General features: G+C 66.2%; 45 protein-coding genes and 1 pseudogene (1 of these 46 running past the window's edge). 27 read left to right on the top strand and 19 right to left on the bottom strand.

Translation table 11 applies throughout. The features are described 5' to 3' along the window. From AC5P7F_RS18330 to AC5P7F_RS18285, 10 genes are all read left to right on the top strand, one after another. A protein-coding gene (locus tag AC5P7F_RS18330) for an NAD(P)/FAD-dependent oxidoreductase (RefSeq protein WP_049439856.1) crosses the window boundary here: on the top strand, nucleotides 1-516 show its 3' portion. 762 nt of this gene lie to the left of the window's left edge; the window shows 516 of its 1,278 coding nt (coding positions 763-1,278); its start codon lies beyond the left edge, outside the window; the stop codon is at nucleotides 514-516. Further along, nucleotides 513-1,280, top strand: a complete 768-nt coding sequence (locus AC5P7F_RS18325; RefSeq protein WP_014647127.1) for a DUF1365 domain-containing protein — start codon at nucleotides 513-515, stop codon at nucleotides 1,278-1,280. Before AC5P7F_RS18330 ends, AC5P7F_RS18325 begins: the two co-directional genes overlap by 4 nt. After that, a complete protein-coding gene (locus AC5P7F_RS18320) occupies nucleotides 1,277-2,536 on the top strand; it encodes an SAM-dependent methyltransferase (RefSeq protein ID WP_041863424.1) in 1,260 nt (419 codons plus the stop codon). The genes AC5P7F_RS18325 and AC5P7F_RS18320 overlap by 4 nt, the downstream gene beginning before the upstream one ends. Before the next feature lies 1 nt (nucleotide 2,537). Beyond that, the gene (locus AC5P7F_RS18315) at nucleotides 2,538-3,083 is read left to right on the top strand and encodes a DUF2878 domain-containing protein (RefSeq protein ID WP_069116852.1); all 546 of its coding nucleotides are present in this window, start codon (nucleotides 2,538-2,540) and stop codon (nucleotides 3,081-3,083) included. Then, the gene (locus AC5P7F_RS18310; RefSeq protein ID WP_164076849.1) at nucleotides 3,080-3,865 is read left to right on the top strand and encodes a DUF1295 domain-containing protein; all 786 of its coding nucleotides are present in this window, start codon (nucleotides 3,080-3,082) and stop codon (nucleotides 3,863-3,865) included. The genes AC5P7F_RS18315 and AC5P7F_RS18310 overlap by 4 nt, the downstream gene beginning before the upstream one ends. After that, nucleotides 3,862-4,935: an SAM-dependent methyltransferase gene (locus AC5P7F_RS18305; RefSeq protein WP_100450030.1), complete on the top strand. Its 1,074-nt coding sequence runs from the start codon at nucleotides 3,862-3,864 to the stop codon at nucleotides 4,933-4,935. Before AC5P7F_RS18310 ends, AC5P7F_RS18305 begins: the two co-directional genes overlap by 4 nt. 8 nt (nucleotides 4,936-4,943) lie before the next feature. Then, nucleotides 4,944-5,477 carry a lipocalin family protein gene (locus AC5P7F_RS18300; RefSeq protein WP_032961066.1) on the top strand — a complete coding sequence of 178 codons (534 nt, stop codon included), beginning with the start codon at nucleotides 4,944-4,946 and terminating at the stop codon, nucleotides 5,475-5,477. Nucleotides 5,478-5,783: 306 nt separating this feature from the next. Further along, nucleotides 5,784-9,257, top strand: a complete 3,474-nt coding sequence (locus tag AC5P7F_RS18295; RefSeq protein WP_164076848.1) for a DEAD/DEAH box helicase — start codon at nucleotides 5,784-5,786, stop codon at nucleotides 9,255-9,257. Nucleotides 9,258-9,499: 242 nt separating this feature from the next. Then, on the top strand, nucleotides 9,500-10,150 hold the full coding sequence (locus tag AC5P7F_RS18290) for a response regulator transcription factor (protein WP_230374552.1): 651 nt from the start codon (nucleotides 9,500-9,502) through the stop codon (nucleotides 10,148-10,150). After that, on the top strand, nucleotides 10,147-12,474 hold the full coding sequence (locus tag AC5P7F_RS18285) for an ATP-binding protein (RefSeq protein WP_164076847.1): 2,328 nt from the start codon (nucleotides 10,147-10,149) through the stop codon (nucleotides 12,472-12,474). The genes AC5P7F_RS18290 and AC5P7F_RS18285 overlap by 4 nt, the downstream gene beginning before the upstream one ends. On the opposite strand, the gene AC5P7F_RS18280 is transcribed toward AC5P7F_RS18285, so the two are convergent. From AC5P7F_RS18280 to AC5P7F_RS18240, 9 genes are all read right to left on the bottom strand, one after another. After that, nucleotides 12,475-13,230: a SapC family protein gene (locus tag AC5P7F_RS18280; RefSeq protein WP_164076846.1), complete on the bottom strand. Its 756-nt coding sequence runs from the start codon at nucleotides 13,228-13,230 to the stop codon at nucleotides 12,475-12,477. Nucleotides 13,231-13,340: 110 nt separating this feature from the next. Continuing rightward, nucleotides 13,341-13,613 (bottom strand): hypothetical protein, encoded by a 273-nt coding sequence (locus AC5P7F_RS18275; protein ID WP_005409616.1) that lies wholly within the window; start codon nucleotides 13,611-13,613, stop codon nucleotides 13,341-13,343. Between the two features lie 252 nt (nucleotides 13,614-13,865). Further along, on the bottom strand, nucleotides 13,866-15,902 hold the full coding sequence (gene fusA / locus AC5P7F_RS18270; RefSeq protein ID WP_164076845.1) for an elongation factor G: 2,037 nt from the start codon (nucleotides 15,900-15,902) through the stop codon (nucleotides 13,866-13,868). A 447-nt stretch (nucleotides 15,903-16,349) separates the two neighbouring features. After that, nucleotides 16,350-17,099, bottom strand: coding sequence for a hypothetical protein (locus AC5P7F_RS18265; RefSeq protein ID WP_164076844.1), 750 nt, complete (start codon nucleotides 17,097-17,099; stop codon nucleotides 16,350-16,352). Nucleotides 17,100-17,162: 63 nt separating this feature from the next. Beyond that, nucleotides 17,163-17,924 carry a heme ABC transporter ATP-binding protein gene (locus tag AC5P7F_RS18260; RefSeq protein ID WP_164076843.1) on the bottom strand — a complete coding sequence of 254 codons (762 nt, stop codon included), beginning with the start codon at nucleotides 17,922-17,924 and terminating at the stop codon, nucleotides 17,163-17,165. After that, on the bottom strand, nucleotides 17,921-18,964 hold the full coding sequence (locus AC5P7F_RS18255) for a FecCD family ABC transporter permease (RefSeq protein WP_046430486.1): 1,044 nt from the start codon (nucleotides 18,962-18,964) through the stop codon (nucleotides 17,921-17,923). Before AC5P7F_RS18255 ends, AC5P7F_RS18260 begins: the two co-directional genes overlap by 4 nt. Continuing rightward, the gene (locus AC5P7F_RS18250) at nucleotides 18,961-20,007 is read right to left on the bottom strand and encodes an ABC transporter substrate-binding protein (protein ID WP_164076842.1); all 1,047 of its coding nucleotides are present in this window, start codon (nucleotides 20,005-20,007) and stop codon (nucleotides 18,961-18,963) included. The genes AC5P7F_RS18255 and AC5P7F_RS18250 overlap by 4 nt, the downstream gene beginning before the upstream one ends. A 51-nt stretch (nucleotides 20,008-20,058) precedes the next feature. After that, on the bottom strand, nucleotides 20,059-21,435 hold the full coding sequence (locus AC5P7F_RS18245) for a YncE family protein (protein ID WP_046430484.1): 1,377 nt from the start codon (nucleotides 21,433-21,435) through the stop codon (nucleotides 20,059-20,061). Between the two features lie 122 nt (nucleotides 21,436-21,557). Next, nucleotides 21,558-22,586 (bottom strand): alpha/beta hydrolase, encoded by a 1,029-nt coding sequence (locus tag AC5P7F_RS18240; protein WP_075075978.1) that lies wholly within the window; start codon nucleotides 22,584-22,586, stop codon nucleotides 21,558-21,560. A 281-nt stretch (nucleotides 22,587-22,867) separates the two neighbouring features. Between AC5P7F_RS18240 and AC5P7F_RS18235 the strand changes: the two genes are divergently transcribed. Beyond that, nucleotides 22,868-23,242: a hypothetical protein gene (locus AC5P7F_RS18235; protein WP_014647092.1), complete on the top strand. Its 375-nt coding sequence runs from the start codon at nucleotides 22,868-22,870 to the stop codon at nucleotides 23,240-23,242. A gap of 74 nt (nucleotides 23,243-23,316) precedes the next feature. Here AC5P7F_RS18235 and AC5P7F_RS18230 read toward each other — a convergent pair whose 3' ends face one another. The 5 genes from AC5P7F_RS18230 to AC5P7F_RS18210 all read right to left on the bottom strand — a co-directional run bounded on the left by AC5P7F_RS18230 (nucleotide 23,317) and on the right by AC5P7F_RS18210 (nucleotide 30,739). Then, entirely contained in the window at nucleotides 23,317-23,688 is a 372-nt protein-coding gene (locus tag AC5P7F_RS18230) for a DUF805 domain-containing protein (protein WP_014647091.1), read from the bottom strand. A 189-nt stretch (nucleotides 23,689-23,877) separates the two neighbouring features. Further along, the gene (locus tag AC5P7F_RS18225) at nucleotides 23,878-25,155 is read right to left on the bottom strand and encodes a replication-associated recombination protein A (protein WP_229767350.1); all 1,278 of its coding nucleotides are present in this window, start codon (nucleotides 25,153-25,155) and stop codon (nucleotides 23,878-23,880) included. Nucleotides 25,156-25,645: 490 nt separating this feature from the next. After that, nucleotides 25,646-26,284, bottom strand: coding sequence for an outer membrane lipoprotein periplasmic chaperone LolA (lolA, locus tag AC5P7F_RS18220; protein ID WP_005413289.1), 639 nt, complete (start codon nucleotides 26,282-26,284; stop codon nucleotides 25,646-25,648). A gap of 111 nt (nucleotides 26,285-26,395) precedes the next feature. After that, the gene (locus AC5P7F_RS18215) at nucleotides 26,396-28,339 is read right to left on the bottom strand and encodes a DUF3857 domain-containing protein (protein WP_164076841.1); all 1,944 of its coding nucleotides are present in this window, start codon (nucleotides 28,337-28,339) and stop codon (nucleotides 26,396-26,398) included. Between the two features lie 39 nt (nucleotides 28,340-28,378). After that, a complete protein-coding gene (locus tag AC5P7F_RS18210; protein WP_014647088.1) occupies nucleotides 28,379-30,739 on the bottom strand; it encodes a DNA translocase FtsK in 2,361 nt (786 codons plus the stop codon). Nucleotides 30,740-30,972: 233 nt separating this feature from the next. On the opposite strand from AC5P7F_RS18210, the gene trxB reads away from it, so the two are divergent. Further along, entirely contained in the window at nucleotides 30,973-31,944 is a 972-nt protein-coding gene (gene trxB / locus AC5P7F_RS18205) for a thioredoxin-disulfide reductase (RefSeq protein WP_014647087.1), read from the top strand. A gap of 78 nt (nucleotides 31,945-32,022) precedes the next feature. Here trxB and AC5P7F_RS18200 read toward each other — a convergent pair whose 3' ends face one another. Continuing rightward, nucleotides 32,023-33,585: an N-acetylmuramoyl-L-alanine amidase gene (locus tag AC5P7F_RS18200; RefSeq protein ID WP_164076840.1), complete on the bottom strand. Its 1,563-nt coding sequence runs from the start codon at nucleotides 33,583-33,585 to the stop codon at nucleotides 32,023-32,025. Nucleotides 33,586-33,776: 191 nt separating this feature from the next. Here AC5P7F_RS18200 and AC5P7F_RS18195 point away from each other — a divergent pair, with 191 nt between their 5' ends. The 3 genes from AC5P7F_RS18195 (at nucleotide 33,777) to infA (ending at nucleotide 36,012) form a co-directional block, all read left to right on the top strand. After that, nucleotides 33,777-34,901, top strand: a complete 1,125-nt coding sequence (locus tag AC5P7F_RS18195) for a GNAT family N-acetyltransferase (RefSeq protein WP_164076839.1) — start codon at nucleotides 33,777-33,779, stop codon at nucleotides 34,899-34,901. 65 nt (nucleotides 34,902-34,966) lie between these two features. Beyond that, a complete protein-coding gene (gene aat, locus AC5P7F_RS18190) occupies nucleotides 34,967-35,707 on the top strand; it encodes a leucyl/phenylalanyl-tRNA--protein transferase (RefSeq protein ID WP_014647084.1) in 741 nt (246 codons plus the stop codon). 86 nt (nucleotides 35,708-35,793) lie between these two features. After that, complete coding sequence (gene infA, locus AC5P7F_RS18185) at nucleotides 35,794-36,012, top strand: translation initiation factor IF-1 (RefSeq protein WP_005409596.1); 219 nt, start codon at nucleotides 35,794-35,796, stop codon at nucleotides 36,010-36,012. Nucleotides 36,013-36,067: 55 nt separating this feature from the next. Here infA and AC5P7F_RS18180 read toward each other — a convergent pair whose 3' ends face one another. Next, nucleotides 36,068-36,229, bottom strand: a complete 162-nt coding sequence (locus AC5P7F_RS18180) for a hypothetical protein (protein WP_162292851.1) — start codon at nucleotides 36,227-36,229, stop codon at nucleotides 36,068-36,070. On the opposite strand from AC5P7F_RS18180, the gene AC5P7F_RS18175 reads away from it, so the two are divergent. Further along, nucleotides 36,222-36,596 (top strand): hypothetical protein, encoded by a 375-nt coding sequence (locus AC5P7F_RS18175; RefSeq protein WP_229767389.1) that lies wholly within the window; start codon nucleotides 36,222-36,224, stop codon nucleotides 36,594-36,596. The genes AC5P7F_RS18180 and AC5P7F_RS18175 overlap by 8 nt on opposite strands. A gap of 72 nt (nucleotides 36,597-36,668) precedes the next feature. Here AC5P7F_RS18175 and clpA read toward each other — a convergent pair whose 3' ends face one another. After that, a complete protein-coding gene (gene clpA / locus AC5P7F_RS18170) occupies nucleotides 36,669-38,954 on the bottom strand; it encodes an ATP-dependent Clp protease ATP-binding subunit ClpA (protein ID WP_014647082.1) in 2,286 nt (761 codons plus the stop codon). A gap of 138 nt (nucleotides 38,955-39,092) precedes the next feature. Between clpA and AC5P7F_RS18165 the strand changes: the two are divergent. Next, nucleotides 39,093-39,905: pseudogene (locus AC5P7F_RS18165) on the top strand (APH(6) family putative aminoglycoside O-phosphotransferase). Between the two features lie 160 nt (nucleotides 39,906-40,065). Here AC5P7F_RS18165 and clpS read toward each other — a convergent pair. Further along, a complete protein-coding gene (gene clpS / locus AC5P7F_RS18160) occupies nucleotides 40,066-40,392 on the bottom strand; it encodes an ATP-dependent Clp protease adapter ClpS (RefSeq protein ID WP_005416477.1) in 327 nt (108 codons plus the stop codon). A 112-nt stretch (nucleotides 40,393-40,504) separates the two neighbouring features. On the opposite strand from clpS, the gene AC5P7F_RS18155 reads away from it, so the two are divergent. From AC5P7F_RS18155 to AC5P7F_RS18120, 8 genes are all read left to right on the top strand, one after another. Continuing rightward, entirely contained in the window at nucleotides 40,505-40,978 is a 474-nt protein-coding gene (locus AC5P7F_RS18155; RefSeq protein WP_164076837.1) for a hypothetical protein, read from the top strand. A gap of 1 nt (nucleotide 40,979) precedes the next feature. After that, nucleotides 40,980-41,441 carry an NUDIX hydrolase gene (locus AC5P7F_RS18150; protein WP_014647078.1) on the top strand — a complete coding sequence of 154 codons (462 nt, stop codon included), beginning with the start codon at nucleotides 40,980-40,982 and terminating at the stop codon, nucleotides 41,439-41,441. After that, nucleotides 41,438-42,580, top strand: coding sequence for a tRNA 2-thiouridine(34) synthase MnmA (gene mnmA / locus AC5P7F_RS18145; RefSeq protein WP_049403980.1), 1,143 nt, complete (start codon nucleotides 41,438-41,440; stop codon nucleotides 42,578-42,580). The genes AC5P7F_RS18150 and mnmA overlap by 4 nt, the downstream gene beginning before the upstream one ends. Beyond that, nucleotides 42,577-43,191, top strand: coding sequence for a high frequency lysogenization protein HflD (hflD, locus tag AC5P7F_RS18140; RefSeq protein WP_032961893.1), 615 nt, complete (start codon nucleotides 42,577-42,579; stop codon nucleotides 43,189-43,191). The genes mnmA and hflD overlap by 4 nt, the downstream gene beginning before the upstream one ends. Before the next feature lie 218 nt (nucleotides 43,192-43,409). Continuing rightward, nucleotides 43,410-44,600 carry a methyl-accepting chemotaxis protein gene (locus tag AC5P7F_RS18135; protein ID WP_005416472.1) on the top strand — a complete coding sequence of 397 codons (1,191 nt, stop codon included), beginning with the start codon at nucleotides 43,410-43,412 and terminating at the stop codon, nucleotides 44,598-44,600. A 98-nt stretch (nucleotides 44,601-44,698) separates the two neighbouring features. Further along, complete coding sequence (locus AC5P7F_RS18130; RefSeq protein WP_164076835.1) at nucleotides 44,699-44,920, top strand: hypothetical protein; 222 nt, start codon at nucleotides 44,699-44,701, stop codon at nucleotides 44,918-44,920. Nucleotides 44,921-45,032: 112 nt separating this feature from the next. After that, nucleotides 45,033-49,928, top strand: coding sequence for a PDDEXK-like endonuclease domain-containing protein (locus AC5P7F_RS18125; RefSeq protein ID WP_164076834.1), 4,896 nt, complete (start codon nucleotides 45,033-45,035; stop codon nucleotides 49,926-49,928). 113 nt (nucleotides 49,929-50,041) lie between these two features. Beyond that, entirely contained in the window at nucleotides 50,042-50,548 is a 507-nt protein-coding gene (locus AC5P7F_RS18120) for a hypothetical protein (RefSeq protein ID WP_164076833.1), read from the top strand. Between the two features lie 124 nt (nucleotides 50,549-50,672). On the opposite strand, the gene AC5P7F_RS18115 is transcribed toward AC5P7F_RS18120, so the two are convergent. Then, complete coding sequence (locus tag AC5P7F_RS18115; protein WP_134808847.1) at nucleotides 50,673-53,432, bottom strand: bifunctional diguanylate cyclase/phosphodiesterase; 2,760 nt, start codon at nucleotides 53,430-53,432, stop codon at nucleotides 50,673-50,675. A 130-nt stretch (nucleotides 53,433-53,562) separates the two neighbouring features. Here AC5P7F_RS18115 and AC5P7F_RS18110 point away from each other — a divergent pair, with 130 nt between their 5' ends. Both AC5P7F_RS18110 and AC5P7F_RS18105 read left to right on the top strand, forming a co-directional pair. Next, the gene (locus tag AC5P7F_RS18110) at nucleotides 53,563-55,665 is read left to right on the top strand and encodes a PAS domain S-box protein (RefSeq protein WP_164076832.1); all 2,103 of its coding nucleotides are present in this window, start codon (nucleotides 53,563-53,565) and stop codon (nucleotides 55,663-55,665) included. 4 nt (nucleotides 55,666-55,669) lie between these two features. After that, a complete protein-coding gene (locus tag AC5P7F_RS18105) occupies nucleotides 55,670-57,442 on the top strand; it encodes an EAL domain-containing protein (protein WP_014647070.1) in 1,773 nt (590 codons plus the stop codon). The last annotated feature ends 229 nt before the right edge of the window (nucleotides 57,443-57,671 follow it).

The raw sequence follows: 57,671 nt of genomic DNA, 5'->3' as shown, positions 1-57,671 counted from the left end.
CTGGCCTGCCACAGCGACCAGGCCCTGGCGCTGCTGCGTGACGCCGACCCCATCGAACGCGACGTGCTCGGCGCCATCCGCTACCAGGCCAACGAAGCGGTGCTGCACACCGACGCGTCATTGCTGCCGCGCAACCGCAAGGCGTGGGCGGCATGGAATGCCCATGTGCCCCGCGACCCTGCTGCGCCCTGCACGGTCAGCTACTGCATGAACCAGCTGCAGGGCCTGCCCGGCAGCACGCCCCTGGTGGTCACGCTCAACCGCAGCGAAGCAATCGACCCGGGCAAGGTGCTGCGCACCCTGCATTATGCGCACCCGGTGCACGACCATGCCGCAGTGCGCGCGCAACAGCGCTGGGCCGAGCTGCAGGGCCGCCGCCACACCTGGTTCGCAGGCGCCTATTGGGGCTGGGGCTTCCATGAGGACGGCATCCGCAGCGCCCGCCGCGTGGTCGATGCACTGCGCACCTGTGAACCGCACCACGTCATGGCGGCTCCCGGCGAGGTGGCCGCATGAGCGCCAGTGCGCTCTACTTCGGGCAGGTGGCGCACCGCAGGCACCTGCCACACCCGCATGCGTTCCGCTATCCGATCGCACAGCTGCTGCTCGACCTGGATGAACTCGACAGCGTGTTCGCCGGGCGCTGGCTGTGGTCGATCAATCGCCGCAATCTGGCCGAGTTCCGTCGCAGCGATTACTTCGGCGATCCCGCGCGGCCCTTGGCCGATGCAGTGCGCGACCACGCTGCATCAACCCTGGGCTACCGGCCCACCGGCCCGGTCCGCCTGCTCACCCATCTGCGCTTCGCCGGTCACGTGTTCAACCCGGTCAGCTTCTACTACTGCTACCGGGCCGATGGCAGCACGCTGGACTGCATCGTCGCCGAGATCACCAACACACCCTGGAAGGAACGTCACGCCTACGTGCTGCCGGTCGCAACGGCCACGCAGGAAGGCACCTCGCTGCGCTGGCGGTTCGACAAATGCTTCCATGTCTCGCCCTTCATGCCGATGGATTGTCATTACGACTGGCGGTTCAACTGCCCTGATGAGGACCTGCGCGTGCACATGCAGGTCTGGCGCGACGGCGCGCGCCAGTTTGATGCCACCCAGGTCATGCAACGACACCCCCTGGATGGCCGCGGGCTGGCCCGCGTCCTGGCCTGCTATCCACTGATGACCACCCAGGTGGTGGCCGCCATCCACTGGCATGCGTTGCGGCTGTGGCTGAAACGCAATCCCGTACACGACCACCCTACCCTTGCCGAGAAACCGCGATGAATTCGATGATTCCTTCGGTCGCGCTGCCGCGCCCCGGCGCATTGGATGCCTTCCTGCGCCGCCGCCTGCTGGCCCAGCTCGCCCCGATGCGCGACGGCCGCCTGTGCGTGCGCGACGCGCTGGGCGAAGTCTGGTTGGGCGATGCCCGCGGTGAGCTGCATGTCACCGTCACCATCGAGGACCCGGCGTTCTATCGCAAGGTGGCGGCCCAGGGCAGCGTCGGCGCCGGCGAAAGCTACATCCATGGCGAATGGCGCTGTGACGACCTTGTCGCCCTGATACGGCTGCTGGTGCGCAACCGCGATCTGCTCGACAGCATGGAACACGGCCCGGCGCGCGTGGGAGGCTGGCTGCTGCGCGGCTGGAACCGCCTGCGCCGCAACAGCCGCGAAGGCAGCCGCCGCAACATCGCCGCGCACTACGACCTCGGCAACGACTTCTTCGCCCTGTTCCTGTCACCAGACCTGATGTATTCCTCGGCCCTGTTCGCCGAAGAGGGCGAGTCGCTGGAATCCGCCTCGCGGCGCAAGCTGGACCGCATCTGCCAACAGCTGCAGCTCAAGCCGGGCGACCGCGTGGTGGAGATCGGTACCGGCTGGGGTGGTTTTGCGCTGCACGCGGCGCAGCACTACGGCTGCCACGTCACCACAACCACGATCTCCGCCGAGCAGCATGCACTGGCCAGCGAGCGCGTCCGCGTCGCCGGGCTGCAGGACAAGGTCACGCTGTTGATGCAGGACTACCGCGACCTGCAGGGCCAGTTCGACAAGCTGGTATCGATCGAGATGATCGAAGCCATCGGCGCCGAATACCTGGACACCTACATGGCAACGCTGCAGCGCCTGCTCAAGCCCGATGGTGTCGCCCTGCTGCAGGCCATCACCATCGAAGATCACCGCTACGAGCAGGCACGGCGCAGCGTCGACTACATCAAGCGCTATGTGTTTCCGGGCAGCTTCATTCCGTCGATCAACGCGATCATGGCGGCCAAGACCCGATCCAGTGACCTGCAGCTGGTCGCCCAGCAGGATTTCGGTCACTCCTACGCACTGACCCTGCGCGCCTGGCGCCAACGCTTCCTTGCCCAGCTGCCCGCTGTGCAGGCACAGGGCTTTGATACGCGCTTCTGCCGGATGTGGGAGTTCTACCTGGCCTATTGCGAGGGCGGCTTCCTGGAGCGTTCGATCGGCGTTTCGCATCTGCTGCTGGCGCGCCCCGGGCATCGTCCCGCTGGCGCATCGGGTCAAGGCGGCTGAGGTGCGCCGGTTCTGGGCCAATCTGCTTGGCAACCAGCTGGTCTGGCTGTGCGCCGTGGCCGGCGCCGGGCGCGGCTGGCAATGGCCGGCGCTGCTGGCAGCGTCGCTCTACATCGGCAGCCAGCTGCTGACCTCGCCGCAACCTCGGCTGGATCTTCGGCTGATGCTGTTGGCGATGGCCTGCGCGTGGCTGGTCGACGCCAGTGCCGCCGCCAGCGGCACCGTACGCTACGCCGCGGCCCCGCTGGGCTGGACGCCGCCCCTTTGGATCATGGCGTTGTGGGCCGCGTTTGCGATGACGCTGACCACTTCGATGCGCTTCCTGCTGCGCCACCCTGCCCTGCCAGCCGCGTTCGGCCTGCTGCTGGCCCCGCTGGCCTATCTCTCCGCAGCGCGCGGTTTCGATGCGGTTCGATTCACTGCGCCGCTGTGGCAGGGCCTGCTGGTGCTGGGGGTGGGCTGGAGCATCGCGCTTTCGCTGCTGTGCATGGCCGCTCGTCGCGGCTCCCGCACCATCCCACCGCCCTTGGCCGGAGCGCCGTCATGATCAATCTGGTGTGGGTACTGCTGTATGCCGTGCTGGTGATGAGCTGGGGCTGGGCCTGGCAGCGGCGCCACCGCAACATCGGCGTGGTCGATGTGCTCTGGGCCAAGGGCGTGGGTACTTCGGCCCTGTTGCTGGCGTGGCTCGGCGATGGTGCGGCGGCGCCACGCATTGCACTGGGCGTGCTCGGTGGCCTGTGGGGCAGCCGACTGGCACTGCACCTGTGGCATCGGGTCCGCCACGAACAGGAAGACGGTCGCTACCGTTATCTGCGGGATTACTGGCAAGGGCATCAAGCCAAGATCTTCGGCTTCTTCATGGCCCAGGCACTGCTGGTCGTGCTGTTCGCCCTGCCCTTCGTCGCGGTGGCTGCCAATCCACAGACCAGCATGACGTTGTGGGTCGTGGCCGCCGCACTCGTCTGGCTGCTGAGCGTCGGCGGCGAGAGCCTGGCCGACCATCAGCTGGCCCGGTTCCGCGCGGATCCGGCAAACCAGGGTCGCACCTGCCGCGCCGGGCTCTGGCGTTACTCCCGCCACCCCAACTACTTCTTCGAGTGGCTGCACTGGTTCAGCTATGTCCTGCTCGCGGTCGGCTCGCCGCTGTGGTGGCTGGCGTGGTCCGGCCCGCTGCTGATGTATGTGTTCCTGCGCTACCTGAGCGGCATTCCGTTCACCGAAAAGCAGGCGCTGCGCAGCCGCGGCGACGATTACCGCGCCTACCAGCGCAGCACGCCGATGTTCTTCCTCTGGTTCCCTCGTCCTTCCAAGGAGCATTCCGCATGAGCGCGATTCCGTCACTGACCCCGGCCGACGACGCGGAAACCGGGCTGATCGCCTGGGCCGAACGCGGCCTGGTTCCCGATGCCGCGCTGCGCGCCGGCATCCGTCGCCTGTGCGCGCAACGCCTGCACGAGGAAATGCTGGGCGGTATCGAAGCACAGTCCGCACGCTTCGGCCGTCGCATCGCCGAGCTGGCCGACAGCCCGCTCGCGCTGCATACCGACGCGGCGAACCGCCAGCACTATGAGGTTCCGGCGGCCTTCTTCCAGGCCTGCCTGGGCAGGCGCCTGAAGTACAGCAGCTGCTACTACCCCACCGGGCGCGAAACGCTGGACCAGGCGGAGGACGCCATGCTGGAGCTGTACGGCCAGCGCGCCGGACTGGCCGATGGCCAGCAGATCCTCGAACTGGGCTGCGGCTGGGGTTCGCTGACCCTGTGGATGGCCGAGCGCTATCCCACCGCCGCGATCACCGCCGTGTCCAATTCGCACAGCCAGCGCCAGCACATCATGGCGCAGTGCCAGGCCCGGGGGCTGCACAACGTCGAGGTGATCACCCGCGACGTCAACCAGCTCGAGCTGCCAACCGCACGCTTCGACCGCTGCGTCTCGGTGGAAATGTTCGAGCATGTGCGCAACTACGAGCGCCTGCTGGCGCGCATCAGCCAGTGGTTGAAGCCCGACGGCGCGCTGTTCGTGCACATCTTCGCCCACCGCACGCTGATGTACCCGTTCGAGACCGAGGGCGGCGACAACTGGATGGGCCGCCATTTCTTCACTGGTGGCCTGATGCCGGCGGCCGACACGCTGCTGCATTTCCAGCGCGACCTGCGGCTTGACCAGCGCTGGTTGCTGGACGGCACCCACTACCAGCGCACGGCCGACCACTGGCTGGCCAACCAGGATGCAGCACGCGAGGCGGTGATGCCGGTGCTGGTCGCGACCTACGGCCAGGCCGCCGCGAAGATCTGGTGGCAGCGCTGGCGCATGTTCTGGATGGCATGCGCCGAGCTGTTCGGCTACGACGACGGCCAGCAGTGGCTGGTCGCCCACTATCTGTTCCGCCCCCGTTGAGGTGTGACATGCGCATGCGCTCGCTGCTTCCCCTGCTGGCATTGAGCCTGTTTGGTTCCGGCTGCAGTTCCACCGATACCCGTCCCCTGCCCCGCCCGCCCTCAGTGGACGTGCCACGCTTCATGGGCGACTGGTATGTGATCGCCCACATCCCCTCATGGCCGGAGCGCGAAGCTTTCGACGCGGTGGAGAGCTACGCATTGAAGCCCGACGGGCGCATCCAGACCACGTTCACCTATCGCAAGGGCAGCTTCGACGCCCCCCAGAAGTCGATGCACCCTGTGGGACGGGTCGAGAAGGACGGCAACGGCGCCATCTGGGGCATGCAGTTCATCTGGCCGATCCAGGCCGAGTATGTGATTGCCTGGCTGCGCGATGACTACGGCCAGACCATCGTCGCGCGCAGCAAGCGCGACTACGTGTGGTACATGGCACGCACGCCACAGGTGTCCGAGAGCGACTACCAGCAGGCCGTGCAGCGCATCGCGGCCATGGGTTACGACACCGCAAAGCTGAGGCGCGTGCCGCAGTCGGTGCGCTGAGCCAGCGGTCATCCCCACGCAGCACCTGCTGACGGCAGGGCGTGTCGACATCTGCTTGCGCCGGATGTCGCATTCATCACCGCTGCCGCATCGTTCATCCGGCACGCGCGCAGCCGCTGCCAGACCCGTGCGTACAGCGACGCCGCCCCTGCCCTGCCTGCAGTAGCTGGCGCCGGGGTCGCGAACACTCAAGACTCGACCGCGGCGGCCGCTAATGGCCAATGCAGGGCTGTGCGCGCCGGCCACAATGGCCGACGAAGGGTGCATTCCGGTCGTGGCCGATTTCACAATGGAAGGAACAGGCAGTTGAAGGAAGAACGACGCAACACGTTGCAGGCCAGTCATCGCGCGATCCTCAGCTTCTGGCACAGGGTTGAGTTCTTCATACCCTACGATCTGCAGGGCCAGGTCCTTGAGTCGAAGGACGCGGACTGGAGCGTACGGCAGCTGTCCAGGGATCAGCTCGAGCGATTGGACCCGAAGGATCTGTGGTCCCCACCCCTGCCATTCGGTCGCAGGCTGAGCGGATTCGATGTCTACCTCGGCATATTCGACAAAGCCCAGCTGGCCGATATCACCCAGCGGGTACTGGCTGAGACGCCAAGCGGAGACGAGTCGCTGGAACAGGACGAACGGGCCGAACTGGAAGGCCTGACCTGCGCGGCCAGCCTGCGGGCAAGCGCCGAGGGCGTGCTGCAGCTGGGTGAAATCTCGGTATCGACCGTTCCGTGGGCACTGGGCACGATCTCCAGGCGTGGCTTGCAGGGCCTGGACTTCGACGCCTTCCAGGCAAGCCTTGAAGCACTCAAGCGCGACGTAGCAACGTTCCGCAGCGCCGCTGCCACCCCCGCCGGACAGGGTGAGGGCCCAACGCCCTGCAGCCCCGACGACCTGTTGCGCCTGCTCGACATCCTGTGCAACTGGTCGGGTCATGACCCTTCCGCGGGCGACGCGTCCGCTCCGCTGCTGGTCATCCGGGCGAAAAGCGTTGAAGACAAGCCGAAGCCGGAACGGGCAGCAAAAGCCACACCCCCAGGGCCGGACAACGAGCCAACGGCGGAAGCGGACGACGCCGAGGACGACGAGGCCCAGCCCGAAGAGGACGCGGAGATCAGCATCCTCAACAGTTTCTTCGTCGAGGATATCGCGCGGGCCATCGGCGCACTCGACCAGGGCAAGGCCAGTGCGCCGCTACGCGCCTATCTGAGCCCATTGCCTGAAAGCCGACGCGAAGACCTTTACACCCCAGAAGGCCATGCGCTGATTGCCGACCGGCTGCGCCCGCGCCACATCAATCGGGGCCACTGGCCCGGCGATCCTGCACACACGATGAGCCTGATGCAGCAGTTCGCTGTGAACAGCATCTTCGAGCAGGTGCGCGATTCAGGCATCTTCTCGGTCAATGGCCCGCCCGGAACCGGGAAGACCACGTTGTTGCGTGAGGTCTTCGCTGAGAACATCGTGCGGCGTGCACGTGCATTGTCACAGTACGCGACGCCAGCCGCTGCGCTCGGCCCAGCCCGCGAAGTGAACTTCGAAGGTGAGAAGCCGTGCAGGGTCTCGCCACTGAAGGCCGACCTGACCGGCTTCGAGATGGTGGTCGCATCGTCGAACAATGCCGCCGTGGAGAATATTTCGCGTGACCTGCCGAAGAGCCGGTCACTGGGCAAGCCCGGAGGGTCGCGCTGGCGCAACAGCACAGGGGACGTGACCTTCGACTACCTGCGGCCACTGGCCCGCAACCTGCTCGAATGGAACGGCAGGGGCGCCTATGAACGACCGGCGGCAGACAGCGATGCCTGGGGGTTGATCAGCTGCGCGCTGGGCAGGAAGGCCAACCGCGAGGCACTTGTGCGGGCCATCAGCAGGAGCGCCCCAAAAGATGGCAAAACCCCGAAGGGCTACGACCGCGCCCGCCACCAGTCGCTCTGGGAGTGGCGGGACAACCCAGCAGCCATGAGCTTCCAGCAGGCCAGGCAGGCGTTCGGCAAGGCCGATGCGATCGTCAATGGCCTGGTCGAAAAGCTGGATCGGCTTGCCTCGCTCAGCCGTGAAATCAGCGGCAACGATGAGGAGAGCTTCTGCCGGCAAACGACTTCCCAGCTTCGCGATGCACAGCGCGCGCATGAGGAAGCTGCACAGCAGTGCCGTGCACTCGAGGGCCAGCGCAGCAGATCCGATGAACAGCTCGCCCTGCTCAAGGCGCAACGCACCCTGCTCAGGGAAGAGAAGCCTGGCTGGTGGGCCCGCATCTTTGACCGGCAGCGCGCGCACAGCCATGCGGCCGCAATGGTGCAGAACGCAGATCATCAGCACCGATGGACCCAGCGCGGGCTCGAACTCGGGACGCAATGTGATACGGCGCAACAGCACCTGGGCCAAACCGCGAGCACCCTGGCCGAGGCATCGGCCGCCGCGCAGGCACGGGCGCAGCAATGGGCTGGAATGACGCAACAGCTCGAACAACTGAAAGCCAAATTCGGCACCGCGTCCCATCCCGCCGACGCGGCCGAACTGGAAGATCAGGACTGGCAGATCAAGGGAGTCTGGAACAGCGAGCAGCTCAACGAGCAGCGCGCCAATCTCTTCGTGGCGGCACTGCAGCTTCACCAGGCCTGGCTGCACGAAGTGGTGCAGAAGGGCGGCGGCTTCGCCCAGAACGTCATTGCACTGTGCCACCTGCTGAGTGGCAAGCGGCTGCAGGAGCCACGCGATGCGCTGGCCATCTGGCAGAGCCTGTTCATGATCGTGCCGGTTGTCTCCAGCACGTTCGCCTCGGTCGCACGCCAGTTCCGACATCTGGGGCCGGACTCGATCGGCTGGCTGTTCATCGATGAAGCTGGCCAGGCCGTGCCGCAGGCGGCAGTCGGTGCACTGCTGCGCTCCAGGCGCGCGGTCGTGGTGGGTGATCCGCTGCAGATCGAGCCGGTGTTCACCGTGCCGGTCAAGCTGCTGCAGGCGCTGGGCCGAACCAGCGCACTGCCCGCAGGCGTGAACGTCTCGCCCGACAAGACCTCCGTACAGGTACTGGCCGACGAGGCCAACCCGCTCGGTGCCCGCATGGAGTCCGGCGGCTCGCCGCTCTGGATCGGCAGTCCGCTGCGCGTGCATCGTCGCTGCGTCGAACCGATGTTCTCCATTGCCAACACGATTGCCTACGAGGGGAAGATGATCTTCTCCAACCCCTGGGAACCCAGTGCGGCGCGGCCACCCGCCGACAGCCTGGACATCGGCAGCAGCGCCTGGGTACACGCCCCCGGCCGCACCAGCGACAAGCAGGTCGTGCCGTGCCAGATCGACCTGGTGCAGCAGGCGTTGGCCGCGCTCTACCACAGCACCGGAAGCCTTCCCCCGGTCTACATCATTTCGCCCTTCAAGCGCATCAAGAATGCCCTGCTCGAGCGACTGCGGAGCCAGGACGCCTGGCTTGGCCCGGATGCCCCACCCGGCACGCAGGCGCCACGCACCACCGAACTGCGCACGTGGTGCAGGGAGCGCGTCGGCACCGTGCACACCTTCCAGGGCAAGGAGGAAAGCATTGTCTGGATGGTCCTGGGCTGCGACACGGACACGGTGGGCGCGGCGCACTGGGCCTCCAGCAAGCCCAATCTGCTCAACGTCGCCGTCACCCGTGCCCAGCACCGCTGCTTCCTGATCGGAGACACCGCACTCTGGGGCGGCCTGCGCCACTTCTCAGACGCCCATGCCAAACAGTTGCCCCGCATCACCCCGGCGCAGTTCCTGGGTCGCATGTCGATCCCCCGCGTGCAGACTCGATAGCCCTGCCCTGCCCTGACGGCGTCAACCAGTCAGGTCAGGGGCGCAGGGTCACGCCGGCGTGACGCGTCACATTAATGGTTCCGGCAGCCACGACGGGACGCCTGCAGCACCCCATCCATTTACGTCACGAATGCGTAAGCCCCGGCCGATCAACTGCATCCATCGATCTTTAGGAATAGTCGTAAAAACGCAACGAATTCGATGTTCGACGCGACAGCGGCGCCAGAATGGCGGCCACGCCCATGGGCGCCGACCACCTCCCGCGCATGAATGGATTTCCTGCACCGCGTCGGCTTCGCCTGGCGCTCCTGGACGATCACGAAGTCGTCCGTCGCGGCACCGCCCTACACCTGTCAGGCGATCTCCGCTTCGACATCGTCGCCAGCCACGGTTGCAGCAACGAACTGCTCTGCAGCCTGCAACGCACACCGGTAGATGTGGCCATCATCGATCTCACGCTTGCCCGTGACGACCTGGGTAGCCTCGAGCTGGTTGCGCTGCTGCGCCGGGAATTTCCGCGCACGCAATTGCTGGCCTTCGCCACGCTCTGCCCCACCACCAACCTCAACAGCCTGATCGATGCCGGACTCCACGGATTCGTCAGCAAGGCCGAACCGCTTGCTGCATTGTCCGACGCCATCGTACGTGTTTCCCAGGGCCTGACCCGGGTTCCACCGGACGTCAGGCTGGCCGGCGATCGCGGCGAGCTCAGCCGCAACGAGCGCGAAGTACTCGGCCTGCTGTTGGAAGGCTTGACGGTCTCCGAGATCGCATTGCGGCGGCACCGCAGCATCAAGACTGTCAGCACGCAGAAGGTGGCTGTGCTGCGCAAGCTGGGATTGCGCAGCGACGTGGAAATCTACGCACTGCGCGAACGACTGGAGACACCGTGAGGCGCCAGCCGCCGTTGCGCCGCCGCTTCCTGTCCACGGGGCTGCTGGCGCTCCTTCTCCTGCCGGCTGCCTCGGCCGAAGATATCCGCTCGCCACGCTGGCTGCCGGGCAGCACTGTACGGGTCGCCACGACTCCCTCCCTGCGCCCCCTGCCCGCGGCCCTGGCCGATCCGTCATCACCGCCAACGCTCGCCCATGGCTATGCCAACCTGGTGGCGCGGCACGCCCAATTCCGTTTCCTGGAACACCCCTACCCGACAACCGCCGCATCAATCCTCGCTGCATGCCATCACGAGGCTGACCTGGTCATGGTGTTTGGCGGCGCAAGGCACCAGGCGCTGCCCTGCCCCGGCCTTGCCGCGTCCACCCCGTTCCGTGGCGGCGCCACCCTGTTGGCCGGACGCGCCGGCGAGTGGCTGCCACGGGAGATGCGCGAACTCGACGGCCGGGTCATCGCCGTCGTTGAAGGCGGACCCTACGCCAGCTGGCTGCACGCGCATCACCCGCAGGTCCGGCTGCGGCAGCTGCCAGACCGGCATGCAGCACTGGCGGCAGTCGAAACCGGCCTGGCGGACGTGGCGATTGGCCTGGAGCTCACGCTGCGCCCCCTGGTTCGACGCCATTTCAATGGCAGCCTGCGCCTGCAGCCGTTCGATAGCGGCTTCTCCACCGACCTTTACCTGCTGGTTCGCCGGGAAGACCAGCAACTGCTTGGGCGCATCGAACAGGCATTGCGGGAGATCACTCTGGAAGAGCACGCAGGCCTGCTCCACTTGTGGGCAGGCCAGACCCTGCCTGCCGCGGCCGGGAATGCACTGGACTGGATGCAGGCGTCGCCCCCGCGCGGGTGGCTGCTGCTGGCCCCACTGCTGATTGCCCTGCCGCTGCTGTGGCTCGCAATGCGCCACCTGCGGGCGCGCGGTGACCGAAGCAGCGCGCATGCCATCGGCGTGATCAGCCACGAGATGCGCAACTCGGCGCAGGCCGTGCTGACCTCGATCGAGCTGCTGGGGCAATCGACATTGCCCAAGGGCGAGCGTGACCTGCTCGCCGCTGCCAGCAGCGCCAGCCAATCCCTGCGCAGCCTGTTGAATCGCGCACTGGATTTTTCGCGCCTTGCGAGCGGCGCTTTCAAGCCGCATGCGCAACCCTGCGATGCAACCCAGCTGTGCCGGCAGGCTCTGGAGGCGATCCGGCCACAGGCCCAGCGGAAAGGCCTGCAGCTGCATCTCGATGCCCAGGGCGCATCCCCGTCGAACATCCTGGTGGACGCCGATGCGCTACGCCAGATTGCCAGCAATCTATTGGCGAACGCAGTGAAGTTCAGCGATTCCGGCCGCATCGAGCTGCGCCTGCAACTGATGCCGGCGGCGCGTCCTCGGGCGCTGCTGCTGGAGGTGATCGACAGCGGCATCGGCATCGCGCCGGCGCAGGTAGCCACCCTGTTCCAGCCTTTCCAGCAAGGCAGCAGCGGACAGCGGCGTGGCGGAAGTGGGCTGGGGCTTTCCATCGCGCGCGAGCTGGCCCGCGCAATGGGCGGCGACCTCACCGTGCACAGCGTGCTGGGCCGTGGCAGTCGCTTCATCCTGCGCCTGCCGGTGTGCCCGGCTGGCACCGGCGTGGATGCCCAGGACATGCCCGTGGGCGATACGCCACTGGCCGGACTGCACCTGCTGCTGGTCGAGGACCACGAGCTCAATCGCCACGTGATCGCCGAACAGCTGCGGCGCTGGGGCGCAGAGGTGTGCGCCGTGAAAGATGCGGCCAGTGCCCTGGCCGAACAGGCACGACAGCCCCGCTCCGTTGCTCTGATCGACATTGGGTTGCCTGGCGCCGATGGTCACGTGCTGGCGCGCGAGCTACGCGGGTCTGCCGGGCGCACCGTTCGCCTGATCGCATTGTCTGCCCGCACCGGACGGCGTCATCGCGCACGCTGCCACCGCTCGGGCTTCGACGCGGTGCTGGCCAAGCCGCTGCGCGCCGCCCAGCTGCTGCCTGCGCTCGACATTGCGCGACCAGAGGGCCTGGGCGCAGCCGCGCAGACGATTGACATGGACGCGGCCTACATCGCCGACATCCACGATGAGCTCGGCAACATGGAGCGGGTTATTGATCGAGCGGATGCATCGGCACTGGGCCATCACGCGCACCGATTGCAGGGCACGCTGCAGATGCTGGGCCAATGCGAGCATGCGGCCATCGCGGCGGAGCTGGTCGACCTGGCGCATGACGCCGCGCCGGACTGGGCCGATGCGCGGCGCCTGCTGGACGTGCTGAAGGCCGGACAGGGCTCCCGCCCAGCGGGAACCCTGCCAATGCCTTGATCAGGCGGCCAGGCGCTCGACCTGGCGACGGGTCAGGTCACTGAAGCGACCCAGCGACATCAGGTGCTGGTGGATCAGTGCCAGCCAGCCGCTGCGGTGCCACTCGACCACGGTGGCTTCCGGCAGCGCAACGAACTTCTCGACGTCCACCACCAGGAAGCCATTGAGGTTGAACTCGCGGCCATCCGGGGTACGCACGGTGGCGTTGCGCTCGACCAGCAGGCCGTTGTCGGTCAGGGCCTTGGAGAAGGCCAAGGTCTGTTCGTGCTCGCGGGTGTACTGGCCGCAGAACTCCAGCGCCTGCTGCACCATTTCGGTGGCCTTGCCGTCAACGAACAGCGGCTGGCCTTCCTCGCCGCCCTTGACCACGCGCGGGCTTTCTTCGTCGATGCCCAGCAGGAAGTCATTCTCCGCGCCGGTGTCGATGAAGATGAAGGGGTGGCGGCGCAGGTAGGCCGGAATATAGGCCTCGTCTTCCCACAGGCCGTCCTTGATGAACAGGTTCTGGTCGGACACGCCGACGGCAGCCATCGGAACCGCACCGGGGCCGGCGAACAGGATCGGGAAATGATGCAGCGCCAGCGAGAACTCGCCCAGCACCAGCGGAATGGCGTTGTTGCCGGCGGCGAACTCGAGCTTGCCCGGCAGGATGCGCAGATCGGCGTGCACATCGGCCTGCAGCGGCACCGGACGGGTATAGAACAGGGGAGCGCCGCTCGGCGCCGCTTCGGTGGTGGTGTCGCTGGTGGTGGTCATCTTGGGAACCGTTCGATCATGCGCGCCTGCCATCCCGGGCACGCCAGCGGGAACAACCTGAATCCCGCATTATCAACAAGCTCGATGACAACGGCCACCCCGCCAGCGAACTACTTCAGCTGCAGGGGGTAGCGCTGCCAGAGCACGTGGACCAGGAACCCGGCCAGTTCGGTGTCGCGCGCGCTCACCGCTGCACGGATCTTGTCCAGCAGCACCATGTCGCTGCAGGAGCGCACATCGGCGTGGTTGGCCTGCCCTGCCCGGCGCGCACGATAGCGTGCGGCCCGCTGCGCATCGCTCATCGCATACCCGAACTTGGGCGGACGACCGCGCTTGCGCGGCAGGGTCAGCTCCAGGGTTCCGGGGTCTTTGTCATCACGCATGAGAGGGGTGCGGGCGGCGGCGAGCAACGGGGGGTGCGCAATTTATCGTGAGGCATCACTTTAATCCAGCTTTTTCTGCAGTTTTGTTGCATCGCAATGCAAAAAAACGCATCGCGAGGGCCCCATCCACGCATGGCGTGGATCTAGTGCAGAGCTCGCGACCCGATCAGCCGGTAAATCCACGCCACGCATGGATGCGGAAACCCGAACCCACAAAAAAGGGAGCCCGCGAACGGGCTCCCCTCACCTTCTTCATGCAGCGCGCACCGGCTCGTAGCCATGCAGGTGCGCCTCGCTGCTGGCCCGCCCCTGGCTGAGCGAACGCAGCGAGGTGGTATAGCCCACCAGCTGCGCCAGCGGTGCGAAGCCACTGACCTCGGCGCGACCATCCTGATCGTCGATGCGGGCAATGCGACCATGGCGGCGGTTGAGGTCGCCGACCACATCACCCACCGACGCTGACGGCGAATGCACCGTCACCGCCATCACCGGCTCCAGCAGCTGCGTGCCGCCTTCGGCCAGCGCCGCCTTGATCGCCTCGGCGCCTGCGCGATGGAACGCCATCTCCGAGGAGTCCTTGGCATGGGTCTGGCCATCGACAAGACTGACCTCGATGCCGACCACCGGATGGCCCTGGGGGCCTTCCGACAGCGCAGCACGCACACCTTTCTCCACCGCCGCGATGAAGCTGCGCGGCACCACGCCACCGACGATGCGGTCGTTGAATACGACCTGGTCGTCCTCGCGCGGCGATACATCCAGCACCACGTGCGCGAACTGGCCCTGGCCGCCGGTCTGCTTGACCAGCCGCCCGACGACGCCGGTCATCGCACGCATCGGCGTCTCCTGGTAGGCCACGCGCGGCGCACCTACGCCTACGTCGACCTTCCATTCGCTGCGCAGGCGCTCGACCATCACCTCCAGGTGCAGTTCGCCCATGCCCCAGACCAGGGTCTCCGCCGTGTCGCGATCGGTTTCGACGCGGAACGAGGGATCTTCCTGGGCCAGGCTGGCCAAACCCTGTGCCATCCGGATCAGGTCGGCCGCACGCGCCGGCTCTAACCGCCACGCCAGCACCGGTGCCTGTGCCTGGATGTTCTCCAGGCGCAACGGCTGCGCACGACCGCTCAGCGTTTCACCACTGACCGCATCCTTCCAGCCCAGCACTGCAACGATGTCACCGGCCACGGCCTGTTCGATGTCGTGGGTCTGGTCGGCCTGCACCCGCACCAGGCGACTGACACGCCGCCCCTGCGGATGCTGCGAACTGGCCACCGCATCGCCCACCTTCAAGGTGCCCGAGTAAAGCCGCACGAAGCTCAACGCGCCGTGCTGCTGGTGGGTGATCTTGAACAGCAGGCCGGCCAGCGGACCGTCCGGGTCCGGCGGCAGCACGACCTCGCCCTCATCGCTTTCGGCGCTGACGGCAGGGCGATCCAGCGGCGACGGCAGGTAATGGACCACGGCGTCCAGCAGCGTCTCGATACCCTTGTCCTTGAACGCAGCACCGGCCAGCACGGGCACGCCCGCACCCGCCAGCGTCGCCCGGCGGATCGCCGCGCGCAGCTGCCCGGCATCGATCACGCGACCTTCCAGCCAGGCATCGGCCAGTTGCTCATCGTGATCGGCCACGGCCTCGACCAGCGCATCGCGCTGGGCTTGCCACTGGGCCCGCGTCGCTTGCTCCCACGGGGTCACCGTGGTTGCGGCACCATCCTGCCACTGCAGCACGCGCTCATCGACCAGATCGACCCAGCCGTTGAAGCCACTTTCGCTGCCCAACGGCACGCCCAGCGCCCACGGCCGCGCACGCAGCTTGTCCCGCAGCTGCTCCAGTACGCGCTCGAACGAAGCGCCGACGCGGTCCATCTTGTTGACGAAAGCGATCAGCGGCACGCGGTGGCGACGCGCCTGGCGCCACACGGTTTCGGACTGCGGCTGCACGCCATCCACGGCCGAGAACACGGCCACGGCGCCGTCGAGCACGCGCAGTGAACGCTCGACCTCGATGGCGAAGTCGATGTGGCCAGGGGTGTCGATCAGGGTCAGCCGATGCGGCGGCAGGTCGCGCGGCGCCCACTGCGCCTGCACGGCGGCAGCGCCGATGGTGATGCCGCGTTCGCGTTCGATCGCCGAGAAATCGGTGGTCGCGTTGCCGTCGTGCACTTCACCGACGCGGTGGATCTCGCCGCTTTTCCACAGCAGGCGTTCGGTCAGCGTGGTCTTGCCGGCGTCGATGTGGGCAATGATGCCAAGGTTGCGACGACGGGAAAGGGTCTGGGTGTTCATAAAGAGGTTCCTGCAAGGCCAACTTCAGGGGCCGCGCACCCCGGTTGGCGACAGGGTGCGCGGCTAGCGTTCGGTCTCGGCGATCTGGTGCATGGCACGTTCTCCTTTGCGGTACTGGATAGCGTCGGCTGGGTAGCGTCGACTGGGTAGAGTCGACTGTTAGTCGACTAACAAAAACAAAAAGAGCGCCCCGGGGGGCGCTCTGTCGAAGGTCCAGCGATGGCCGCTTCAACGGCCTCGTGGGGCTCCAGGCAGACACGCCCGTTCCGCGTTGGCGCGGGTCAGGGTGAAAAACTTCAGGAGCGGCATCCGATTCATGGGGCGCATTCTAGACCTGCCAATCTGGCGCGCAAGTGAATATTGCAAACATAAATGGAACGATGAGGCCGACAATGATCGGGGTCAGATCCCTTTGCCCCTGGGCAAAGGGTTCTGACCTCTCAGCCTTTACTTGCAGCCGTGCAGCGTGCGCGCCTCGGCCACGGTCGCCGCCTGGTCATCCCCCATCGAAATCCACCCCTTCAGCGACGTCGCCGGGTCAATGTGCGGCAGCCGCGGGCCACCATGGATCAGCACCTCGGTCCAGCTCCCCACCGGCGCCAGTTCGGACAGGCGTGCCGCCTGGTCATCCTCGGTGCTGAACGTGTCGTCCGGGCTCGCCGGGGGCGTCGTGTTCACGGTCTCGGTCTTGCGGGAATGCACACGCAGCGCGCCGCCCGGCATGCGCTGGGTGGTGACGTCGTAGCGCTCGATACCGTACGCCCAATGGCTTTCGCCAATGCTGCGGGTCTCGCTTCCGTCATCCGCCACAGCCACCATCTCGCCCGCCGGCCCGACCACGCCCGCGACAGCACCCAGGCCGGACATCAGCGCCTGGTAGACGATCATCTGCCGCTGCTCGGTGCTCAACGCACCGGCCTTGAGCTTGGCAGGGGGAATCTGCAGGTATGCCGCCTCCTTGCAAAGCACCAGCACCTGCTGGTCATCCCAACTCACGGACATTTCCTCGCTGGCGAAGTACTGCGTCCGGATGGACGCAACAGGAGAACCCGCGCCAGCGGAATGCCGTATCTCGATCAGCGAGGCATTCTCCGCCGCATCGGTCAGCGAAACCGGAGAGGTGGAAGCCGCAGTCGCAGCGCCTGCGAAGCCAACCAACACGGCCAGCAGCGTGCCGCGCGAAATGCTACAGATCATTGCATCAGTCCATTGAGGGAATACCGGTCAGACATGATACGCGGCGACGGCAGCAGATCCGGACTACGTCACCACCACCAACGGCACCCCGCGCCGCGGATGCTCCAGCACCACCACATCCTGCTGATAGACCCGCTGCAGGTTGTCTTCGGTGAGCACCTGCAGCGGCGTGCCATCGGCGGCCACCCTGCCCTGTTCCAGCAACACGATGCGGTCGGCATAGCCGGCGGCCAGGTTCAGATCGTGCAGCACCACGATCACGCACGCGCCGGCTTCGGCACAGGCACGCACACTGCGCAACGTACGCTCCTGGTGGCGCAGATCCAGCGCCGCGGTCGGTTCATCAAGCAACAGCAGCGGCGTGTCCTGCGCCAGCACGCGCGCGAACGTGGTCCGGGCGGACTCGCCACCGGACAGCTGCTGCACTTCGCGCAGGCGTAGCGCCTGCAGTTCGGCGGCATCGATGGCAGCTTCCACCCGTGCATCGTCCACACGCGGATCCGGCGGATGCGGCAACCGTCCCATCGCCACCACTTCTTCCACGCTGAAGGCGAAGCGCACGCCATGTTCCTGCGGCATCACCGAGCGCTCGCGTGCCAGCGGCCCGGCCTTGTAGCTGGCCAGCGGTTTGTCCAACAGGCTCACCTCGCCCGCATCGGCGCGCAGGTCACCGGCCGCCACCGCCAGCAACGTAGACTTGCCCGCGCCGTTCGGGCCAACCAGCGCGGTCACCGTGCCCGGTTCGAACGCCAGCGAGATGCCATGCAGGATCTCGCGCTGCTGGCGGCGCACCACCACCTGGTGCAGTTTCAGCAGCACGCTCATGGCGCCGCCTTGCGGCGCTGCTGCAGCACCAGCCAGAGGAAGAACGGAGCACCCAGCGCGGCCGAGAACAGGCCCAGCGGAATCTCCGCAGGTGGATCGAGCGTGCGTGCGGCGGTGTCGGCCACCACGATCAGCAGCGCACCGAGCAGCCCGGACAACGGCAGCAGCCAGCGATGACCCGGGCCGACCAGCAGTCGCGCCACGTGCGGCACCACCAGGCCGACGAAGCTGATCGAGCCCGCGAACGCCACCGCTGCGCCCACCAGCAGCGCACTGAACGCGACCAGGCGACGCCGCGTACGGGTCACGTCCAGCCCCAGGTGCTGCGCCTGGCGCTCACCCAGCGCCAGCATGTCCAGCGGCGTGGCCAGTCGCTGCAGCGCAAACACGCCGAGCGCAAACAGCGGCACCACCGCGGCCACGTCGGCCCAGTTGGCGCGCGCCAGCGAGCCCATCTGCCAGAACACCAGCGACTGCAGCTCGCTTTCGCTGGCGATGTAAGTAAGGAAACCAATCAGCGCCGAGCAGAACGCGGCCATCGCGATGCCGACCAGCAGCAGCGTGGCATTCCCACTGCCTTTGCCGGGCCGGGCCAGCGCATAGGTCAGGCCGATCGCCAGCGCGCCGCCGACGAAGGCTGCCACCGGCACCAGCCAGCCGGCCGCACCGGCAGCGCCGAGAACAATGGCAGCCACCGCACCCAGCGCAGCACCCTGGCTGACACCGACGATGCCGGGGTCGGCCAGCGGATTGCCAAACAGGCCCTGCAGGCTGGCACCGGCCATCGCCAGCGACGCACCGACCATCGCGCCCAACAGGGCGCGCGGAATGCGCAGCTGCCAGACCACGGCCAGATCACGGCTGCTGACTGCCCCTGGGTCAAGCAGGCCCAGCTTCACCGCAAGCGCCTGCATCACCTCCAGCGGCGGCAACCGCAACGGACCCACGGCGAACGACGCCAGCACTGCCCCCAGCAGCGCCAGCAACGCCACCATCAACATCGTCCGCCCGCGACGGCGGCGCCGATCCGCCGGACTCATGCCTTCGGCAAGGCTGCCAGGGCCTTGGCCAGCGCCAGCGCGCCCGCACCAGAACCCACGCTGGTGTACTTCAGCTGCACATCCGGCATCACCCAGACCCGATTGGACTGCCCGGCCGGCGTCTGCTTCAGCGTCGGGTACGCCTTCCACAGGCCTTCGGCACCGCCGAACAGCCGCAGGTCATGCTCGGTCACCAGGATCACCTCCGGTGCCGCGGCGACCACCCCCTCGTTGCTCAGCTGCGAGTAGTTCTTCACCCCGGCCTCGGTGCCGATGTTGATGCCGCCGGCCAGCGCGATCAGCTGCGCTGACGCGCTGTCGGCACCGGCAACAGTGGGCGAGCCGCCAGCGCCGGTGGCCGATACGTGGATCAGTCGTGGCGCATGGCCCAGGCCCTTGCCAATCGCTGCAGCCTCGTCGAGCTGGCGCTGCACCTGCGTGGCCAATGTTTGCCCCGCTTCGGCCAGCCCTAGTGCGGCGGCGACCTTGCGCACCTTGTCCGGGGCCGGCTGCAGATCATCGATGACCACCGCCGGCTCACCGACTTCGCGCAGCTTTTTGGCCAGCTCGGTGTGGCGGCGCAGGCTGTTGCCGAGGAACAGCGAGCCCTGCAGGCTCAGCACGCCCTCCACGCCGGTGTTGCGGTTGAACAGGAACTGGTGCGGCGCGGCCAGGCCGGCCTGGGTGGTGGTGTTGGTCGGCGCGGCGAATACCTGCGTGCCCAGCCCCAGTGCTTCGATCACCGCGATGACGTCGTCGCCACCGGCAATGATCCGGCTGGTATCGGTCACCTCGATATCGGCGCCGTCATCGGAATGCACCTTGGCCGGCAGCATCGCCTTCTGGTCATGCACGGCCGGCAGCTCGGCACCGGCCACGCGCTGCCAGCCTGCCGGCAACGCGGTTTCGGCAGCGGCCGGTGCGGCGGGCGGCTCGGCGGCCTTCTGGCCATCAGGCGGTGTCGACGCGCCGCCACAGGCGGCCAGTACCAGCGAAACAGCCAACGGAAGCGCACACAGGCGCAGACGGGACGCGATGTTCATGCTCGTTCTCCTTGCTGGCAGGGCGGCGCGCACGCCGCCCCACCGTGTGACTTACTGCTTCGGGGTGATGCGGGTGATGCGGTCACCCTTCGGGTCCTCAGCGCCGCGCGACTTGTTCACCGCGAACACGTTGCCCTTGCCATCGGCGCGGACGTGGTTCGGCAGCGTGCCGCCATCAAGATTGGCGACCACCTTGCCGTCACCATTCACCACGGTGACCGTGCCAGCGCCACGGTTGCTGACATAGGCCAGGCCGGAGGCATCATCGAAGGCGACGTTCAGCGCACCGGCGCCGACCGGCACGTCATGCAGCACCTTGCCGGCAGCCACGTCGACGATCAGCAGGTTGTCGGTGCCCTGCGAGGCGACGTACAGGCGGTTGCGTGCCGCATCGAAGGCCACGCCCGAGGCACTGATCGAATTACCCAGATCGATGACCTTCTCGACCTTGCCGCTGGCCACATCGATCACCGCCGCTTCCGGGGTGCCGATGCTGACGGTGAACAGCTTGCCGCCCTTCTCGTCCAGCACCAGGCTCATCGGGGTGAACGTGCCGTCGTCCACGCCGGATTCCAGCGTCACTGCCGGCAGCTCCTTGAAGGTCCTGGCGTCGAACACCGACAGGTGGTCCTCGCCCGTGGCCGAGGCGAACACCTTGCCGCGGGTGCCATCGACCACCACGTCGCGCGCGTGCGGCACAGTGTCGGCCGGGAACTGGTGGACCAGCGACAGGTCCTTCTGCCGGTAGACCGCGATCGAGTTCTGGCGGGTGTTGGTCACCCAGACATTGCCGTTGGTGTCATCCACGCCCACGCCGTAGACCGCGTACACCGCACCATTGGTGCTGCCCGGCACCTGCGCCGGGGTGATCGCCCTGGTCACCTTCAGCGACGTCGGGTCCAGCTTCAGCAGCTGCGACTGGGTCACCGGCGGGCGACCCACCGCCGAGGTCACGAACACTGCGTTGCTGGCGGCGCTGTAGGCGGACTGGTACAGGCCCGGCACCAGCTTGCTGGACCGGGTGGCGAACTGCGCCTGGCCGGACAGCGGCAACTGCGGCGACACGCGCAGCTTCAGCACCGTGGCCGCAGCCGGCTGGCTGGCGCGCACCACCACCGGGTGGGTGCCCGGCACCGCGTCGGCCGGAATGCTCAGCTGGGTCTTGAAGTTGCCATCGGCATCGACCACCACCGGCTGTGCGTTGAGCACGCTGTCGCCACGCAGCAGGCTGACCTTCTGGCCCGGCACGAAACCACGGCCGACCACGTCGGCGGTGCTGCCGGGAACCACGTTCTCACCGCGTGAGACGACCTCACCCTTGAAGGTGGCGTTGGCCGGCTGGTCGAACACCGGCTGCGCGGTGGCGGTCACTGCCAGCAGCAGGCCGGCAGCGAGAGAGGTAAGACGGAGAGACGGACGGAACGACATGGCAGGCTCCTTGCACACGTAGGCCGCGCCACGTGGCGCGGGGGTCATCGGTTGCCTGGGCCGCTGCACGTCGGCAGCCTCGCCTGGGTAGTGGGGTCGCACGGCAGCGCGTGCGAAGGGATTCATTCGGCGGCGTTGTCACCGCCATTGGGCGCGCCATCGCCGGCGCTGCGATCGGTCACGCCGTACAGCTCATGCAGCGCCGCATGGAAGGACGCCGGCAGCATCGGGCCGTGGCCAAGGCCGGGGAACTCGCGGTACTGCACGCTCAGGCCCGGCACCTTGCCCAAGCGCTCGGACAGCTGCATCGCCGCATCCGGGGTGGCGCCACCGATGCGGCGCAGGTGCGCGACCACGCGCGGATTGTTCATGTCGCGCTTGCCGCGATCACCGACACGCTCGGCACCGCCCAGCATCAGCCAGAGCCTTGCCGGTTGGCCGTGCACGTTCTGCACGAACTGTTGTTCCGGATCCCCCAGCGCCGCACCCTGGCTCCACCACAGCGACGGGCTGGCGGCCAGATAGGACTGGAAGGCGGCCGGACGCGTGTACAGCGCATTGAGCACGAACAATCCACCCAGCGAGTGGCCCCACAGCGCTTGCTGCTGCGTATCGATGCGTGCGCGACGCTCGACTTCCGGCTTGATGCGGCGTTCGATCACATCCAGGAAGGCCGCAGCACCACCGCCGACCGCCTGGGTCGTACCGCTCTCATCGTCGGCACGGTCGATCCATGCGGTGTAGTCGCGGGTGCGCGCCTTGGAATCGATGCGCAGGTCGTTGTCGTAGCCGATCAGCACCAGCACCGGTGGCGCCTTGCGCGCGGCCAGCTCGGCCAGCAACGGCTGATCCAGGACCATGGCGACGGCGTTGCCGTCCAGCGCGTAGAGCACCGGGGATGGCGTCTTGCCGGCCTTGGCCGGAATCGCCAGGTTCACCCGCCAGCGGCGTTGCTGGTCGGGACTGTCCACCACGAAATGCTCGAAGCGATAGCTGGCCGCCGGCTCGTCGAGTACGGTGTGGCCGATTTTCTGCAGCGGGTTGCGCTGCTGTGCATGGGCATATGGGGTGGCCAGGAGCAGACCCATCATCAAGGCGGCCAAGCCGCGGGCCAGCGGACCACGGCGCGAAGGCGGAACAAAGTGCTTCATCAGCGGCGGCAGAAGCGGCCCAGGGCCGCCGGTTCACAAGGGACCGCAGTCTACCTTAAACGCGAATGATTATCACATCGATCAAACGTCACGCTGTGTATCACGCGCGCGCATGCCCGGGTTGCGCAAGGGGCAGCAATTCCCCTATTTTGCCGCCCATCGGGGCATTGGATCGCCCCGCTTCCAGCGCAGCCATGGATGGCGGGCACTTGCCGCCATCCGGGTCGCGTTCATCTGCACACAACCGCCATGGGATTGGATCCCATGATTGTGAGACTCCCTTGAAGCACACCACCCTGATCGCCCTCTCCCTCGGCCTGCTTGCGCCGCTGGCCGCCCATGCCGCACAGGACCTGCCAACGCTCTACCAGGCCTTTGAAGAAGCCGGCAATTCGTCACTGGGCATGGACCAACTCAACCAGACGGTGACATTCACTGCCGTAGCCCTGAGCGTTTCCAGCAACCTGGCGGGCGAGCCGCTGATCGAGGCCGGCGACGACCAGGGCAATGTCCTGGCCCGGCTGACCAGCGACGACGAACAGCAGGCGGCCAAGCTGGGCGCACTGGAAGAAGGCGCGACGTTCACCGCCAGCTGCACGCTGCAGTTCAGTTCCGGCACGGACTACCTGTCCTTCGGCGACTGCACCATCAAGTAAAGACGAAGCCGGCGAAATGCCGGCTTCTTTTCTTTGCCTCTTGTGGAGTCGAGCCATGCCCGACTCGCGGAATGTCACGGCCCCGAAGGCACCGGACCATAAGCATTTTCCTGCGGCGTGCCCGGCAGCAGCGCGAATACGAAGATCACCAGGCCGCCGAACGGAACGAAGGCCAGCAGGTACATCCAGCCCGACTGGTTGCAGTCGTGCAGGCGGCGCACGGTGACGGCGATGACCGGCACGAACGTGGCCAGCCAGAACACGACAAACAGGATGATCGACGCGATGCCCAGGACGTCGGACTGCATCACCAGCCCGGCAACGAGCGGCACCATCAGGACGGCGGAGACGATCAGCATGAACAGCTGGAACATCCAGTACTCACGACGGTTGGCACGCCCCTCGAACTGGGCGTAGCGCTTCAACGGCAGAATCATTTCCTGCACGGCATCAATCCTTGAAAAAGTGGCCGCGCAGTGTGCCAAAGACCGCCGCCGGGAACAATGTGGAGCCGAGCCATGCTCGGCTGCCATTGGCCCTGTAGAGCCGAGCCCATGCTCGGCTGCCGTTGCCGCAGGCGCTGCTGGCCCGGTCCAGAGCGGAGTCGAGCGCGGCTCGACGCTACATAAACCGGGTCAGCGACCCTTTGCCGCCCTCGCCGCTTCGCGCTCGGCACGCAGCCGGTCCAGCTTTTCCTTCAGCTTGATTTCCAGGCCACGCGGCACCGGGTTGTAGTACACCCGTTCGCCCATCGCATCCGGGAAACCCGTCTGGTCCAGCGCGATGCCACCCTCGGCGTCATGGTCGTACTGGTACTCGGCGCCGTAGCCGAGCTCCTTCATCAGCTTGGTCGGTGCATTGCGCAGGTGCAGCGGCACTTCTTCGGTACCACTCTCGCGCACGTCGGCCTTGGCCTGGTTGAAGGCGGCATAGCCGGCGTTCGACTTGGCGGTGCTGGCCAGGTAGAGCACCAGCTGGGCGAACGCCAGCTCGCCTTCCGGGCTGCCCAGCCGCTCGTAGATGTCCCAGGCTTCCAGCGCCATGCTCTGCGCGCGCGGATCGGCCAGGCCGATATCCTCGATGGCCATGCGGGTCAGCCGGCGCGCCAGGTAGGACGGGTCGCAGCCACCATCGAGCATGCGGGTCAGCCAGTACAGCGCGGCATCCGGATTGGAGCTGCGTACCGACTTGTGCAGCGCCGAGATCTGGTCGTAGAACTGCTCGCCGCCCTTGTCGAAGCGACGGGTGCGATCGGCCAGCACCTGGGCCAGGGTCTGCGGCGTGATGCGACCGCCCTCGCCGCCCGCCAGTTCGGCGGCGATTTCCAACAGGGTCAGCGCACGGCGCACGTCGCCATCGGCGGCGGTCGCAATTTCCAGCAGCAGCTCGGGAGCGACCTCGATACCCTCTTCGCCCAGGCCGCGCTCGCGATCACCCAGCGCACGTTCCAGCGCCTCGACGATGTCGGTGGGCGAAACGCCTTCCAGCACATGCACGCGGCAACGCGACAGCAATGCGGAATTCAACTCGAACGACGGATTCTCGGTGGTGGCACCGACGAACAGAATCGTGCCGCGCTCGATGTGCGGCAGGAAGGCGTCCTGCTGCGCCTTGTTGAAGCGATGCACCTCATCCACGAACAGCACGGTGCGCCGGCCTTCGGCGAAACGCTGCGCGGCCTCGGCCAACACCTGGCGCACCTCCGGCAGGCCGGAGAGGACGGCGGAGATGGCACGGAATTCTGCGTCGGAGTATTCGGCCAGCAACAGCGCCAGCGTGGTCTTGCCACAGCCTGGCGGTCCCCACAGGATCATTGAATGCACGCGACCGGATTCGACCGCGCGACGCAGCGCGCTGTCCGGCGCCAGCAGGCGCTTCTGCCCAACCATTTCGTCGAGAGTGCGCGGACGCATGCGCTCGGCCAGCGGGCGCAGGTGTTCCCGATCGACGCTCAGCAGATCGGGACCAGGGAAGGAAGTTGAACGATGTCTTGCCACCCGGTCATTGTACCGCGCCGCCCAACGGTAGCGCCGGGCCGTGCCCGGCGGCGGGACGCGATGTCTGGTAGTGCCGGCCGCTGGCCGGCAGATCCCAAGCGTGCCAACCAACGGTTGACACCCACCAAGGCGGTCCCGGTTGAAACCCACCAGAGCAGAAAGCGCCGGGCCATGCCGGCGATCAGGCCGCACGGGTGGTAGTGCCGGCCGCTGGCCGGCAGATCAAGAGCGTGTCAACCAAGGTTGACACCCACCATGACGGTGCCGGTTGACACCCGCCAGAGCAGACAGCACCGAACCCTGCCCGGCAGATCAGGCCACAGGATCGGTAGTGCCGGCCGCTGGCCGGCAGATCAAAAGCGTGTCAACCAAGGTTGACACCCACCAAAGCGCCTCCGCCCACAGGTCAATTACCGATGACGTCGGTGCCCTTCGGCGGAGTGAAGCTGAAGGTACCGGCGGCAAAGCCCGGGTTGCGCTTCCAGCCGCTGAAGCTGATCACGGTGCGCTGGCCAACCGCATCGGTGATTTCCATCTTGGCCAGGCCCTGGGCATTGAAGCCCAGCGCGGCGTACTGGAAGCTGGCTTCGGTCTCGCGCTTCGGCGACAGCGACAGCCACTGCAGGCCGTCGCGCTGCGCAGCCTCTTCACTGACGTCGTACTGCTGTTCCAGCAGTGCCGGGTTGATCAGCGCGGTCAGCGGGCTGTTCTGCTCTTCCTTGCCCTGCTCACGCACGGTGGCCTGCTCCAGGTCCGGTTCGTACATCCAGACCTTCTTGCCGTCGGCCACGATCAACTGCTCGTGCGGGCGCACGTATTCCCAGCGGAACAGGCGCGGCGCCGACAGGGCCACGCGGCCACTGGTCGATTCCTTCACCTTGCCGCGGCTGTCGAACACCTGCTGGCTGAACTGGCCATCCAGGCCCTTCAGGCCACTGGTGAAGGTCTTCAGGTCATCGCGGGCGCCTGCCCAGGCGCTGCCGGCGGCGGCGCAGGCCACGGCCAGGGTGGTGGTGGCAAGGAAACGACGGAAGCGGAAGTTCATGTGGGAATCCTGTGGGCGCGGGCGCCAGGAAAGGTGGTTGCCAGTGTGCCCGGGGAAAGATGAATGGGCGATCAGGGCGACATTATGCCGCCCTGAACGTCCATCGGCGATTCAGCCGCCCGAGCCCGGCAGCTTGCCGTACAGCACCTGGCCACGGAAGCCACGCCGCACTTCGCGATACAACGCGCGGAATGCGGTGTAGTCCTGCGGCTGGCACAGCGCCTCCGGCCCACGCACCGCGTTCTGCTGCAAGCGGTGGTGCACGATCACGTCCTGGCCCTCGCGACTCCAGTCCACCCGATACTCACCGGCGGCGTTGCTGAAACGCTGGCTGGCCGGGATGGCGATGATCGGTGCATTGGCCGGGAACTGCAGGCGATAGGTCTCTTCGCGCAGGCTGGCATTGCAGTAGAACGGCGTCTCGTTGGCCGGCGCCGAGGCGGTGGCGTACAGGCCGCGCACCGATTCGCCACCCGGCGGATCCGGCACGGCCATGCCGCCGGCCACGCTGAAGTCGGCGTAGTCCTCGGCCTGGAACGCCATGCGATAGCCAAACGGCCGGGTCAGGTCGACCGGCACGCCCTGGATCTGCAGCTGCCCTCTCCCGTCGAAACCGGACGCGGCCATGATCTGCTCCTCGGCGCGCGCACGGTTCTGCGCGTTGAGCTGGGAGAACTGGGCGCGCATGCCGATCTCGGCGTTCTCGCCCAGCTTCGGAATGGTCTCGCCGCGCAGGTTGCCGTTGGCGTCGAAGGTGAAACGCACCTCCATCGAGGTGGCGTTGCGCTGCGGCGTGTTGGCCGGGGTGCGCGCCAACGAGGCGTCGCGGGTACGCATCACCGGTGCGCCGAGGTCGCCTTCCGGCAGCTGCCCGAAGCGCGCCCACGCGGTGGTCGAATCCAGATACAGATCGAACTCGGGGATGTAGGTGATGGCGTGGTTGAAGCGGCCCAGCACCGGAATCTTCGGCAGCGTGGGGCCGCCGCCGGCACCGATCAGCACCGGCGAGCTGGCGATGCCCTTGGCCGCCAGCAGCGCCTCCAGGATCGTCACATGGTCCTTGCAGTCACCGTAGTGGTTGTCGAGGATGCTCTGCGCGCTGTTCGGCTCCAGGCCGCCATTGCCCAGGTACACCGCCACATAGCGGATGTTCTGCGCCACCCAGCGGTACAGCGCATCGGCCTGCTCGCGCCGGTCGCTGATGCCAGCGGTGATTTCATCAGCCAGCGCCTGCAGCGCCGGGGTCACGTCGGCCGCCGGGCCGGCCTTGAGCTGGTAGGCGCGTCCCATCTGCGACCAGTCACGATACGTGCTGGCCATGATGTTCGGGCCGAACTCCCAGCCCGCCGCCGACCAGTTCTGTGCCGGCATGGCTTCGCGCCGCTGGTAGCGCCAGCGCCACTGCGCCTGGCCGTTCTTCACCGTCGGGCGATCGCTGCCCTGCACGCCGCGGCTGTCGATGAACATCGGCAGGCTGGCCGGCGCAGTCAGGGTGACCTCGGCGTCTTCGTACTCGGTGAAGACGTTGAAGGTCTCCCACAGGCCGAAATAGCCCGGGAAGTACGGCGTGGCCTGGGTGCGGCGCACCTGGTAGTACAGGCGCGTGCCCGGGGCCAGGTTCGGGAACACGATCACCCGCACCTTGCGGTCGGCATACATCGCCGCCGAGGCGCTGGAGTAGCTCTCCTGGGTGTAGATGCGATCGGCCGGCACGTCGCGCCGCTGGCCGTCGGCGGTGATGGTGTAGGCGCCAAGCACCTCCAGGGTTTCCATCTTCTCGCTGTAGCTCAGCCGCACCTGGCTGAACTGCTCGACCGAGGCCTTGGTCTTGAGCAGGACTTCGTAGGTTTCGGTCTGCACATTGCCCGCATCCGGCCGCACCTGGTAGTCGGCGCGGTAACGGACAATGCTGAAATTATTGCTGGCTTCGGTATCGCCGCTGGTGGAAGGCGGCGCCGTGGCGGGCGCGGAGGTGGCGGATTCTGCCAGTGCCGGGCCGGCAGCCAGGAAGGCTGCCAGCGCCAGCGCCAGCGCGCTTGGTACGGGGTGAAGCATGCGTCGGTTCCTTGGACGTCGTGGGGGATACGTCGGGCTTTACTTCGGCGGCGGCGGTGCCAGCACCGTGCGGTCGCCGTTGTGCTCGGGCGGGCTGACCACGCCGGCCGCTTCCATGGCCTCGATCAGTCGCGCTGCACGGTTGTAGCCGATCTTGAGCCGGCGCTGCACGCCGGAAATCGAGGCGCGGCGGGTCTCGGTGACCACCCGCAGCGCTTCGTCATACAGCGGGTCGGACTCGTCGCCGGCCGCACTGGTCTCGGGCAGGCCGGTGGCACCGACGACCACGCCGTCGCCCATCGTCTGCACCTCGTCCAGCACCCCGTCGATATAGTCGGCCGGGCCCATCGCCTTGAGGTGCTCGACCACGCGGTGCACTTCGTCATCGGACACGAACGCACCATGCACGCGCTCGGGCAGCGCGGTGCCCGGCGGCAGGTACAGCATGTCGCCGTGGCCCAGCAGGGTCTCCGCGCCGGACTGGTCGAGGATGGTGCGCGAGTCGATCTTGGAGCTGACCTGGAACGCGATACGGGTCGGGATGTTGGCCTTGATCAGGCCGGTGATCACGTCCACCGACGGGCGCTGCGTGGCCAGGATCAGGTGGATGCCCGCCGCACGCGCTTTCTGTGCCAGGCGCGCGATCAGCTCTTCCACTTTCTTGCCGACGATCATCATCATGTCGGCGAATTCGTCGATGAAGATGACGATGAACGGCAGCGTCTCCAATGGACGCGGCGCCTCGCCCAGCTCCGGGTTCGGCTTGAACAGCGGGTCCATCAGCGGCTGGCCGGCATCCTGCGCTTCCTTCACCTTCTTGTTGAAGCCGGCCAGGTTGCGCACGCCCACCGCGCTCATCAGCTTGTAGCGGCGCTCCATCTCGGCCACGCACCAGCGCAGGCCGTTGGCGGCCTCCTTCATGTCGGTGACCACCGGTGCCAGCAGGTGCGGAATGCCCTGGTAGACGCTCAGTTCGAGCATCTTCGGGTCGATCATCAGCATCCGCAGGTCTTTCGGCGAGGCCTTGAACAGCAGGCTCAGCACCATCGCGTTGACCGCCACCGACTTGCCCGAACCGGTGGTACCGGCCACCAGCAGGTGCGGCATGCGCGCCAGATCGGCCACGGTCGAGCGCCCGGCAATGTCCTTGCCCAGCGCCAGGGTCAGCACGCTGGCCGACTTGTCGTATTCCTTCGAGCGCAACAGCTCGGACAGGTAGATCATCTCGCGGGTGACGTTGGGGATTTCCAGGCCGATCACCGACTTGCCCGGAATCACGTCGACCACGCGCACCGACTTCACCGACAGGCCGCGCGCGATGTCCTTGTCCAGCGAACTGATCTGGCTGACCTTGATGCCCGGCGCGGGCTCGATCTCGAAGCGGGTGATGACCGGCCCGGGGTTGGCGCCGACCACCTGGGCGTCGATGCGGAAATCCTTCAGCTTGAACTCGATCTGCCGTGACAGCGCGTCCAGGGTTTCCTTGTCGTAGCCCACCGGCTGCGGCTTGGGGTCGTCCAGCAGGGCCAGCGGCGGCAGGTCCGACCCGTCGCCGTTGACGCCACGGAACATCGGAATCTGCGTGTCGCGCTTGGCCCGGTCACTCTTCTCGATCACCGGTTCCGGACGCGGCTCGATCTTCACCGGCTCGCGCTTGGCGCGCACCTCGGCATCGGCCTTGCGCACCTCCTGGCGCTCCTCGCGCATCACCCGGGTCTGCTGCCACTCGGTGACTTCTTCCTTCTTGCGCGCCAGCAACGGTGCCAGCGACATCACGCCACGGCCGATCTTTTCCATCACCGTGAACCAGGACAGCCCGGTGGCCAGGGTGATCGAGGCCAGCAGCAGCACCAGCACGAACAGGTTCGCGCCCAGCGCGCCGAAGCCCACCGTGAGCGAATTGCCAACCAGCTTGCCGAGGATGCCGCCGGCGCTGGAGACATCGCCGCTGAACAGGCGTACATGCAGGAAGCCGGTGCCTGCGATCAGGAATCCGACCAGGCCGACCAGGCGCAGCGCCGGGTCCAGGTCGTTCTCGCCCTTGCTCTCGCGCTTGAGGCCGAACATGGCAATCCACGACAGCGCACCGAGCACCACCGGCAGCAGGAAGGCGATGTAGCCGAACAACTGCAGCAGCACGTCGGCGATCCAGGCGCCCGCGCGACCACCGAGGTTGTGCACCGGCGCGACCACGCTGCCGGTATGCGACCAGCCCGGATCCGTCGCTGAATAGGTGAAAAGACTCGCCGCCAGATAGAGCAGGGCCGGCGCGATCGCGATCAGGCCCAGGTCGCGCCAGAGGCGCTGGCGGCGTGGATTGTCGGTCGTCGCCGCCGCGGCCGTGCGACGTGACGCCTTGCTGTCGTCCGACTTGGAGCGTTCAGGGACCTGCTTCGCCACCTTAGACCATACCTTTGGAATGCGCTGTTAGTGATTGATAATAAATGAGACGGCGTCAGTTTTCAGTTATGCGACTTCTGACCGGGCCCGGACAGGGCCGAAACCACCGCTGGATGACGGCGTTCTGTTCATCGGCTTGAATCGCCCTGCCCCAGCCGCCACTCTATGACCAGCCACGGATGCTGCGCAAACATCGCCAGCGCCTTGTCCCATCTACCTTTTCGCGAGTCTACATGAGCACCAGCCTGCCCTCCCGCCACCAGCGCCTCGTCATCCTCGGTTCCGGACCGGCCGGCTGGACCGCCGCCGTCTACGCCGCCCGTGCCAATCTGAAGCCGGTCGTCATCACCGGCCTGCAGCAGGGCGGCCAGCTGATGACCACCACCGAGGTGGACAACTGGCCGGGTGACGCCCACGGCCTGATGGGCCCGGACCTGATGGCGCGCATGCAGGCCCACGCCGAGCGCTTCGAGACCGAGGTCATCTTCGACCACATCCACACCGCCGACCTGTCGCAGCGCCCGTTCAAGCTGATCGGCGACAGCCACGAGTACACCTGCGACGCGCTGATCATCGCCACCGGCGCCACCGCCAAGTACCTGGGCATCCCGACCGAAGACGAGTTCAAGGGCCGCGGCGTGTCCGCCTGTGCCACCTGTGACGGCTTCTTCTACCGCGACCAGGACGTGGTCGTGGTCGGCGGCGGCAACACCGCCGTGGAAGAGGCCCTGTACCTGTCCAACATCGCCCGCAAGGTCTACCTGGTCCACCGCCGCGACACCCTGAAGGCGGAGAAGATCATGCAGGACAAGCTGTTCAGGAAGGTGGCCGAAGGCAAGATCGAGACCGTCTGGCACCACCAGGTGGAGGAAGTGCTGGGCAACGACGCCGGCGTGACCGGCGTGCGCGTGAAGTCCACCCTGGACGGCGGCACCCGCGACATCGATGCCCACGGCTTCTTCGTGGCCATCGGCCACCACCCGAACACCACCCTGTTCGACGGCCAGCTGGCGATGAACAACGGCTACCTGGAAATCCGTTCGGGCCTGGGCGGCAACGCTACCCAGACCTCGGTGGAAGGCGTGTTCGCCGCCGGCGACGTGGCCGACCAGCACTACCGCCAGGCGATCACCTCGGCCGGCTTCGGCTGCATGGCCGCTCTGGACGCCGAGCGCTATCTGGACGCGCAGGGCAAGGCCAGCTGAAGCGCTGATTATGCTCTGTAGAGTCGAGCCATGCTCGACTCAGGAGAAAGGCCGACGCGAAAGCGTCGGCCTTTCTCGTTACATCCCTGCGGCAGCCGTATTCTCAGGCAAGCCATTTCGATCAGGGCCGGCCGCATCGGGAACACAACGAACGGTGTGAGGCACGGGCTGCGACTTGACCCCATCCGCATCCAACACATGCGTCTCCCAGCCGAGCGTCCCCACGCTGTCGCGACCGCAGCTGAGTTGCATCCTGCTGGGCTGGTCAGGCGAATCGATGACCACCGTCCGTCCGCTGCAGTTCCACCCTGATGGGCACAGCGTATTGCGGGTGATCAGGCTGATCGGGAATTGCGGATGGCCCGCAAACGCCACGTCCACCTCGCGCGAGTCGCCGGATGGAACGTCGACATCTGCGATCGGCTGCCCGGACAGCGGCTCACACGTCTTTCCTGTTGCCCACAGGCGATAGCCCTTCTCCACCCCTTTCATCGACGCCGAGCGGAAGACGGGGTCCTGCAGCGCCTTGGCATCATCCGGATTCGTGTGAAACGCCGTCTCTACGATGATCGATGGCATGTGCGCCTCTCGGTTCTCCCCCTTGTTCAGCGCGTGCGGAGCGGGAGCCACGGTGAATGCCGCATACTCAGGTAGCGAGTGAATCAGCTCCTTCATCGAGCACAGGACACTCTCTGCAAGAGCAGCATCCATCGGCCTACCAGGTTGCACGATCACACGAGTACCGCGCGCGGCCCCCGAGGGTTCTCCATTGCTGTGCAGATGAATCGCTACCTCAGCTCCGTGGTGGTTTGCGAGAAGCGGCCGACTGTTGATGTCTTCACGCTCCTCCCGATCCCAAAGCGTACTGCCTGCGTACGTGCTCCATATCTTTGTCTCGGCCGGATACTGCTCGGCAATCGCGTAGCGCGCAGCTATGGTCCACCACTCCTCACCACTCGGAGGATGAGTCGTTCCCGTGATCTGAACGCGCGGACGGACGACAGGCATTTGGCTCCTTTGCTCGATCATCGCCTTCAGCTCCGCAGCGTACGACGGAGTCAACAACCCCTCGGAGACGCCATTCCATTCATCCCTTGAGGTCACCCACCGGTTGTCCTTGTAGCTGTAGAAATACCCATGGCCGGCTGCGACAAATGCCATCCCGGACCCAGGCGTTCCACGCATCCGCCTCAGCGCATCCCCCGCTTTCCGCGCCGCATCGTCCGCAGCCTTTATCTCAGGAAAGTAGTATTCGATCTCTTTCCCGTCATACAGAAAAACGACACGACTGAACGGCGCCACCTGCTCGGCCCAATGCAGTAGTCCAAAACTGATCTCGCTTCGCTGATCCTCGAACGACGGTCCGTAATCGGCAGGAACGAAGTCACGATCCAGCGCCACGGTCACTACACCGTTGGCGATATCTGCCGATACCTCAACCCGGCGACTACGTGCCTGGCCATCCACGAGACGAACGCGCTCCAGAATGTCGCGCGCCTTCTGGGTCAAGAGGATGTCGAGCCCAGTGTCCTGCTCCACCGCAGGAGGAGCGTCAACGGCCTGCGCGGGGCTTATCAACAGTCCGCCACCCAGAAGAGACAGCAGGACAGAAAGGGATCCAAGGCGAAATTTCTGGTTCATTTTGGCTACTCCATGCAAAGAGTGAATGCACCGCTCCAGCGGCGCAGCTCACTCTGCCCCTGTGCATTCAGGCATTCCGCAACCAAGCGCACACGGATGGACAATTCAAACTTTCCTCACCCCCAACCGGAACAAACCAACCCAGCTCCGCCAGCACCGTTCGCGATCCACCTGGCCTATCCTTGCCAACCATGCCCTCCCCCCGCTTCCTCGACTCCCTGCAGTCCATTCCCGCCACCGACTGGGATGCCCTGCACGACGGCCAGAATCCGTTCGTCAGCCACGCCTTCCTCTCAGGCCTGGAACAGCACGGCTGCCTGCGCGAGGACTGGGGCTGGCAGCCCCGGCACTTCACGCTGTGGGAGGGCGAGCGCCTGATCGGCGCAATTCCGGGCTACCTGAAGACCAACTCCCACGGCGAATTCGTGTTTGACCATGCCTGGGCGAACGCCTACGCCCGCCATGGCCGCGACTACTACCCGAAGTGGCTGGGCGCGGTGCCGTACTCGCCGGTCACCGGGCCGCGCCTGCTGGCCCGTCACGATTCAGAGCGCACCACGCTGCTGTCGGCGTTGCGCGATGCACTGCCGGCACTGGCCGTGTCATCGGCCCATATCAACTTCCACGCCGCAGCGGACGAGGCGCTGTTCGGCGATGACTGGCTGCTGCGCGAGGACGTGCAGTTCCAGTGGCAGAACCCGGGTGACTGGGCGACATTCGACCAGCTCCTCGGCGCGATGAACCACAAGCACCGCAAGAACATCCGCCAGGAACGGGCCAAGGTCACCCGCCAGGGCATCAGCTTCCGCGTGGTGCACGGCGACGAGGCCAGTCGCGCCGACCTGCAGGCGATGTACCGCTTCTACCTGCAGACCTTCCTGGAATACGGCAATGCCCCGGCGCTGACCGAGCCCTTCTTGCGCCATCTGGCCATTTCATTGGGACGCGGGCTGGTACTTTTCCTGGCCGAGCAGGAAGGCCAGCCGATTGCCGGCGCGCTCTGCCTGCGCGGCGGTGACACGCTGTACGGCCGCTACTGGGGCGGCGCCACCCTGCCCGGCCTGCACTTCGAAGCCTGTTACTACCAGGGCATCGAGTACTGCCTGCGCGAAGGCCTGAGCCGTTTCGAACCCGGCGCACAGGGCGAGCACAAGCTGGCGCGCGGCTTCCTGCCTACACTGGTGCGCAGCCGGCACTGGGTGGCTGATGCGGATTTCGCCGAGGCGTTGCAGGAGTGGTGCCGGCAGGAGCGACGGGATGTGCGGCGCTACCAGCAGGAGCTGCAGGGGCACAGCCCATTTCGCGCGGACGGGTGACCTGCCAACCAAGGTTGGCATCTACCGCGGCATTCACGCGGGGCCGCGACGAATACAATGCCGGCATGACCCGCCAGCTGCCCTGGCGCCTGGCCGACGCGCCGGACGCCCCCTTCCCGCCGGCCGAGACCGCCCTGCGCCAGCCCGACGGCCTGCTCGCCGTGGGCGGCGACCTGCACCCGGCGCGCCTGCTCAACGCGTATGCGGGCGGCATCTTTCCATGGTTCAGCGAGGGCGAGCCGATCCTGTGGTGGTCGCCCGACCCGCGCATGGTGTTCCGTACCGATGGCGTGCATCTGTCCAGCCGCTTCCGGCGCCAGTTGCGCGGCAGCACATGGGAGGTCACCGCCGACACCGCCTTCAGCCGGGTGATGCGCGCCTGTGCGGCGGCACCGCGGCCCGGCCAGGACGGCACCTGGATCAGCCCCGACATGGTCGAGGCCTACAGCCAGCTGCATGACCTCGGCTTTGCCCACTCCTTCGAGGTCTGGGACCGGCAGACGCTGGTCGGCGGCATCTACGGGGTGGCCATCGGGACGATGTTCTTCGGCGAGAGCATGTTCAGTGGCGCCAGCGGCGGCTCCAAGATCGCCCTGGCCGCGCTGGCATCCACGCTTCACGGCTGGGGCTGGGCGCTGATCGATGCCCAGGTGGAGAATCCGCACCTGCTGCGGATGGGCGCCGAGCACCTGCCGCGCGCGGCGTTCCTGCAGCACGTCCGCCACGCGGTGCGCCATGACGGCCGTGAAGGCCCCTGGACGCAGGCGGTCGGACGCCTGCCGGCACAGCGTTTGGCCGGGGGTTAACACAAACTTTGCAAGCTGGGCCGGTCACGCGTAAAATACTGCGCCTTAGGCCCAGCGTGGCCGTTTTCTGAACCGCACAGGACTACATGTCGAAAGACGATTCCATCGAGTTCGAGGGCACCGTCAGCGAGACGCTGCCGAACACCACTTTCCGCGTTCGCCTGGAAAATGGGCACGAAATCATCGCCCACATTTCCGGCCGCATGCGCAAGAACTACATCCGCATCCTCACCGGTGACCGGGTCAAGGTTGAAATGACCCCGTACGACCTGACCAAGGGTCGTATCACCTACCGCATGAAGTAAGCGGTCGGCGCGTTGCGCCACTTCGACAAGGCCAGCCCTGGTTGCTGGCCTTTTGTCATGGGTGCAATCCGGCCCTGCCGGAGGTCATCGTGACCGAACGCACCGTGGCGTCGGTCAGCCCTGCTTGCGGCAGATTCGCATCTTCATCCGTGGCGGCATCGTGGGACCCGATCCAGTCCGGATCGCCATTCCCCTGCCCCGCCATGAACATGCTCACGTTGACCGCCCTGCTCGTCGCCGTTGCCGCGTCCGCCAGCGCATCGCCTGTGCGCGCCGCCGAGCCCCCTTCCACGGCCAGTGACTGCATCCAGCTGGGCAGCGACCAGCAGATCGTGCGCGCCGGCGTTTCGCGAAACATCCTGCTGCGCAATGGCCAGGACCACTATGTCGTGCACTTCCAGAACGACTGCTCCACTGCCGGCTACTCGCGGAAACTGAGCTTCATCACCGAAGGCCAGCAGGGCCTGCTGTGCAGCGCCGGCCGCAGCCAGCTGCGCACCGATGCCGACCACTGCCGGGTGGCGCAGATCGAACCGATCGACGAAGCCACCTTCCAGAAGAAGGCCCGCCAGCGCGGCCGTTGATGGCACACATGACAAGGGCGGCCGAAGCCGCCCTTGTCATTTCAGGTCCGCCGGGCCAGGCCCGGCGTCAGCTCACTCCACCGTGACCGGCAGCAGGCGCTCCGGCTCGGCCTGGGTCTCGACGACCAGCTCGTCGTCGCGGACATCGATGTTCACCTTGCCGCCGTTGACCAGTTTGCCGAACAGCAGCTCGTCGGCCAGAGGACGCTTGATCTTGTCCTGGATCACGCGGGCCATCGGGCGCGCACCCATCAGCGGGTCGAAGCCGTGGTGGGCCAGCCAGTCGCGCGCGGTCGGCGTGGCCGACAGGCTGACGTGCTTGTCCTGCAGCAGCATCTCCAGCTCGATCAGGAACTTGTCGACCACGCGCAGGATGTGCTCGAAGCCCAACGCCTGGAACTGCACCACCGCATCAAGTCGGTTGCGGAATTCCGGGGTGAAGCTGCGGCGGATGGTCTCCATCGCGTCGGTGGCATGGTCCTGCTTGGTGAAGCCGATCGAGCGCCGCGAGGCCTGCGCCGCGCCGGCATTGGTGGTCATCACCAGCACCACGTTCTTGAAGTTGGCCTCACGCCCGTTGGTATCGGTCAGCACGCCGCGGTCCATCACCTGCAACAGGATGTTGAAGATGTCCGGGTGCGCCTTTTCGATTTCGTCCAGCAGTAGCACGCAGTGCGGCGTCTTGACGATCTTTTCGGTCAGCAGGCCGCCCTGGTCGAAGCCGACATAGCCCGGAGGGGCACCGATCAGGCGGCTGATCGAATGCGGCTCCATGTACTCGGACATGTCGAAGCGGACCAGCTCGATGCCCAGCTGCAGCGCCAGCTGCTTGGTCACCTCGGTCTTGCCGACACCGGTCGGGCCGGCGAACAGGAAGTTGCCGATCGGCTTTTCCGGATTGCCCAGGCCCGAGCGGGCCAGCTTGATCGCCGAGGACAGCGTCTCGATGGCCGGGTCCTGGCCGAAGATCACCATCTTCAGGTTGCGCTCCAGGTGCTGCAGCACATCCTTGTCGGTGGCACTGACCTGCTTGGTCGGGATGCGCGCCATCTTGGCCACGATCGCCTCCACTTCCTCGACGTCGATCAGCTCCTTGCGCTGGCCTTCCGGCAGCAGCCGCTGGCGGGCACCGGCCTCGTCGATCACGTCGATGGCCTTGTCCGGAAGCAGGCGGTCGCCGATGTGCTTCACCGACAGATCCACCGCCGCCTGCAGCGCTTCGTCCGAATAGGTCACGCCGTGGTGCAGCTCGTACTTGGACTTCAGGCCCTGCAGGATCTCGTAGGTCTCGCCCACGGTCGGCTCGACGATGTCGATCTTCTGGAAGCGGCGGGCCAGCGCCCGGTCCTTCTCGAAGATGCCGCGGTACTCCTGGAAGGTGGTCGAGCCGATGCAGCGCAGCTCGCCGGAGGCCAGCGCCGGCTTGATCAGGTTGGACGCATCCATGGTGCCACCCGAGGCCGAACCGGCACCGATGATGGTATGGATCTCGTCGATGAAGAGCACCGCATTGGGGACCTTCTTCAGTGCGGTCAGCACGCTCTTCAGGCGCTTCTCGAAGTCGCCGCGGTACTTGGTGCCAGCCACCAGCGCGCCCAGGTCGAGCGAGTAGATCACCGCGTCGGCCAGCACGTCGGGCACCGAGCCCTCGACGATGCGGCGGGCCAGGCCCTCGGCAATCGCGGTCTTGCCCACGCCGGCCTCGCCCACGTACAGCGGGTTGTTCTTGCGGCGGCGGCACAGGACCTGGATGGTGCGCTCGATCTCGTCGGCACGGCCGACCAGCGGATCGATGCGGCCGGACCGCGCCTGTTCGTTGAGGTTGCTGGCGAACTCGGTCAGGGCATCACCCTTCGGCTCGCCCTCCCCGCCTTCGATGCGGCCTTCGCCATCGGAGGAGGAGGACGGCTGCTCGCCTTCCTCGCCCAGCTTGGCGATGCCATGGGACAGGTAATTGACCACGTCCAGACGGGTCACGTCCTGCTGGTTGAGGTAATAGACGGCATGGGAGTCCTTTTCGCCGAAGATGGCGACCAGCACGTTGGCGCCGGTGACCTCCTTCTTGCCCGAGGACTGCACGTGGTACACGGCCCGCTGCAGCACGCGCTGGAAGCCCAGGGTCGGCTGGGTATCACGGCCGTCATCTTCGGCCAGGCGGGACACGGAAGCCTCGATGGCCTGCTCCAGCTCCTGGCGCAGGCGTTCGGCGTCGGCACCACAGGCCTTCAGTACGGCCTGGGCGGACGGGTTGTCGAGCAGTGCCAACAGCAGGTGTTCGACCGTCATGAATTCATGCCGGGCCTCACGGGCGCGCTTGTAGCACTGGCCGATGGTGTGTTCGAGGTCTTTGCTGAACATGGATTACTCCGGCGGCAGATGGGGACAATATGCGGCCTGACTACGCGATTTCCATCACCCTAGCGGATTGCTGCGTTCAGATGGCGTTAGCAGTGCAGATCGCTTGATCTTCATTCACTCCAGGACAGCCCACCCAGCATGAGCGAACCCTACCTGAGCCGCTGGCGATTGCGGCGTGATGGCGCGGCCATCGAGACGCCCCACGCCCAGCTCTGGCCGGTGCTGACCGCCGACGGCGAACTGGCGATGCTGAAGGTCAGCAGCGAAACCGAGGAGCAGAACGGCCATCGCCTGCTGCGCTGGTGGGACGGCGATGGTGCCGCCCGCCTGCTGGCCCACGAGGGGCCGGCGATCCTGATCGAGCGTGCCGGCGGCGATTCGCTGCGGCAACGTTCGATCGAGGGCGACGATGACGCCTAGACCACGATCCTGTGCCAGGTCCTGCGGCAGCTGCACCGGCCACGGAGCGCGCCACCAGCGGAACTGGTCTGCCTGCGTACATGGTTCGCCGACCTGCTGCAGCCAAGGGCCGCGCTGCCGCCACTGCTGGAACAGTGCAGATCACTGGCGGAGCGGGTCTTGCGGGAAGAACACGAGATCCGGCCGCTGCACGGCGACCTGCACCACGACAACGTGCTGGATTTCGGCACGCGTGGCTGGCTGGCGATCGACCCGAAGCGGCTGCTGGGCGACCGCGCGTTCGACTACACGACGATGTTCAGCAACCCGGACCTCTGTGGCCCGGGCATCCATGTGGCCACCCGGCCCGAGCGGTTTGCCGCCCGGCTGGAACAGGTCAGCGCGCTGGCTGGGCTGGAACGGGCGCGCCTGCTGCGCTGGATCGCCGCCAGCGCGGCACTGTCGGCCGTGTGGTTCCGGGACGACGGCGACCCCGCCGACATCGACGAGGCGGTGGCGCGGATGGCGCTGGAGGCGTTGGCGGAGGCGTGACCTCCGCGCGTGGTGGGCGCACTCCATCCGGGATCATTGCGCCGGGACGAAAAGCAGCCGAGCATGGGCTCGGCTCTACAGGTTTCTGCCTTGGTAGGTGCCCACCTTGGTGGGCCGCCGTGTTCGGAGTCGATGTACCCGGACGAGGATCGGCAGCCGGTCAGGCCTTTTCCATCGTGCACAGCAGCGGGTGCTGGTTCATCCGCGAATACTCGTTGACCTGGGCAACCTTGGTCTCGGCCACTTCGCGGGTGAACACCCCGCACACGCCGCGGCCGCGGGTATGGACGTGCAGCATCACCTGCGTGGCCTTGTCCAGGTCCATGCTGAAGAACTGCTGCAGCACATCCACCACGAAATCCATCGGGGTGTAGTCGTCGTTGAGCAGCATCACCTGATAGAACGGCGGCGGCGCCACTTCCGGGCGCGCGGGCTCCACGGCAACGCCGTGCTCGTGCTGGGAATCGGGGGAGGACTCATGGGGCATCCATCCATTATAGGGGTTGCACCGCGCCTGCGTCGGCCCGCCGCGGATTGGACGGCACGCACGCCCCCCGTCACAATTGCACCTTCTTTCAACATCGCTTCACAGGATCTTCATGAAAAGGACCCTTCTCTCCGCCCTGCTGATCACCCTGGCTGCTGCCGGTTCTGCCGCCGCCGCGACCAGCGCCGACAAGTCCGTGGCCCGCCACCTGGACAAGCTGGGCTATACCTACGAAGTCGACGAGGATGGCGACTACCGCATGGTCTTCGACGTCGAGGGCGACCGCACCCAGATGGTCTACGTGCGCTCGGCGGTGGAAGACTTCGGCAGCCACAACATCCGCGAGATCTGGTCACCGGCCTACAGCGCCAAGACCAAGCAGTTCCCGGCGGCCGTGGCCAACCGCCTGCTGGAAGATTCGCAGGACGCCAAGATGGGCGGCTGGGTAAAGCAGGACACCACCGCCATGTTTGTGGTGAAGATCGACGCCGATGCCACCGCCGACCAGCTCAGCGACGCCATCGATGCGGCCATCCGCACCGCCGACGCGATGGAGCTGGAACTGACCAAGAAGGACGAGTTCTGAGTTGAACGCCACGCCGGACCCGCGCTGGGCACCGCACGCCACCGTTGCCACCGTGGTGATAGACGGCGGCCGCGTGCTGCTGGTCGAGGAGACCATTGACGGCCGCCAGGTGCTGAACCAGCCGGCCGGCCACCTCGAGCCGGGCGAAAGCCTGGCCGAGGCCGCCCTGCGCGAGACCCGCGAGGAAACCGGCTGGACGGTGCAGCTGACCCACTTCATTGGCTGCTACCAGTGGACTGCCGGCGACGGCACGGCCTTCCTGCGCTTCTGCTACGCGGCGCGCCCGGTTTCGCACGACCCGGCGCAGCCGCTGGACACCGGCATCGACCGCGCGCTGTGGCTGACCCCGGCCGAGCTGCAGGCCGCCGGCGAGCGCCAGCGCAGCCCGCTGGTGTGGCAGGTGGTGGCGGATTACCTGGGTGGCCAGCGCCACCCGCTTTCGCTGGTCCGGGAGGTCGCATGAGCACTCCGCGTGTGATGGTGGGCGTCTCCGGCGGCGTCGATTCCTCGGTCGCCGCCTGGCGCCTGGTACAGCAGGGCGAGGCCGTGGCCGGCCTGTTCATGCAGAACTGGGCCGACGATGGCAGCGGTGATTGCCGTGCCGAGGATGACCGTCGCGACGCGGTGGCCGTGTGCGGCCTGCTGGGCATCCCGTTCCACTTCCGCGACTTCTCCAGCGAGTACTGGCAGGGCGTGTTCGAGCACTTCCTGGCCGAGTACGCGGCCGGCCGCACCCCGAACCCGGACGTGCTGTGCAACCGTGAAGTGAAGTTCAAGCATTTCCTGGACGCCGCCCGCGAGCTGGGCGCCGAGCGCATCGCCACCGGCCATTACGCACGGGTGACCCAGCGCGGCCACCAGTGGCTGCTGCTGCGCGGCGCCGATCGATCCAAGGACCAGAGCTACTTCCTGCATCAACTGGGCCAGGAACAGCTGGCAGCCACCCTGTTCCCGATCGGCGACCTGGAAAAGAGCGACCTGCGCCGGATCGCGCGCGACGTCGGCCTGCCGACCCACGCCAAGAAGGACTCCACCGGCATCTGTTTCATCGGCGAGCGCGACTTCCGCGAATTCCTCGGCCGCTACCTGCCGGCCAAGCCCGGCCAGATCCTCGACCCGGCCGACGGCAGCGTGATTGCCGAACACCCGGGCGTGTTCTATTTCACCCTGGGCCAGCGCGAGGGCCTGAACATCGGCGGCGTGCGTGGCCGCCCGGCCGCGCCGTGGTACGTGGTTGGCAAGGATGTGGCCAGCAACGTGCTGTACGTGGACCAGGACCGCGACAGCAAGTGGATGCTGTCCGACCGCCTGCGTTCGGAAACCGCGCACTGGATCGCCGGCTCACCGCCGGCACGGCGCTTCGAATGCACCGCCCAGACCCGCTACCGCCAGCCCGACGAGCCGTGTACGGTCCAGGTGCTGGACGATGGCAGCGTGCTGGTCACCTTTGCGCGCCCGCAGCGTGCCGTTACCCCCGGTCAATCGCTGGTGCTGTATGACGGTGATGTGTGCCTGGGCGGCGCGGTGATCGCCGCCACCGATGCGCCGCTGGAACAACGCCTGCGCACCACCCCCTCCCCTTTTGAGGTAATCGCTGCATGAGTTTCACTGTCGACGACCGCGTCCTGGCCTTGGCCGGCATTGCCCAGGCCCTGCAGCAGGTGCGCCGCATCGCCGATACCGGCCATTCCGACGCCGCCGCCGTGCGCACCGCCGTGGACAGCGTGTTCCGCGTCGATGCGTCCTCGCCGCAGGCGGTGTTCGGTGACCGTCATGCACTGAAGTCCGGCCTGCGCCTGCTGCACAACTACTTCCGCAGCCAGGGCCAGGACCCGATCCTGCCCAAGCTGGCCCTGTCGGTGCTGCAGCTGGAGCGCCGCTTCGTGCAGGATGGGGCGACCGTGAACAAGGTCGCCTCGGGCATCGAGCGCGCCCAGCGCCAGGCCACCGAACTGGGCGACAGTGGCCACCCGGACGTACTGGCCAACCTCGGCGGCCTGTATGCCGACACCATCAGCCACCTGAAACCGCGGGTGATGGTGCAGGGCAACCCGCACTACCTGGGCCAGGCCGGCGTGGTGGCGGAGATCCGTGCCCTGCTGCTGGCCGCGGTGCGTTCGGCGGTGTTGTGGCGCCAGCTGGGCGGCAGCTACTGGGACTTCCTGTTCAGCCGCAAGGCGATGATCGAGGCCGTGGACCGCCTGCTGGCCTGAGGGTGTGGGGTCAGAGCCCTTTTCCATGGAAAAGGGATCCGACCCCGTTGCGCCTGCCCAAGGGGTCGGATCCCTTTCCGGCACGGAAAGGGCTCTGACCCCGAGGCCGCCAAGGCGCCGGAAAACCGGCGCATTCAGAATGCACTTCGAGGCACATCGACGTTAAAGAGAAAGGGGGTACGGCCGATACATCCTCCGTGCACCTCCCGAGAACGTCCATGTACTCACGCATTTTCATCCGTCTGGCCGCCCCCTTGGCTCTGACCCTGCTGCTCCCCTTCGCCATCGGTTTCGAATGGCCGGCCGCCCTGCGCTGGGCGATCCTGACCACGATGACGCTGAGCTGGCTCGGCTTTGCGTGGTGGACCACCCGCGCCCAGGCACATCGTTCCCCCGAGCACGCCCGTGTCCTGCGCGAACAGGACCAGCTGCTGACCGAGCTGCGCAACTTCGTCGGCAACGAGATCGACGGTTCGCGTGGCGAAGTGGAACGCGCCCGTGACCTGATCCGCCAGGCCGTCTCCAGCCTGGGCGGCAGCTTCGATGCCATGAACCGCAAGTCGCGCCAGCAGAGCCAGGCCCTGTCGCGCATCGTCGACCGCGCCGGTGATGAAGGCAATGCCGGCCTCGACGTTGCCCGTTTCGCCCAGCACGCCAGCCACCGCATGGAACAGCTGGTGGAAGCGCTGGAGCAGGTGAGCGGCCAGAGCAGCACCACCGTGCAGCACATCGACCAGATGGCGCAGCACCTGGATGGCATCTTCGCGCTGCTGGAAGACGTCAAGTCGATCGCCGACCAGACCAACCTGCTGGCGCTGAATGCGGCCATCGAAGCGGCGCGTGCCGGTGAAGCCGGTCGTGGCTTCGCCGTGGTCGCCGACGAAGTGCGCAACCTGTCCGAGCGCTCGACCACCTTCAACGAGCAGATCCGCAAGCTGGCGCACAGCTCCAAGGACGCCATCGCCAAGGTGCGCGAGACGGTTTCGCACATGGCCTCGCGCGATATGGACCGCTCCCGCGAAGCCCGCCAGGAAGCAGCAGCGATGCTCGACAACGTCGCGCAGATCAACGCCTCGCTGGGCGACGGCATGCGCGAAGTGTCCGAGTGCGCCCGTGCGATCGATGGCAGCGTGGCCGAAGCCGTGCGTGCCCTGCAGTTCGAAGACATCGCCACCCAGGCGCTGGGCGGTGTGCACACCCACCTGGACCGCCTGACCGCGATCAACCGCGAAGCGGTGGCCCTGCAGGAACTGCTGCACCGCAATGGCGGCGTGTTCGACGAAGAGATCGCCACCGCCCTGCAGCGCACCGGCAACCGCCTGCGCGAACTGCGCAGCGAATGGGAACGCCCGCCGCACAAGCCGGTCGCCCAGCAGAGCATGGGCGCCGGCACCGTCGAGCTGTTCTGATCCTGATGTCCGCTGCCCTCGCAGGCAGCCCGCAAGGCCCCGGTTCGTCCGGGGCCTTTGCCTGTAACCCGCCATTGGATGCATCCTGTACGCGCACCATGACCCTGATCCGCGCCCTGCCCTCCCTCACCGATACCGAGCGCCCGCGCAACGCGAGCGTGCGTGAGCAGCTGCAGCGGCTGGAAGACGTGGCCCGCGAGGAACTGCTCGAACTGCAGCAGCTGGCCGATGCGCGCCCCGCCCCGTCACGGGCGGACGAGGCGCTGCTGGGACTGGCGTGGGACCTCGGGCTGGATGGCGAGGCGTTGAAACATCCTTGACGGGCGCCCCGGCCCGCCGACTGCGACGACTCAACCGCGCTAGAATCGTCCTTGATCGATTGAATCCGCCACCGGAACGTGGGGGTCTCGCACAAGGAGCTGCAACCGGGTCATGAGCACACGGCCGTTCTTCAATGTCAGCACGCAGGAATTGGAGCTTCTGTTCCAGACTGCGGCCAGCAAGCAGGACCGGCGCATGCTGGAAGGCCTTGCAGCTGAACTCGCACATCGGGAGATGCCCCGAGCTGTGCTACTCCGAAGCAGAATCAATAATCTACTGAAGTCTCCGCGTCGCACCCTTGACCCTTCAGACCTGGAGGGTGACGACCCTGCGTCGTCGCCAGAGCGCGACGCACCTGCCGAAATTCCGCGGGCACAGAGCCTGCATTCGCCCACCGAACAGACTCGACAGAAAATGACCGAACCTCACATTCTTGAGCGCCTGAAAGGACTGCTGGAGTACGTAAGGCAGACGGCGAGTCTTCGCGGGCGACCTTCCCGGCAAGTTGAACAGCACAATAACTTCAAGGCGCATGAATACGAGCTCCAGGGGCTGCCTGGCGTCCAATTCGACGTAGGAACTGACGACGATGATGTCTGGCTGCGTGTGGATCGACTACAGGAAAGCGCACCGCCAGCACCGTCAACTCGGTTGCTCTCCGCACTGATTGCCCAATCCAACCAGCCGACTCGCGAGCCTGGGTTGGTCAGCCATGCTACTCGTGATGAGCTGAGCCTCTTGGGAGCTGAACTCCCCCCCCTTGTCGAAGGCACTGATCCCGAAAGCCCTGTGCCGATCGATGCACTGTCCCTGACGGTTCAGCTGCAAGAGGAATTGAATGTCTACGTCCTTCAGTTATGGCAACCGTGGGCTGTCAAAGAAAGGGAAGTTCGCAAGACGATTGCCAAGTATGCCGAGCTTTTTTCCAGCTATCAGATGCTGCGGGGCAACGTGGTCGACTCCCCCCTGGAAATGGTGATGGGCGTAGGTATCTCCGTATGGGACCTGCCCGACGGGAAGCTGACGTACCCCTTGATCACCAAGCTGGTGGAGCTCTCCATTGATGAGCGTACTCACGCCATCGAGGTTCGACCGCGCTCGCCAGACCCACGGCTGGAGCTGGACGTGTATACCGCGCTTGACAATCCAGGCGTGGCCGAAGTTGCCCGTGCGGGCAAGGAGCATTTCGCCCGAACGGAATGGCACATCAGTCCATTCACACCAAGCAGTTTCGAACCAGTTTTGAAAGTGGCCGCATCGTTGCTGGACAGCAAGGGAACATACTGGCCCTCCCAGACGATGCCCCATGACCGACAGGTACCCAAGGCAGGCGAACACCTGAGGGTGACCGATACTTGGGTACTCTTCGCACGCCCTCGAACGTCCAGTCTTTTCATTCAGGATCTTGAGCGCTTTGAGAACCTGATCGACTCTGGTGTGAATCTAGAGGGGCTGTCACGGGCAACGTGGGCACTCTTGAACGATCCCTCGCAGCACCTGCATGAACCTCCGCCCATGAACTATCGCGGCCTGTCGCACATCGACAGGAAGGCCGGCACGGCGGCGAAGGCAAAAGACCTGTTCTTCCCGATGCCCTACAACGATGAGCAAGTGCAGATTGTCCACATGCTCGATCATCAAGACGGTGTCGTCGTCCAGGGGCCACCGGGGACTGGCAAAACCCACACCATTGCGAACGTGATTTCGCACTACCTTGCCCTTGGCAAGCGGGTTCTGGTCACGTCGATGAAAGACCCAGCACTGGCTGTGCTGCAGGAAAAGCTGCCCGAGGATATCCGTCCGCTTGCCATCAGCCTGCTGAGCAGCGAAGCCGACGGCATGAAACAGTTCGAACATGCAATCCGCCATATCGCTGGAGAAATCACGCGATTGAGCAAAAGCGACATGCGCGAGCAGGTACGTCAGTTTGAGCAACGCATCGACACCCTGCATGGACAGGTTGCGTCAACCGAAGCCCGAATCGCGCATTGGGCGCGAATTAACCTGGAACCGGTAATTGTAGATGGCGTTGCCCTCCAGCCGTTGGACATCGCCAAGGAAGTTGCAACGAACACTGAGGACGTCGAACTCATTCGCGACGTGCTGACGGTGGCAGAAATCCATTCGCCCCAGTTCGACAATACTGACATCTCATCACTCCGCAGCGCCCGAATGGCGCTTGGCGAAGACCTTGCGCTACTGAATGATCGTCTCCCTTCCGTGGACGGCTTCCCAGAAGCTGGAGAGCTCCGGCAGGCACACCTGGACCTTGGTAGGCTTGCTGAAATCAACGAGCAAATCGCGGCTGCCAGGCTGCCTGCACTGCGGGACATGCAGCAAGCGACCATCGAAGAGGCCATTCAATCTCACGCCCGCATAGGCGCATTGAGGCGCGTTCGAACAAGCCTCGACGAGTCTGGGCTCGTGTGGCTGCCCGCTCTGGAGCAACGAATCCGCCTTGCTGGGCCGCAAGACGCCGTCAGCAAGCTACTTGCAGAGCTGCGAAGTGAGATCGGTGAATTACTGGCGTATCGCTCCCGCTTCCTATCCCGACCGGTAACGCTACCGGACGGGATGGGCGACGACCCTGATATGACCGACGCCTTGGACAACCTCTCACAAGGTAGAAAGCCGTTCGGCCTGGCGGGGTTCTTTGGCAAGACCCAAGAGAAGAAGCAACTCGATCAAGTGCGTGTACTCGCGTCACCACCAGCGTCAGCCGAAGACTGGGCCCACGTACTCGAGTACCGGCGCTTCCAGCAAAAGTGCAACGAAGTTGTTGTCCGATGGAATGCCCTGTCCCCGGAGATGTCCCTCCCAATTCTCGAATCAGCGTCGGCGCTCGTGGAGCGGGGACCCGGTCATCTTGCCGTTCTGAACAATCTTCAGATTGTCCTCCGGGAAGAGAAGGCGATTCTGGCAATGCTGTCAGTGCTCCTGCCCACATGGAAAGAAGGTACGAACACACCCTACTCCGCGCAGCAGCTTGACCAAGCTCTGGAAATTCTGGATCACAATCTCACGCGCAATCGACTCGAGGCGACTTGGGAAATCAAATCCTCTTTCCAGAGAGCGATGGTCGACGCGAAGGGAACCCTTCCCGAATCCATCGAGGCGTTTCTGAATCGCGCATTGGGCGACGCGAAAATTTCCGATAGCTCACTCATGGCCGAGTGGAGCGAACTGATGCTCGAGCTCAGACGTCAGCATTCAATGCGGCCGCAGCTGCAGATCGTTCGAGACGTCACCAACTTAATCGAAAAATCCGGAGCTCCCAAATGGGCACAATCACTTCGTTCAGAGGCCGCGTCCGCAGCTCTCGACAAGCTACTGCCTGACAACTGGAAGGATTGTTGGAGACATCGTCGCCTACTGACACTTGTCGAATCAATGGACGGTCGTGAGGAGCTGACCCGTTTGTCGCGTCAGCGCAACGAACTGGAGTCAGACCTATCCTCCTTGTACCAGCAAGCAGTGACCACCCGAACCTGGCTGCAGATGACTGAGAAGGCGACCCCGGCGGTACGTTCCGCACTCGAAGCATATCGCGTAGCTGTTTCCCGCATTGGCAAAGGAACCGGCGTGCGAGCTCCGCGATTCCGCCGGGATGCCAGAGATGCTGCGGAACAGGCCAGTCCCGCTATCCCCTGCTGGATCATGCCGCACTACCGCGTGAGCGAATCTCTGCCCGTTTCACTTGGCGAGTTCGATCTGGTCATTATCGACGAGGCATCGCAGTCTGATCTAACGGCATTGCCTGCCTTGCTGCGTGCAAAGAAGGTACTGATCGTAGGGGACGACCAGCAGGTCTCGCCGGAAGGTGTCGGTTTGGAGGAGGAGAAGATCCGAAGCCTGATGGGTCAACTCCTTGGAAATCAAGTTGGCCTGTATCGCCCACAGATGTCGCCGGACAAGTCGGTCTATGACCTCTTCAAGGTAGTCTTCGCGCAGGGACAGATCATGCTCCGCGAGCATTTTCGCTGTGTTGGACCCATCATCGAGTACTCCAAACGGGAGTTTTACAACCATCAACTCCGCCCACTGCGCATGCCACGCACTTCTGAGCGACTTGATCCACCATTGATCGATGTCCACGTACTGGATGGCCAGCGCGGCAATGGCAAGACGAACGAGGGCGAAGCGCGCTTCATCCTCGAGGAAATTCAACGCATCGTCTCAGATCCACAGATGCGCCACCGTAGCATCGGCGTTGTGTCTCTGATCGGAAGTGAGCAAGCTCAGCTCGTGTGGGACAAGATTTCACGAACACTGGGGGAGGAGGTGATTCAGCGTCACCAGATTGCCTTCGGTGATGCACGCACCTTCCAGGGAAAGGAGCGCGACATCATGTTCCTTTCCATGATCGTATCGGGCAGTGCCCAGGCATCTTCTCAAGAGATGTTCCGCCAGCGTTACAATGTGGCAGCATCACGCGCGCGCGACCGGATGTATCTGGTCCGCAGCATCAGAGCGGAGGAGCTGAGCCCAGCGGACAAGCTTCGGGCGGGTTTGCTCCAGCACTTCCAATCGCCCTACTCACAGGACGAAGCCGCGGTGGCAGATCTGCGCATGCTCTGCGAGTCACCCTTCGAACGTGAGATGTTCGATGAGCTGGTCTCACGCGGCTACCGCGTACAACCACAGGTCAAAGTCGGAAGCTACCGTATCGACATGGTGGTCGAGGGCGACAAGGATGCCCGACTGGCTATCGAGTGCGATGGGGATCGCTACCATGGCCCCGATCAATGGGAACAGGATATGCGCCGCCAACGCGTCCTGGAGCGAGCCGGATGGAACTTCTGGCGCTGCTTCGCATCGAACTTTGTCCTACATCGGGATGCACTGCTCGCGGACTTGGTCAACGCCCTCAAAGGCCGAGGAATAGAACCTCTGGGTGCTCAAGGCGCGAGCGTAAGCAATCACTGCTTGCATCGCACCTATGAGGCATTTCCTTCGACCGTCCCACATTCGGAGCACGAGAAGGATGCTGCTGCCGAGAGTTCATAGATCGACCCGTTGATTCTCTGACGATTTGCTGAACAAGTGAATCGCCACAAGATGCGACTGCTGGAGCCCCGACCGGCATGGCATGATCCCCCGGTCCCGTTCATGGAAGACCGATGGCCATCGCCCTCATCGCAGTGCTCCTGTTCGAAGCCGTCCTTCTGATGGCCTGGGTGGCCGGCTATTTCAGCTGGGGCATCACCCTGTTCAACGAACGCATCGCGGCGTCACCGGCCATGCAGGCCCGGCTCTCGCTGGGCAGCCTGGAACGTGACCTGCCGCAGGACAGATGGCTGCAACTGGCCTTCCATGCGCTGCCCGATGGCAGCATGGCGTTCCGCGAGAGCTTCGCACCGAGCTTCGGCCTGCGCTACTTCCCGGTGATGCGTGGACGCATCGTTCTCAACGCGCGACGGCACGAGGTGCGGGTGATCGGCCTGTGCAGCTGGTTCGTGGCAATCCTGTCGCTGCTGCTGTTGCCACTGGTGGCGATGCGCCCGATGGTGGCACCGATGCTGCTGGTGCTGCCGCTGTTCCTGGCCAGCTATCTAGTCCAGAAGCGGCGCTATGCGGCCATCGTCGAGGCCCTGCGCATGCAGTTGAAGGCGGAGTTTCCCAGGTAGTTCCACGCCATGCGTGGATGATCGCGAGCGCCAGGGCATCCGTGCCGACCAACGGTCGGCACCCACCAGAGCTGGGCGCACCAGAGTCAGGCCACACCGCGCCGGCATCCGCCAGCGCAGAACCTCAGCGCACCAGCACCGCTTCGCCGCTGGCGTCGGTGCGCATCGGCGCCGGGCGCTGCTGGCGCAGCCACTGCGCCAGATCACGCGGGCTGAGCGGGCGCGAGTACAGGTAGCCCTGGATCTCGTCGCAGCCCTGGCGGCGCAGCATGTCTTCTTCCTGGTGGGTTTCCACGCCTTCGGCCACCACCTTCATGCCCAGCGCGTGGCCCAGGTGGACGATGGCCTGGGTGACTTCGGCCGTGCCCGAATCATGCAGCATGCCCTGCACGAAACTGCGATCGATCTTCAGGCGCCCCACCGGGAAGCGATTGAGGTAATTGAGGTTGGAGAAGCCGGTGCCGAAGTCATCCACCGCCAGCGGCACCCCGTGCCGTTCCAGCACGTCGAAGCAATGGCGCAGGATGTCGGTATCACGGATCAGCGCCGACTCGGTCAGCTCCAGTTCCAGCCGTTGCGGCGGCCAGCCATGGGCATGGCAGATCTCGATCACGCGCTCGGCGAAGCCGCGATCACGCAGCTGCACCGCCGACACGTTGACCGCGATGCGATCAAAGTGCAGTCCGGCACGGTCCCAGGCGGTCGCCTGGCGGCAGGCCTCGTTCAGCACCCAGTCGCCGATGCGCACGATCTCGCCGCACTTTTCGGCAATGGGAATGAACTCGGCCGGGCTGCAGTAGCCGATGCCGGGGCGGTGCCAGCGCAACAGTGCCTCGATCGCCGGTGGCTCGCCGTGGTGGGCGTGCAGCAGCGGCTGGTAGGCCAGGCTGAACTCGTCGCGCTCGATCGCCCCATGCAGGGCATGCTCGACGTCCAGCCGGCGCTGGATGCGGGCCAGGGCGTCCTGGCTGTAGTACTGGTAGGTGTTGCGCCCGGCTTCCTTGGCCGCATACATCGCGGCGTCGGCCGCGCGCAGCAGTGAGTCGAAATCGGTCTGCGCATCGCCCAGCATCGCGATGCCGACGCTGGCGCCGACTTTCAACGTGGTCTCACCACGGCGCAGCGGCTCAGCCAGCGAGGCAATCAGCTTGCGGGCGACATGACCGGCATCTTCCGGCTCGGCCAGATCGCGCAGCACCACGATGAACTCATCGCCACTGAAGCGGCCGAACAGGTCGTTGTTGCGCAGGTTCTGGTGCAGGCGGGTGGCTGCGGCCTTCAGCAGCGCATCGCCGGTGGCGTGGCCGAAGCTGTCGTTGATGGTCTTGAAGCCGTCCAGGTCGATGAACAGCATGGCCAGCGAGGTACCGCGGTCGCGTGCTTCCTCGATGGCTTCGGCGGTCTGTTCGCCGAGCAGTACGCGATTGGGCAGGCCGGTCAGCAGGTCGTAGTGGGCCAGCAGTTCGATGCGCTCGTTGGCTTCGCGCTCGCGGGTGATGTCACGGAACAGGACAACGAACCGCGGCGGCAGGCCGTCACGGCGGTCCAGTTCGATCAGCACCTGCACCCAGACGCGCAGGCCGGACTGGCGGTAGAAGCACAGGTCCAGCTGCTCGGGCAGGCCGCCGTTGGCGATACGGGCGAGCGCCGCCTCGAACGCGTTGCGCGAGTCCTCCGTGTACAGCGCCAGCGCCTGGTCGAGGGTGATCGGTTCCTTGCGCAGGCCATGGATGCGGTAGCACTCCTCGGTCCATTGCATGCTGCGGGTCTGCACTTCGATCTCGCAGCCGCCGATGCGGCCCAGCGCGGAGACCCGGTTCAGCAGTTCGGTGCGCCAGCGGATCAACGCATCGGTCTGGTGCTGTTCGGTGATGTTCTGTACCTGGCCGAGCAGGCGCTTGGGTTGCCCGTCCATGTCCAGCAGCGGCTGCATCCATAGCCGCAGGTGCTGCGAAGGCTCATGGCCGCGGGTCAGCTCCAGCTCGAGGTTGGCAGCGCGGCCATCGCGCCACAACCGCCGCCATGCCGCGCGCAGCGCGCCGCGGGAGCGTGGATGCAGCTGCTTCAGCCACCGCCGCTGGCCCGGAACGGCGCCCTGCTCCAGTGCCAGCAGCGAACGCAGTTCCGGCGACCACCAGAAATGCCCGCTGTTGGGATCAAACGACCAGCTGCCCATGCTGGCGATGCGCTGGGCCTCGCTCAGGTGCAGCTGCTGTTCCTGCAGCAGCGATTCGAGCTGCTTCTGCTGCTCGATATCGGTATGCGTGCCGACCATGCGCAGGGGCTGGCCATCGGCGGTGCGAGCGACCACGCGGCCGCGATCGAGCACCCAACGCCACTGGCCATCGGCCTGGCGGAAACGGAACTGTGCGCTGTACTGCTCGCTGTGCCCGCGCAGGTGCTCGTCGAGCGCGGCGCGCACCTGGGCGATGTCCTCGCCGTGCACGCGAGATAGCAATTCAGTGGCGGTCTCGTCGCCCAGCGCCGGCGTGCGCGCCACCCGGTCACTGGGGATGTCCCAGTCCCACAGGCTGTGGCCGGCGCTGTCCAGTGCCAGCTCCCAGCGCCCGCCCGCATCGACCGGCACCGGCTCGGGAATGCTCAGGGTGAACGCCAGCAGGTTGCCGGCACCGTCGTGCACCGCACGCAGGTGACCGTCGTAGTGCCCCCGCGGGCCGCCCGGCAGCGTGCAGGCAACGATGCCACCATCGGCGGCCATCAGGCGCAGATCTTCCAGCATCGGCGCATAGGCCGCCACGGTGGCCGGCAGGCCATGCTCGCGCGCGGCCGGATTGGCCGCCAGCGGGCGCCCGGCACGGTCGACGATGACCAGCGCCGACGCAAGCGGGTGCTGCAGCAGGCTGGCGATGATCCCTTGGTCCACGCGATCTTGCTCCGGATGACACGCCCGTCAGCGGGGCACGCAGTGGTTAACGGCGCCTGCGGCGGATAATTGAGTGGTCACGGCACGCTGCGGGGTAAGATGACCGGCGCCCCTGTCACCCGCCCCGTCCATGCCCGCAGAACCGACCGGCAACGCCCCAGTTCCCGACCCGCGGATGGCGCAGGCGCTGAGCCGTGACCGGCGCCGGGTGGTGCTGAGCTACCTGGTGATGGCGCTGGCCTGGATGATCTCCACCGACAGCGTGGTGCAGGCGCTGGTGCCCGATCCGCAGCAGGCGGCCCTGTGGCAGGGCCTGAAGGGCTCGTTCTTCGCGCTGGCCAGCGCGGGCCTGCTCTATCTGCTGCTGCGCCCGCTGGCCGAACACGTGCTGCATACCCATGCGCGCCAGCAGGCCTCCGAGCTGCGCCTGCGGCAGATGTTCGAGGGCAACCCCGGGCCGATCCTCGTCTACGACCTGGACACGCTGGCGATCCTCGATGCCAACCCCGCCGCCTGCAGCGCCTTCGGCTGGGACCGCGACGAGCTGCTGGAACAGACCATCGACGCCTTGTGGCCGCCGGGCCAGGACCAGGCCCTGCAGACCAAGCTGGAGGCGATCCGCGAGGCGCCCGAGGAGCTGTGCATCCTGCGCGCTCAGCTGCAGCTGCGCGATGGCGCGCTGCGGCAGATGGAGCTGCGCTCCAACGCCATCAGCTACGACGGCCACAACGCCCGCCTGCTGATCGCCATCGACCGCACCGCCGAGGATCTGGCCCAGCTGCGCCGCGACCAGGCATTGGCCCGGGTGGAGGAAGCCCATGAGCTGGCCCGCATCGGCGCCTGGGAACTGGACCCGTCCACCGGGCTGGGCCGCTATTCCAACCAGGTCTATCGCCTGCTCGGCCGCCGCCCGCCCGAGGCCCGGCGCTGGCACCGCTTCGATGAGCTGCTGGTGCCGGCCGACCCGGCCACCGCCACCCAGACCGAACAGCTGCTGGCCGAACTGTGCTCCGGCGAGCCGGTACAGGTGGACGTGCTGCTGCCGCTGCTGTCGATGGACGGCCGTGCATTGATGGTGCACCTGCGGGCGGCCAGCGGTATCGACGAAGCCGGCCGCAGCCGCGTGCTGGGCACGCTGCAGGACGTGACCGAGCGCGAGCAGTCGCGGCGCCTGCTGCGCGAGCGCGAGGAACAGTTCCGCGAGCTGGTGCGGGTGCTGCCCGACGGCGTGGTGATCCTCTCCGACGAGCACGTGCTGTACGCCAACGCCTGGGCCGCCGGACTGTTCGGCTACGGCAGCCACACCCTGCTGGGCGAGCCGCTGTCGGCACTGGTCGCTGCCGCCGACCTGCCACGGGTGCGCAGCCAGCTGCGCGCCGGCCAGCCACACCTGGGGCCGGGCCACAGCAGCGTGGTGGCCATGCAGCGTGCCGACGGCCGCAGCTTCCATGCCGGCCTGGCGGTGGGCGAAGTGCGCTACGGCGGTCGTGACTGCAAGCTGCTGATCGTACGCGACCTGAGCGATTCCGAACGCACCCGCAGGGCGCTGGAAACCAGCAATCGCGAGCTGCAGGCGATGGCCGGGCGGCTGTTCTCGCTGCAGGAGGACGAGCGTCGCGCGATCTCGCGCGACCTGCACGATGACATCGGCCAGGCCATTACCGCGATCAAGCTGTCGGCGCATGCGGCGCAGGATGAGGACGATCCGAAGCGTCGTGGCGAGGACCTGGCGCAGATCGTCAGCCTGGCCGACACCACCGTGGCCAAGCTGCGCGACATCTCCACCCTGCTGCGCCCGCCGCAGCTGGATGCACTGGGCCTGGAGGCGGCGCTGAGCTGGCAGGCGCGGGTGCTGTTCCGCTCTTCGCCGGTGGAGCTGCTGGCCGAGATCGAGCCGCTGCCGCACCGCCCCGACAACAGCATCGAACAGGCCTGCTTCCGCATCGCACAGGAAAGCCTGACCAATGCGCTGCGCCATGCGCGCGCCAGCCAGGTCCTGCTGCAGCTGCGCGACGTCAGCCAGCGTGGCCTGCACCTGCAGATCCGCGATGATGGTGAAGGCTTCGATCCGGACGGCCCGCGCGGCCTCGGCCTGATCGTGATGCGCGAGCGCGCGCAGAGCGTCGGTGGCCACGTGCGGATCGAATCCGCGCATGGCGCGGGCACCCTGATCGACGTCCACCTCCCCTACCAGGCGACCAGCATGGCCGCCGTCGATTCGCCGGAATACTGAGCCTATGTGGAATCCCAACCTGCCCCCGGTCAGCATCGATGATGCCCCCGACCGCCTTGGCGCCGGCAACCCCGAGCTGCAGGCGATGGTTGCCGAGGCGGCCTCCGGCGGCATTGCGCTGATGCTGATGCACGTGGACATCGACCACTTCGCATCGGTCAACGAGAACATGAGTGCCGAAGTGGGCGATCAGGCGCTGGTACTGGTGGCGCAGCGCCTGCAGTCCTACCTGCGCGGGCGTGGCAAGCTGTGGCGGCATGGCAGCGACGAGTTCCTGATCGCGGTGCCCCGCACCGCGGACCTGCCGCTGCCGGAGGACTTCGCTGAAGAGATCCGCCAGCAGATGGAACTGCCGCTGTCGGTGCTTCCATACACGCTGTTCATGACCGGCAAGCTGGGCGTGAGCCTGTGCCCGGAACATGCCAGCAGCGCCTCGCGCCTGCTCGACCATGCCGAAGATGCGCTGTACCAGGCCGCCCGCGAAGGCGGCAATGCCGTGCGCATCCATGCCGTGGATACCCCGCCGAGCGCGCACAGCGAGAGCATCATCGCGCGCCAGATCGTCGATGCCATTCCCAATGGCGAGCTGAAGCTGCGTTACCAGCCGCTGGTGAGCGCCCGCGACGGCCACGTGGTCGGCATGGAAGCGCTGCTGCGCTGGCAGTCGCCGACCCTGGGCATGCTGGTGCCGGAGCGCTTCATGCGCACCGCCGAGCGCCTGGGCATCATCGTGCAGATCGGCACCTGGGTGCTGGAAGGCGCATTGAAGCAGGCGCGGTTGTGGCGCGACCAGGGCTTTGATGACTTCACCATCGCGGTGAACGTGTCCACCCTGCAGCTGCTGCGGCCGAACTTCTTCGCCGAGGTGATGTCCCTGCTGCAGGCCGCGGGCGTGCCGGCGCACATGCTGACGCTGGAGATCAACGAGAGCGCGCTGACCAACAACGTCAATTTCGTCCATGAAACGCTGGCCAACCTGCGCAACGAAGGCATCAGCCTGAGCCTGGACAACTTCGGCACCGGCGATTCCAGCCTCAGCGCGCTGGTGCGCTACCCGGTGGACAAGCTGAAGATCGACCGCAGCTTCATCAAGAGCGCACCGGCTGGCAATCGCGAAGCAGCCATTGCCCGCGCGATCATTGCCATGGGCCACCAGCTGGGCATGACCGTGATTGCCAACGGCGTGGAATCGCAGGCCCAACTGGGCTTCCTGCGCCGCAACGACTGCGATGTGTTCCAGGGCTACCTGTTCGGCGAGCCGATGTCGGCCGATGCCGCCGGCATGACCCTGCGCCGGCGCTACCTGCGCCCGGAAGCCTTCGCCGAAACGCGCCCGGACCGCACGTTGCTGCTGCTGGATGACGAGGAGAACGTGCTGCGCTCGCTGGTGCGCCTGTTCCGCCGCGACGGCTACCGCATCCTGGCCGCTGGCAACGTGCGTGACGCCTTTGATCTGCTGGCGATCAACGACGTGCAGGTGATCCTGTCCGACCAGCGCATGAGCGACATGAGCGGCACCGAGTTCCTGGGCCGGGTGAAGATGCTGTACCCGGATACGATCCGCCTGGTGCTGTCGGGCTACACCGATCTGAACACGGTGACCGATGCGATCAACCGCGGCGCGATCTATCGCTTCCTGACCAAGCCGTGGAACGACGACGAGCTGCGCAAGCACATCCACCAGGCATTCCGCACGTACGAAGAACAGCGCCGTAGCAATGCCGGCCCGGCACCGGTGGAAACCGGGGATGGTGGCGAGGATCGGCCGCTGCGGTGATGATCGGGTAGAGCCGGCCGCTGGCCGGCTGCCTTGGGTGCCCGGCTTCAATGAGGTTGCCGGCCAGCGGCCGGCACTACCGTCGATTGGCCCCGGTAGAGCCGGCCGCTGGCCGGCTGCTCTGGGTGTCCGGTTCCAATGAGGTTGCCGGCCAGCGGCCGGCACTACCATCGATCGGCCCCGGTAGAGCCGGCCGCTGGCCGGCTGCCCTGGGTGCCCGGCTTCAATG

This window comes from Stenotrophomonas sp. YJH_SMC_105-26 (assembly GCF_059368915.1).
This window is presented reverse-complemented; position numbering and strand designations above follow the sequence as displayed.

Bases quoted from the DNA above. Each gene is read 5' to 3' on its own strand.
- AC5P7F_RS18325 (WP_014647127.1), top strand. From the start codon at position 513: ATGAGCGCCAGTGCGCTCTACTTCGGGCAGGTGGCGCACCGCAGGCAC.
- AC5P7F_RS18320 (WP_041863424.1), top strand. From the start codon at position 1,277: ATGAATTCGATGATTCCTTCGGTCGCGCTGCCGCGCCCCGGCGCATTG.
- AC5P7F_RS18310 (WP_164076849.1), top strand. From the start codon at position 3,080: ATGATCAATCTGGTGTGGGTACTGCTGTATGCCGTGCTGGTGATGAGC.
- AC5P7F_RS18305 (WP_100450030.1), top strand. From the start codon at position 3,862: ATGAGCGCGATTCCGTCACTGACCCCGGCCGACGACGCGGAAACCGGG.
- AC5P7F_RS18300 (WP_032961066.1), top strand. From the start codon at position 4,944: ATGCGCATGCGCTCGCTGCTTCCCCTGCTGGCATTGAGCCTGTTTGGT.
- AC5P7F_RS18290 (WP_230374552.1), top strand. From the start codon at position 9,500: ATGGGCGCCGACCACCTCCCGCGCATGAATGGATTTCCTGCACCGCGT.
- AC5P7F_RS18280 (WP_164076846.1), bottom strand. From the start codon at position 13,230: ATGACCACCACCAGCGACACCACCACCGAAGCGGCGCCGAGCGGCGCT.
- AC5P7F_RS18275 (WP_005409616.1), bottom strand. From the start codon at position 13,613: ATGCGTGATGACAAAGACCCCGGAACCCTGGAGCTGACCCTGCCGCGC.
- fusA (WP_164076845.1), bottom strand. From the start codon at position 15,902: ATGAACACCCAGACCCTTTCCCGTCGTCGCAACCTTGGCATCATTGCC.
- AC5P7F_RS18265 (WP_164076844.1), bottom strand. From the start codon at position 17,099: ATGATCTGTAGCATTTCGCGCGGCACGCTGCTGGCCGTGTTGGTTGGC.
- AC5P7F_RS18260 (WP_164076843.1), bottom strand. From the start codon at position 17,924: ATGAGCGTGCTGCTGAAACTGCACCAGGTGGTGGTGCGCCGCCAGCAG.
- AC5P7F_RS18255 (WP_046430486.1), bottom strand. From the start codon at position 18,964: ATGAGTCCGGCGGATCGGCGCCGCCGTCGCGGGCGGACGATGTTGATG.
- AC5P7F_RS18250 (WP_164076842.1), bottom strand. From the start codon at position 20,007: ATGAACATCGCGTCCCGTCTGCGCCTGTGTGCGCTTCCGTTGGCTGTT.
- AC5P7F_RS18245 (WP_046430484.1), bottom strand. From the start codon at position 21,435: ATGTCGTTCCGTCCGTCTCTCCGTCTTACCTCTCTCGCTGCCGGCCTG.
- AC5P7F_RS18240 (WP_075075978.1), bottom strand. From the start codon at position 22,586: ATGAAGCACTTTGTTCCGCCTTCGCGCCGTGGTCCGCTGGCCCGCGGC.
- AC5P7F_RS18225 (WP_229767350.1), bottom strand. From the start codon at position 25,155: ATGCGTCCGCGCACTCTCGACGAAATGGTTGGGCAGAAGCGCCTGCTG.
- lolA (WP_005413289.1), bottom strand. From the start codon at position 26,284: ATGAACTTCCGCTTCCGTCGTTTCCTTGCCACCACCACCCTGGCCGTG.
- AC5P7F_RS18215 (WP_164076841.1), bottom strand. From the start codon at position 28,339: ATGCTTCACCCCGTACCAAGCGCGCTGGCGCTGGCGCTGGCAGCCTTC.
- trxB (WP_014647087.1), top strand. From the start codon at position 30,973: ATGAGCACCAGCCTGCCCTCCCGCCACCAGCGCCTCGTCATCCTCGGT.
- AC5P7F_RS18200 (WP_164076840.1), bottom strand. From the start codon at position 33,585: ATGAACCAGAAATTTCGCCTTGGATCCCTTTCTGTCCTGCTGTCTCTT.
- AC5P7F_RS18195 (WP_164076839.1), top strand. From the start codon at position 33,777: ATGCCCTCCCCCCGCTTCCTCGACTCCCTGCAGTCCATTCCCGCCACC.
- aat (WP_014647084.1), top strand. From the start codon at position 34,967: ATGACCCGCCAGCTGCCCTGGCGCCTGGCCGACGCGCCGGACGCCCCC.
- infA (WP_005409596.1), top strand. From the start codon at position 35,794: ATGTCGAAAGACGATTCCATCGAGTTCGAGGGCACCGTCAGCGAGACG.
- AC5P7F_RS18175 (WP_229767389.1), top strand. From the start codon at position 36,222: ATGCTCACGTTGACCGCCCTGCTCGTCGCCGTTGCCGCGTCCGCCAGC.
- clpA (WP_014647082.1), bottom strand. From the start codon at position 38,954: ATGTTCAGCAAAGACCTCGAACACACCATCGGCCAGTGCTACAAGCGC.
- clpS (WP_005416477.1), bottom strand. From the start codon at position 40,392: ATGCCCCATGAGTCCTCCCCCGATTCCCAGCACGAGCACGGCGTTGCC.
- AC5P7F_RS18155 (WP_164076837.1), top strand. From the start codon at position 40,505: ATGAAAAGGACCCTTCTCTCCGCCCTGCTGATCACCCTGGCTGCTGCC.
- mnmA (WP_049403980.1), top strand. From the start codon at position 41,438: ATGAGCACTCCGCGTGTGATGGTGGGCGTCTCCGGCGGCGTCGATTCC.
- hflD (WP_032961893.1), top strand. From the start codon at position 42,577: ATGAGTTTCACTGTCGACGACCGCGTCCTGGCCTTGGCCGGCATTGCC.
- AC5P7F_RS18135 (WP_005416472.1), top strand. From the start codon at position 43,410: ATGTACTCACGCATTTTCATCCGTCTGGCCGCCCCCTTGGCTCTGACC.
- AC5P7F_RS18130 (WP_164076835.1), top strand. From the start codon at position 44,699: ATGACCCTGATCCGCGCCCTGCCCTCCCTCACCGATACCGAGCGCCCG.
- AC5P7F_RS18125 (WP_164076834.1), top strand. From the start codon at position 45,033: ATGAGCACACGGCCGTTCTTCAATGTCAGCACGCAGGAATTGGAGCTT.
- AC5P7F_RS18120 (WP_164076833.1), top strand. From the start codon at position 50,042: ATGGCCATCGCCCTCATCGCAGTGCTCCTGTTCGAAGCCGTCCTTCTG.
- AC5P7F_RS18110 (WP_164076832.1), top strand. From the start codon at position 53,563: ATGCCCGCAGAACCGACCGGCAACGCCCCAGTTCCCGACCCGCGGATG.
- AC5P7F_RS18105 (WP_014647070.1), top strand. From the start codon at position 55,670: ATGTGGAATCCCAACCTGCCCCCGGTCAGCATCGATGATGCCCCCGAC.